This is a genomic window from Nocardiopsis xinjiangensis YIM 90004 (genome assembly GCF_000341145.1).
In the GTDB taxonomy this organism is placed as follows: Bacteria; Actinomycetota; Actinomycetes; order Streptosporangiales; family Streptosporangiaceae; genus Nocardiopsis; species Nocardiopsis xinjiangensis.
Genome location: NZ_ANBE01000024.1, coordinates 57672 through 115342, shown reverse-complemented (window position 1 = coordinate 115342; position 57671 = coordinate 57672). Strand labels below are relative to the sequence as shown.

At 69.4% G+C, this 57671-nt stretch carries 52 protein-coding genes, 2 tRNA genes and 1 pseudogene (2 of these 55 cut by a window edge); 27 read left to right on the top strand and 28 right to left on the bottom strand.

Going from position 1 to position 57671, the window contains the following annotated elements:
* Positions 1–863 carry the start of a DUF6049 family protein gene (locus D473_RS0112470; RefSeq protein WP_017609403.1) on the bottom strand. It extends 1795 nt beyond the left edge of the window, so 863 of the gene's 2658 nt are visible here — the first part of the coding sequence; it begins with the start codon at positions 861–863; its stop codon lies off the left edge, out of view.
* Positions 864–1156: 293 nt separating this feature from the next.
* Here D473_RS0112470 and D473_RS0112465 point away from each other — a divergent pair, with 293 nt between their 5' ends.
* Positions 1157–2638: a CCA tRNA nucleotidyltransferase gene (locus tag D473_RS0112465; RefSeq protein WP_017609402.1), complete on the top strand. Its 1482-nt coding sequence runs from the start codon at positions 1157–1159 to the stop codon at positions 2636–2638.
* A 10-nt stretch (positions 2639–2648) separates the two neighbouring features.
* Here D473_RS0112465 and D473_RS0112460 read toward each other — a convergent pair whose 3' ends face one another.
* The gene (locus tag D473_RS0112460; RefSeq protein WP_017609401.1) at positions 2649–3947 is read right to left on the bottom strand and encodes an MFS transporter; all 1299 of its coding nucleotides are present in this window, start codon (positions 3945–3947) and stop codon (positions 2649–2651) included.
* Between the two features lie 108 nt (positions 3948–4055).
* Positions 4056–5135 (bottom strand): inositol-3-phosphate synthase, encoded by a 1080-nt coding sequence (locus D473_RS0112455; protein ID WP_017609400.1) that lies wholly within the window; start codon positions 5133–5135, stop codon positions 4056–4058.
* A gap of 1557 nt (positions 5136–6692) precedes the next feature.
* On the opposite strand from D473_RS0112455, the gene D473_RS0112445 reads away from it, so the two are divergent.
* The 6 genes and pseudogenes from D473_RS0112445 to D473_RS26600 form a co-directional block, all read left to right on the top strand.
* Complete coding sequence (locus D473_RS0112445) at positions 6693–8873, top strand: transglycosylase domain-containing protein (protein WP_017609398.1); 2181 nt, start codon at positions 6693–6695, stop codon at positions 8871–8873.
* A gap of 289 nt (positions 8874–9162) precedes the next feature.
* A complete protein-coding gene (rpsF, locus tag D473_RS0112440; protein WP_017609397.1) occupies positions 9163–9453 on the top strand; it encodes a 30S ribosomal protein S6 in 291 nt (96 codons plus the stop codon).
* A 140-nt stretch (positions 9454–9593) separates the two neighbouring features.
* Positions 9594–10169 (top strand): single-stranded DNA-binding protein, encoded by a 576-nt coding sequence (locus tag D473_RS0112435; protein WP_017609396.1) that lies wholly within the window; start codon positions 9594–9596, stop codon positions 10167–10169.
* 116 nt (positions 10170–10285) lie between these two features.
* The gene (rpsR, locus tag D473_RS0112430) at positions 10286–10522 is read left to right on the top strand and encodes a 30S ribosomal protein S18 (RefSeq protein WP_017577046.1); all 237 of its coding nucleotides are present in this window, start codon (positions 10286–10288) and stop codon (positions 10520–10522) included.
* Positions 10523–10550: 28 nt separating this feature from the next.
* Positions 10551–10997, top strand: a complete 447-nt coding sequence (gene rplI / locus D473_RS0112425) for a 50S ribosomal protein L9 (RefSeq protein WP_017609395.1) — start codon at positions 10551–10553, stop codon at positions 10995–10997.
* 210 nt (positions 10998–11207) lie between these two features.
* Positions 11208–11900, top strand: a pseudogene (locus tag D473_RS26600) (peptidoglycan recognition protein family protein); the annotation flags it as partial.
* Positions 11901–11936: 36 nt separating this feature from the next.
* Here the strand turns inward: D473_RS26600 and D473_RS0112415 are convergent.
* Positions 11937–13289, bottom strand: coding sequence for an MATE family efflux transporter (locus tag D473_RS0112415; protein ID WP_017609393.1), 1353 nt, complete (start codon positions 13287–13289; stop codon positions 11937–11939).
* 329 nt (positions 13290–13618) lie between these two features.
* On the opposite strand from D473_RS0112415, the gene dnaB reads away from it, so the two are divergent.
* Positions 13619–16222: a replicative DNA helicase gene (dnaB, locus tag D473_RS0112410; RefSeq protein ID WP_017609392.1), complete on the top strand. Its 2604-nt coding sequence runs from the start codon at positions 13619–13621 to the stop codon at positions 16220–16222.
* 872 nt (positions 16223–17094) lie between these two features.
* Here the strand turns inward: dnaB and D473_RS0112405 are convergent.
* From D473_RS0112405 to upp, 5 genes are all read right to left on the bottom strand, one after another.
* Positions 17095–17322 carry a hypothetical protein gene (locus tag D473_RS0112405; protein WP_026126882.1) on the bottom strand — a complete coding sequence of 76 codons (228 nt, stop codon included), beginning with the start codon at positions 17320–17322 and terminating at the stop codon, positions 17095–17097.
* 220 nt (positions 17323–17542) lie between these two features.
* Positions 17543–18052 carry a PH domain-containing protein gene (locus D473_RS0112400; RefSeq protein ID WP_026126881.1) on the bottom strand — a complete coding sequence of 170 codons (510 nt, stop codon included), beginning with the start codon at positions 18050–18052 and terminating at the stop codon, positions 17543–17545.
* 15 nt (positions 18053–18067) lie between these two features.
* Positions 18068–18232 (bottom strand): hypothetical protein, encoded by a 165-nt coding sequence (locus tag D473_RS27685; protein WP_193373274.1) that lies wholly within the window; start codon positions 18230–18232, stop codon positions 18068–18070.
* A 190-nt stretch (positions 18233–18422) separates the two neighbouring features.
* A complete protein-coding gene (locus tag D473_RS0112395; RefSeq protein WP_017609389.1) occupies positions 18423–18665 on the bottom strand; it encodes a hypothetical protein in 243 nt (80 codons plus the stop codon).
* 408 nt (positions 18666–19073) lie between these two features.
* The gene (gene upp / locus D473_RS0112390) at positions 19074–19727 is read right to left on the bottom strand and encodes a uracil phosphoribosyltransferase (RefSeq protein WP_017609388.1); all 654 of its coding nucleotides are present in this window, start codon (positions 19725–19727) and stop codon (positions 19074–19076) included.
* Between the two features lie 408 nt (positions 19728–20135).
* Here upp and D473_RS0112385 point away from each other — a divergent pair, with 408 nt between their 5' ends.
* The 6 genes from D473_RS0112385 to D473_RS0112360 all read left to right on the top strand — a co-directional run bounded on the left by D473_RS0112385 (position 20136) and on the right by D473_RS0112360 (position 25186).
* Entirely contained in the window at positions 20136–20636 is a 501-nt protein-coding gene (locus D473_RS0112385; RefSeq protein WP_017609387.1) for a tRNA adenosine deaminase-associated protein, read from the top strand.
* 43 nt (positions 20637–20679) lie between these two features.
* On the top strand, positions 20680–21168 hold the full coding sequence (locus D473_RS0112380; protein WP_017609386.1) for a tRNA adenosine deaminase-associated protein: 489 nt from the start codon (positions 20680–20682) through the stop codon (positions 21166–21168).
* Positions 21169–21172: 4 nt separating this feature from the next.
* The gene (locus tag D473_RS0112375) at positions 21173–21652 is read left to right on the top strand and encodes a nucleoside deaminase (protein WP_017609385.1); all 480 of its coding nucleotides are present in this window, start codon (positions 21173–21175) and stop codon (positions 21650–21652) included.
* A 10-nt stretch (positions 21653–21662) separates the two neighbouring features.
* A tRNA-Ser gene (locus tag D473_RS0112370) sits at positions 21663–21750 on the top strand.
* Between the two features lie 171 nt (positions 21751–21921).
* Positions 21922–23529, top strand: a complete 1608-nt coding sequence (locus D473_RS0112365; RefSeq protein ID WP_241474773.1) for a glycosyltransferase — start codon at positions 21922–21924, stop codon at positions 23527–23529.
* Positions 23530–23572: 43 nt separating this feature from the next.
* The gene (locus D473_RS0112360; protein ID WP_017609383.1) at positions 23573–25186 is read left to right on the top strand and encodes a glycosyltransferase family protein; all 1614 of its coding nucleotides are present in this window, start codon (positions 23573–23575) and stop codon (positions 25184–25186) included.
* Positions 25187–25318: 132 nt separating this feature from the next.
* Here the strand turns inward: D473_RS0112360 and D473_RS0112355 are convergent, their stop codons facing one another.
* The 5 genes from D473_RS0112355 to D473_RS0112335 form a co-directional block, all read right to left on the bottom strand.
* Positions 25319–25882, bottom strand: coding sequence for a PadR family transcriptional regulator (locus D473_RS0112355; RefSeq protein ID WP_017609382.1), 564 nt, complete (start codon positions 25880–25882; stop codon positions 25319–25321).
* Between the two features lie 94 nt (positions 25883–25976).
* The gene (locus D473_RS0112350) at positions 25977–27992 is read right to left on the bottom strand and encodes an NADPH-dependent 2,4-dienoyl-CoA reductase (protein WP_017609381.1); all 2016 of its coding nucleotides are present in this window, start codon (positions 27990–27992) and stop codon (positions 25977–25979) included.
* 158 nt (positions 27993–28150) lie between these two features.
* Positions 28151–28993 (bottom strand): aldo/keto reductase, encoded by an 843-nt coding sequence (locus D473_RS0112345; protein WP_017609380.1) that lies wholly within the window; start codon positions 28991–28993, stop codon positions 28151–28153.
* 34 nt (positions 28994–29027) lie between these two features.
* Positions 29028–29903 carry an NAD(P)-dependent oxidoreductase gene (locus D473_RS0112340; protein ID WP_017609379.1) on the bottom strand — a complete coding sequence of 292 codons (876 nt, stop codon included), beginning with the start codon at positions 29901–29903 and terminating at the stop codon, positions 29028–29030.
* A gap of 163 nt (positions 29904–30066) precedes the next feature.
* A tRNA-Ser gene (locus tag D473_RS0112335) sits at positions 30067–30151 on the bottom strand.
* Between the two features lie 341 nt (positions 30152–30492).
* Here D473_RS0112335 and D473_RS0112330 point away from each other — a divergent pair.
* On the top strand, positions 30493–32721 hold the full coding sequence (locus D473_RS0112330; RefSeq protein WP_017609378.1) for a DNA polymerase III subunit gamma and tau: 2229 nt from the start codon (positions 30493–30495) through the stop codon (positions 32719–32721).
* A 14-nt stretch (positions 32722–32735) separates the two neighbouring features.
* On the opposite strand, the gene D473_RS0112325 is transcribed toward D473_RS0112330, so the two are convergent.
* Positions 32736–33350: a TetR/AcrR family transcriptional regulator gene (locus D473_RS0112325; protein ID WP_017609377.1), complete on the bottom strand. Its 615-nt coding sequence runs from the start codon at positions 33348–33350 to the stop codon at positions 32736–32738.
* A 201-nt stretch (positions 33351–33551) separates the two neighbouring features.
* Entirely contained in the window at positions 33552–34727 is a 1176-nt protein-coding gene (locus D473_RS0112320) for a methyltransferase domain-containing protein (protein ID WP_033353286.1), read from the bottom strand.
* Between the two features lie 370 nt (positions 34728–35097).
* On the opposite strand from D473_RS0112320, the gene D473_RS0112315 reads away from it, so the two are divergent.
* From D473_RS0112315 to D473_RS0112300, 4 genes are all read left to right on the top strand, one after another.
* Positions 35098–35442: a YbaB/EbfC family nucleoid-associated protein gene (locus D473_RS0112315; RefSeq protein ID WP_017609375.1), complete on the top strand. Its 345-nt coding sequence runs from the start codon at positions 35098–35100 to the stop codon at positions 35440–35442.
* Positions 35443–35567: 125 nt separating this feature from the next.
* Entirely contained in the window at positions 35568–36167 is a 600-nt protein-coding gene (recR, locus tag D473_RS0112310; protein WP_017609374.1) for a recombination mediator RecR, read from the top strand.
* 180 nt (positions 36168–36347) lie between these two features.
* Positions 36348–37619, top strand: coding sequence for an aspartate kinase (locus tag D473_RS0112305; RefSeq protein ID WP_083917988.1), 1272 nt, complete (start codon positions 36348–36350; stop codon positions 37617–37619).
* A complete protein-coding gene (locus tag D473_RS0112300) occupies positions 37616–38677 on the top strand; it encodes an aspartate-semialdehyde dehydrogenase (protein WP_017609372.1) in 1062 nt (353 codons plus the stop codon). The genes D473_RS0112305 and D473_RS0112300 overlap by 4 nt, the downstream gene beginning before the upstream one ends.
* A 78-nt stretch (positions 38678–38755) precedes the next feature.
* On the opposite strand, the gene D473_RS0112295 is transcribed toward D473_RS0112300, so the two are convergent.
* Complete coding sequence (locus tag D473_RS0112295) at positions 38756–39493, bottom strand: GntR family transcriptional regulator (protein WP_017609371.1); 738 nt, start codon at positions 39491–39493, stop codon at positions 38756–38758.
* A gap of 310 nt (positions 39494–39803) precedes the next feature.
* Between D473_RS0112295 and D473_RS0112290 the strand changes: the two genes are divergently transcribed.
* The 3 genes from D473_RS0112290 to D473_RS0112280 all read left to right on the top strand — a co-directional run bounded on the left by D473_RS0112290 (position 39804) and on the right by D473_RS0112280 (position 41218).
* Positions 39804–40166 (top strand): PLD nuclease N-terminal domain-containing protein, encoded by a 363-nt coding sequence (locus D473_RS0112290; protein ID WP_017609370.1) that lies wholly within the window; start codon positions 39804–39806, stop codon positions 40164–40166.
* Positions 40167–40345: 179 nt separating this feature from the next.
* Positions 40346–40594 (top strand): hypothetical protein, encoded by a 249-nt coding sequence (locus D473_RS27680; RefSeq protein WP_017609369.1) that lies wholly within the window; start codon positions 40346–40348, stop codon positions 40592–40594.
* Positions 40595–40693: 99 nt separating this feature from the next.
* Positions 40694–41218: a DUF3995 domain-containing protein gene (locus tag D473_RS0112280; protein ID WP_083917995.1), complete on the top strand. Its 525-nt coding sequence runs from the start codon at positions 40694–40696 to the stop codon at positions 41216–41218.
* A 25-nt stretch (positions 41219–41243) separates the two neighbouring features.
* On the opposite strand, the gene D473_RS0112275 is transcribed toward D473_RS0112280, so the two are convergent.
* The 5 genes from D473_RS0112275 to D473_RS0112255 form a co-directional block, all read right to left on the bottom strand.
* Positions 41244–42020 carry a cupin domain-containing protein gene (locus D473_RS0112275; RefSeq protein WP_017609367.1) on the bottom strand — a complete coding sequence of 259 codons (777 nt, stop codon included), beginning with the start codon at positions 42018–42020 and terminating at the stop codon, positions 41244–41246.
* A gap of 111 nt (positions 42021–42131) precedes the next feature.
* On the bottom strand, positions 42132–43445 hold the full coding sequence (locus D473_RS0112270) for a dihydrolipoamide acetyltransferase family protein (protein ID WP_017609366.1): 1314 nt from the start codon (positions 43443–43445) through the stop codon (positions 42132–42134).
* Positions 43446–43456: 11 nt separating this feature from the next.
* Positions 43457–44470, bottom strand: a complete 1014-nt coding sequence (locus tag D473_RS0112265) for an alpha-ketoacid dehydrogenase subunit beta (RefSeq protein WP_017609365.1) — start codon at positions 44468–44470, stop codon at positions 43457–43459.
* Between the two features lie 16 nt (positions 44471–44486).
* Positions 44487–45590, bottom strand: coding sequence for a pyruvate dehydrogenase (acetyl-transferring) E1 component subunit alpha (gene pdhA / locus D473_RS0112260; protein ID WP_017609364.1), 1104 nt, complete (start codon positions 45588–45590; stop codon positions 44487–44489).
* A 377-nt stretch (positions 45591–45967) separates the two neighbouring features.
* Entirely contained in the window at positions 45968–46645 is a 678-nt protein-coding gene (locus D473_RS0112255; protein WP_017609363.1) for a GntR family transcriptional regulator, read from the bottom strand.
* Between the two features lie 730 nt (positions 46646–47375).
* Here D473_RS0112255 and D473_RS0112250 point away from each other — a divergent pair.
* A complete protein-coding gene (locus tag D473_RS0112250) occupies positions 47376–48137 on the top strand; it encodes a phosphatase PAP2 family protein (RefSeq protein WP_017609362.1) in 762 nt (253 codons plus the stop codon).
* A 184-nt stretch (positions 48138–48321) separates the two neighbouring features.
* Positions 48322–50355: a heavy metal translocating P-type ATPase gene (locus D473_RS0112245; RefSeq protein ID WP_017609361.1), complete on the top strand. Its 2034-nt coding sequence runs from the start codon at positions 48322–48324 to the stop codon at positions 50353–50355.
* A 151-nt stretch (positions 50356–50506) separates the two neighbouring features.
* Here D473_RS0112245 and D473_RS0112240 read toward each other — a convergent pair whose 3' ends face one another.
* From D473_RS0112240 to D473_RS0112215, 6 genes are all read right to left on the bottom strand, one after another.
* Positions 50507–51292 (bottom strand): polyphosphate polymerase domain-containing protein, encoded by a 786-nt coding sequence (locus D473_RS0112240; protein WP_017609360.1) that lies wholly within the window; start codon positions 51290–51292, stop codon positions 50507–50509.
* The gene (locus D473_RS0112235) at positions 51289–51900 is read right to left on the bottom strand and encodes a DUF4956 domain-containing protein (RefSeq protein WP_026126879.1); all 612 of its coding nucleotides are present in this window, start codon (positions 51898–51900) and stop codon (positions 51289–51291) included. Before D473_RS0112235 ends, D473_RS0112240 begins: the two co-directional genes overlap by 4 nt.
* A gap of 80 nt (positions 51901–51980) precedes the next feature.
* Complete coding sequence (locus D473_RS0112230) at positions 51981–52640, bottom strand: response regulator transcription factor (protein ID WP_017609358.1); 660 nt, start codon at positions 52638–52640, stop codon at positions 51981–51983.
* Positions 52637–54247, bottom strand: a complete 1611-nt coding sequence (locus D473_RS0112225; RefSeq protein ID WP_017609357.1) for a HAMP domain-containing sensor histidine kinase — start codon at positions 54245–54247, stop codon at positions 52637–52639. The genes D473_RS0112230 and D473_RS0112225 overlap by 4 nt, the downstream gene beginning before the upstream one ends.
* Positions 54237–54617 carry a hypothetical protein gene (locus tag D473_RS0112220; protein WP_017609356.1) on the bottom strand — a complete coding sequence of 127 codons (381 nt, stop codon included), beginning with the start codon at positions 54615–54617 and terminating at the stop codon, positions 54237–54239. The genes D473_RS0112225 and D473_RS0112220 overlap by 11 nt, the downstream gene beginning before the upstream one ends.
* A gap of 73 nt (positions 54618–54690) precedes the next feature.
* On the bottom strand, positions 54691–55575 hold the full coding sequence (locus tag D473_RS0112215; RefSeq protein WP_017609355.1) for a DMT family transporter: 885 nt from the start codon (positions 55573–55575) through the stop codon (positions 54691–54693).
* Positions 55576–55875: 300 nt separating this feature from the next.
* On the opposite strand from D473_RS0112215, the gene D473_RS0112210 reads away from it, so the two are divergent.
* The 3 genes from D473_RS0112210 to D473_RS0112200 form a co-directional block, all read left to right on the top strand.
* Positions 55876–56871: a dihydroxyacetone kinase subunit DhaK gene (locus D473_RS0112210; RefSeq protein WP_017609354.1), complete on the top strand. Its 996-nt coding sequence runs from the start codon at positions 55876–55878 to the stop codon at positions 56869–56871.
* A 26-nt stretch (positions 56872–56897) separates the two neighbouring features.
* Complete coding sequence (dhaL, locus tag D473_RS0112205; RefSeq protein WP_017609353.1) at positions 56898–57527, top strand: dihydroxyacetone kinase subunit DhaL; 630 nt, start codon at positions 56898–56900, stop codon at positions 57525–57527.
* Between the two features lie 107 nt (positions 57528–57634).
* A protein-coding gene (locus D473_RS0112200; RefSeq protein ID WP_026126878.1) for a DUF418 domain-containing protein crosses the window boundary here: on the top strand, positions 57635–57671 show its 5' portion. Its footprint extends 1139 nt past the window's final position; the window shows 37 of its 1176 coding nt (coding positions 1–37); the start codon lies at positions 57635–57637; its stop codon lies off the right edge, out of view.

Below are 57671 nucleotides of genomic sequence, written 5' to 3'. Positions count from 1 at the left end.
GGGTCGACCGCCCACGTGAGCGGGACCCCATCGGTGCGCGTCGGCTCGTCGTCCTCGGAGTCCTCTTCGTCGCCGGGGCTCTCTTCGTCGGTCGCCTGGCCGGTGGGCTCGGACTGCGCGGTCTCCTCGTCGGTGGCGACGTCGTCCTCGGGGGGGACGGCCTCCTCTTCCTCCTCGGCGTCCTGGTCCAGGCCGAGGACCTCCGGCAGGTCGTCGTCACCGGGATCGAAGTCCACCGGTGCCTGGGCGCCCGCGGCCAGCAGTCGGCCCAGGCGGCCCTGCGAGCCCAGTGACTCGGTCAGGGAATCGCCGAGGAAGGTGTCGTCGTCGGCCCGCTGCGGGGCGTCCATGATCGGCCACACCCAGGCCATGTCGATCTCGGGCGCGTCCTCGTCCGCGTCGACGTGGGGAAGGAAGGTGTACTGCGAACCGATCACCGTGTCGTCGCCGTCGACCGCCTCGATGACCATCGGGTAGACCCCGTATCCGGACAGCCCGAGATCGTCCACGTCCGTGCTGAGCGCGTACCCCTGGCCGGCCTCGGGGGCCAGCTCCTCGGAGACCTCGTCGTCGGGGCCGGAGGAATCGGGCTGCCAGCCGTCCCCGGAGGAGAAGTCGTCCAGTTCGGCGCGATCGGTGAAGGGGTGCCGCGAGTAGCGCATGCGTACGGACACCTCCGACAGTTCCTCATCGGTGGTGTTGGTCACTTCGCCGCTGACACGCAGGGTGGCGCCCTTGTCGAGCACGTCGGGCGTGATGCTGTCCACGACGAGGGACTCGGCCTCGTCCTCATCGGGCTCGGCCGCCGCCGGCGGCAGTGAGGCCGGTATCGGGAGCAGCGCGGTGGCCAGGGCCATGACCACCGATGCGGAGACAATTCGACGCAACGCTTGACCGGTTTCCTGCTCGGGTCCAGAGGGCCGTCCCGCCGGAGGGTATGGGTGAGGCAAGGGCGGTGACGGCGGATACCCGCACGGCGCATTCAGCGGACGCGGGCCGGGCGGGCGCAAAAAGGACGGCGTCCCCCCACTGCACCGAAGATACCTCCTCCCCGGAACGTCGGATCGTGCTGCAGGCCCGTGTGGCGCGTCCGGGGGCCTCCCGCGCGCGCCGGACGATTCGCGGGCACCCACCGCGTCCACTTAACCTGCGTGGTGTGCCGTACACAGAGCTTCCGGGCGATGACACCGCCCGCCACGAGACCGGTCGGTCGACCGATGCCCAGAGGTCGGCTCTGAGCTCCTTGATCGACTCGATGCAGCCCGTGCCCGACGAGCTCGGTGAGCGCTTCGCCGCGCACGACCAGCAACTCGCACTCGTGGGCGGTCCGGTGCGCGATGCCCTCCTCGGCAGGGTCTCGCACGACGTGGACCTCACCACCGATGCCGTGCCCCAACGCATCCTCGAACTCGTGGACGGCTGGGCCGACTCCGTGTGGACCGTCGGCATCGACTTCGGCACCGTGGGTCTGCGGAAGAAAGGCCTCCAGCTGGAGATCACCACCTACCGCAGCGAGTCCTACTCACCCAAGTCGCGCAAGCCCGAGGTCGCCTACGGCACCGACATCAGCGACGACCTGCTGCGCCGCGACTTCACCGTCAACGCCATGGCCGTGCACTTGCCGGACGGAACGTTCGTCGACCCCTTCGGCGGGCTGCGCGACCTGAAGACCCAGGTGCTCCGGACCCCCGGCAGGCCGGAGGACTCCTTCAGCGACGACCCGCTGCGTATCATGCGCGCGGTCCGTTTCGCCGCCCAGCTCGGCTTCACCCTCGCCCCCGAGGTCGCCGAGGCCGCCCGGAACATGGCCGACCGTCTCTCCATCGTCTCCGCCGAGCGGGTGCGCGACGAGCTCGTCAAACTGCTGCTGAGCCCGGACCCGCGCAAGGGCATCGAACTCATGGTCGACCTCGGGATCGCCCCGTACGTGCTCCCGGAGGTCCCCGGGCTCCGTCTGGAGATCGACGAACACCACCGGCACAAAGACGTCTACGAGCACTCGCTCACCGTTCTCGACCAGGCCATGGAGCTCGAGCGCAGTCGCGGCCACGAGCCCGACCTCGTGCTGCGCCTGGCCGCGCTCCTGCACGATGTCGGCAAGCCCAAGACGCGCTCCTTCGAGGGCAACAACCGCGTCACCTTCCACCACCACGAGGTCGTGGGCGCCTCGATGAGCCGCAAGCGCCTCAACAAGCTGCGTTTCTCCAAGGACGTCGTCAACGCCGTCAGCAAGCTCGTCTCTCTGCACCTGCGTTTCCACGGTTACGGCAAGGGCGAGTGGACCGACTCGGCGGTGCGCCGGTACGCACGCGACGCCGGCGACCAGCTCGAGCGTCTGCACATCCTCACCCGTGCCGACTGCACCACACGCAACAAGCGCAAGGCGAATGCGCTCGCGCGCTCCTACGACGACATCGAGCGGCGTATCGACGCGTTGGCCGAGCAGGAGGAGCTGGACCGCATCCGGCCCGACCTCGACGGCAACGAGATCCAGGAGATCCTCGGCATCGCTCCCGGCCCGGCCGTGGGCAAGGCCTATCGATACATGCTGGAGTTGCGGCTGGAGAACGGTCCCATGTCCAGGGAGGAGGCCACGGCCGAACTCCGGACCTGGGCCGGGCAACACCTCCAGGACTGAGACACACCCCTCACGCGGATGCGGCGGCCCCCGAGCCGGAGACCCTGCGTGCGCGAACCGTCCAGGCCCCGGCCAGTGCCGTGTAGACCAGCACCATCGCACCGACCACGGCCGCGCTCACGCCCGACGGCGGGACGAACACCGCCGCGAGCGCAGCGCCCACGACGAACGTGGCGTTGAAGAGCACGTCGTAGACCGAGAACACCCGGCCGCGGAACGCGTCGTCGACATGTCGCTGAACCAACGTGTCGACCGTGACCTTCACCGCCTGTGACACGAAGCCGAGCACGAACCCCGCGACGGGGAACAGCGCAGGTGAGAACGGCAGACCGAACACGGCCAGGGCGACGGCGGCCGTGGCCAGCAGCGAGGCGATCCACGTGCCCGCGCCCATCCGGGTCGTCGCCCACGGGGTGGCCACCGCTCCCGCCAGGAAGCCGATCGCCAAGAGTGCGGCCGACACCGAGAACCCGGCGAGTCCGGCCACCCCGCCGCCGGTGAAGGTGTTGTTGTACAGCAGCAGTGTGAGCAGCGTCGAGACACCGAACAGGACCCGGTGCGCACCTATCGTCGCCAGACCGTCCCGGGCCTGGGCCCGCTCGCCGATGTGGCGGATCCCGCTCAGCATCCCGCGTACGACGTTGCGGACGGCCGTGCGCACCTCCTCGGGCTCCTCCTCCAGGTGAGGGCCCAGTTCCCGGTGACGCAGGGTCAGCGACACGGCCCCGGAGACGGCGAACCCGAGCGCCGCGGCGAAGAGGACGATGCCGGTGCCCAGGGCCTCTTCGCCGCCGAGCATCCCGATCGCCAGGCCCACGCCTGTCCCCAGCGAACTGGCCGCGGTGCCGCAGGTGGGGGTGACCGCGTTGGCCATCATGAGTTTGTCGCGCGGCACCACGTACGGCAGGCCCGCCGAGAGACCGGACAGGAAGAACCGGTTGACGCTCAGCACCAACAGCGCCGCCACGAAGAACGCCGGACCGGCGCCCTGGGCGACCAGTACCGCCGTGATCACGCCCAGGACGGCCTTGGCCAGGGACGACAACAACAGCACCTGGCGGCGGGGCCAACGGTCGATGAGGACCCCCGCGAACGGGGCGACCACGGAGAAGGGCAGCAGCAGGATCGCGAACGCGGCAGCCACCGCAGCGGCGCTGGTGTGCTGCTCGGGGTTGAAGAAGACGAACCCGGCCAGGCCGGCCTGGTATATCCCGTCGGAGAACTGCGAGACCAGGCGGGTGCCGAAGAGGCGGCGGAACCGCGGGCCGCGCAGAACCACACGCAGGTCGCCGAAGAAGGAGGAGGACACCGGCTCACTTTAGTGCTCAGGGGTGTCCCGGGCGGAGGCCGCCCCGACACGTCGGACCCCGGCCCGGGGACTCTCGTGTCCCGGACCGGGGTCCTCGGGTACGGCGGGTCAGGTGTTGTCGTCGCCCTCGATGAAGTTCTCGACCCGGGCGTGCGCCTCGGAGTCGCTGTACTGGACGGGCGGGGACTTCATGAAGTAGGAGGAGGGCGCCAGGACGGGGCCGCCGATGCCGCGGTCCTTGGCGATCTTCGTGGCGCGCACCGCGTCGATGATGATGCCGGCGGAGTTGGGGGAGTCCCACACCTCGAGCTTGTACTCGAGGTTGACCGGCGCATCACCGAAGGCGCGCCCCTCGAGGCGGATGTAGGCCCACTTGCGGTCGTCGAGCCACGGCACGTGGTCGGACGGTCCGATGTGCACCGATCCGGCCTTGAGCTCGTGGGGGATCTGGGAGGTCACCGACTGCGTCTTGGAGACCTTCTTGGACTCCAGGCGCTCGCGCTCCAACATGTTCTTGAAGTCCATGTTGCCGCCGAAGTTGAGCTGGTACGTGCGGTCGACGACCACACCGCGGTCCTCGAACAGCTTGGACAGCACCCGGTGGGTGATGGTGGCGCCGATCTGGGACTTGATGTCGTCACCGACGATCGGGAGCCCGGCCTTGGTGAACTTCTCCGCCCACTCGGGGTCGGAGGCGATGAAGACCGGCAGGGCGTTGACGAAGCCGACCCCGGCGTCGATGGCGCACTGCGCGTAGAACTTGTCGGCCTCCTCCGAACCCACCGGCAGGTAGGAGACGAGGACGTCGGCCTTGCTCGCCTTGAGGGCGGCGACGACATCGACGGCGTCCTCGGGGGACTCCTGGATCATCTCCCGGTAGTAACTGCCGAGCCCGTCGTAGGTGGGGCCGCGCATGACGCTGACACCGGTCGGCGGCACGTCGCAGAGTTTGACGGTGTTGTTCTCGCTGGCGGTGATGGCGTCGGCAAGGTCGTGGCCGACCTTCTTGTCGTCCACGTCGAAGGCGGCGACGAATTCGATGTCGCGCACGTGGTACGGGCCGAATTGGACGTGCATCAGGCCAGGTACCCGGGACTCGGGGTTGGCGTCCTTGTAGTAGTGCACGCCCTGGACGAGCGACGCCGCACAGTTGCCGACGCCCACGACGGCTACACGTACCGAACCCATTGGTCCTTGCTCCTTCTTTTCCGCGAACATGGATTCCACAGCGCACAGCGCGGCACCCCCGCTCCGGTGTGGGACCGGGGCTCGCCGTTCTGCTTCTTGTTGTCCGTGTTGAAGTCAGCAGCGCCCGGGGCGGATCTGTTCCCGCCCTCAGCCGCTGTGCGGACGCCCACGGACGCCATTGGCGCGGCCTCCCCTGAACGGCCGTCGGCAGTCGGGGGGAACATGCCTCTCTGGCTGTTTTGTTCGGTACGACTCTATCGCCGACGAGCGGCCCGGCCCGCACGACAGTACGCCGAGGACCTCCGCCGACGTGGAAGTTCGGGACACTCGTGGGGTATCTGTGCCCGTGCACGGCTTCAGCGGGGTCCCGGTGCCGGTGCCCCGGAGGCGCTGAATATCACACCAGCACAGATCGGGGTCAAATCGTCACAGGGTGCACAAGCATGTATGTGTCGTGCTCACGGCCGCTGCTCGGAACCTCTGCCGTGAACTGCCCCGATCGGTCGGGAGCGCCCCGGCGTGGCGGACAACTCGGTCACGCGCGATACTCTCGCGCGTGGGTTGTGCTATGCCGTTTCATCGCTCTACCGTGACCTTTGATTTGCTTGCGTAGCCGTGCCGCCCGGGGCCGCTGGCCCGAGACGGCCCCCGTCGGATCAGTGCGCCGGCGGTTGCGATCCCCCACTGGCCAACGATCAGGAGGAAGAAGCGGCCCACGTCTTCGCGACCTGTTGAAAACCTACGCGCCCGTGTGGGCGTCCTTTATCAAGCCTTGAACGACAGGCGTCAAGCCTTGAGTGAAGGACGAAAGGCTCCGGTCCGGCCCCGGACCGAGGATGTGACCCACCGGCCGAGCCACGTCAGCACCGCGGATGCAGGTCGCGGATCACCGATCCCCCAGGGGGACGACCCCCGTTTCCACCAAGGAATCGTCAGGCCGACCGGCCGTGAGAGGCAATCGAGGACCACGTGAGTACCGAACGACGACGGAGTGCCGAAGGCGACCGTCGACGGGCCAATGGCCCGGTCGACGGTCCGCGCGGCGGCGGTGGCGAGCGGGGGGGAGTCCCTCCCCGGGACGAACGCCTCGGAAGGCGCCGTCGGCCGGACACCGGTGAAGAGAACGGGCTCCAGGGGGCAGGAGCCGCCGAACGTCCGCGTCGCCGCCCACCCGAGAATGAACCCCCCGGGGGCGACAGGAAACGCCGCAGGCCCCCCGAGGAGGAGCGCCGCCGACCGCCCCAGGGTGGCGAGCGTCCGCGCCGCCCGCGCCCCGACGCCGCGACGGCCGCCCATGGAGCCGAGGGTGAACGCCCCCGGCGGCGTCGCCCGGAAGAGCCGCGGGGGTCCGGTGGGCGCCGACGTGCCGACGGGCCCCGTGACCCCCGTGAGCGCGACCGCAGCCACGCGGCCGCTTCCGAAGGACGCCGCCGTCCCCCGGGCCGCGGCGGCCACGGGGGAGGAGGCCGTGGTGGCGGCCGCCGCCGCAATGCCGCGGCCGATGACGACCGTCCCTGGTGGAAGCGTTTCTTCGCCAAGGCCTGGAAACCCGCCCTGGTGGTTTTCGGCCTGCTGATCATCGCCGGGGTCGGCACCTTCGCGGTGTTCTACGCGCTGGCCCCCGACGCCGACGATCTGGAGGGACAGGCCGAGAGCCAGCTCAGCGCCACTCAGATCATGTGGGCCGGCGAGGAAGGGGGCGAGGGCGAGGAGAACGTCGCCCTCACCACCGGTGAGGTCAACCGGGTCCCCGTCGATTTCGAGGAGATCCCCGACAGTGTCGTGAGCGGGGTGCTCGCCGCGGAGCAGCACACCTTCTACGACGACCCGGGCATCAGCATCACCGGCACCATGCGCGCCGTGCTCTCCGGTGGTGATGCGGGCGGTGGTTCGACCATCACCCAGCAGATGGCGCGCAACTACTACGCCGGGCTCTCCCAGGAGCAGACGATCCAGCGCAAGCTGCGCGAGATCTTCATCTCCATCAAGCTCGGCCAGCAGCTCGAACACGACCAGATCCTCGAGCAGTACCTCAACACCATCTACTTCGGGCGCAACGCCTCCGGCGTCGAGGCCGCCGCACAGGCCTACTTCGACAAGCCCGTCTCCGAGCTCGACGACGCCGAGGGCGCCTTCATCGGTCTGATCATCCAGCAGCCCAGTGCATTCGCCAACCCCGAGCCGGACGGACCGCACGACAAGGTCATGCGCGGTGAGCGCTGGGACTACCTGCGGCAACAGCTCGGGGAACTCAACGAGATCGAACCCGACCTCGGGCTCCCCGCGGGAGAGGCGAACGACCTCGAGTTCCCCGAGACGGTCGAGTACAACCCCGAGGAAGCGGGCGACCCGAAGCTCGCTTACATCAACAACGCCGTCGTCAACGAGGTCGAACGCCGCTACGACGGCATCGACGGCGCCGACATCGCGACCCAGGGCTACACCATCAAGACCTCCCTGGACGAGGACCTGATGGGCGCGGCCCGGGAGGCCTTCGACGTCCTCCCGGAGATGGCCGACGACACCATGCGCGGGCTGACCTCCGTGGACCCCGCGACCGGTGAGATCGTCGCCTTCAACGGGGGGCCGAACGCCGCCGAGGTCGTCAACAACTCGCTGACCCACCAGACCCAGGCGGGTTCGGCGTACAAGCCGTTCGTGCTCGCGACCGCCCTGCGGGACAACATCAGCCTCAACAGCCAGTTCGACGGCGACTCCCCGCAGGAGTTCCCCGGGTTGCAGAGCCCGGTGCAGAACGCCGGTGACCAGAGTTACGGCGAGGTCGACCTCATCCAGGCCACGGCCGACTCGATCAACACCCCGTACGTGGAGCTGATGGTCCAGACCGGCGTGCAGAACGTCGACCAACTGGCCGTGGACATGGGGGTCGACGAGGCCCGGACCGAGACCTCCGTCCAGGGGCCGCTGGTCGCGTTGGGCACTCACCAGGTCAACACCCTGGACATGGCCTCGGCCTACGCGACCTTCGCCGCGCAGGGTCAGCGGAAGCCCGCGCACATGGTCACCGAGGTGGTCGACCGCGAGGGCAACGTCGTCGAACCCAACGACGCCGACGAGATCGAGAACGGGACCGAGGTCATCAGCAGCGACGTCGCTGCCGACGCCACCCACGCCATGACCCAGGTCGTGGAGAACGGTGGTGGTGAGAGCGCCGCTCTGCCCGACGGCCGGCCCGTCGCGGGCAAGACCGGTACCTCCTCCGACGCCGTCTCCGCCTGGTTCGTGGGCTACACCCCGCAGCTGGCCACGTCGGTCAGCCTGAGCCGGGCCAGCGGTGATCCCTTGCAGATCAGGGGTGAGGGCGACATGGAGATCTTCGGTGGTACCACCTCCGCGAACGTCTGGAGCGATTACATGGCGGTCGCGATGGAGGGTGAGGAGGTCCAGGAGTTCCCGCCGCCGCAGTTCGTCGGTGAGGACCAGAACTACCTGCCCACACCGGAGCCGAGCGAGCAGCCGACCGAGGAGCCCACGGAGGAGCCGAGCGAGGAACCCACGGAGGAACCGAGCGAGGAACCCACCGAGGAGCCCACACCTCCCGAGGACTGCAACTTCCTCGACCCCAACTGCGAGCAGGAGGAGATCGACTGCGAGGACCCGCAGTTCGAGACTCACCCCGATTGCCAGGAGGAAGAGGAACCCGGCATCCCCGGGGAGCCCGGACAGGATGAGGAACAAGAGTCCAACCACAGCCTGATCAGGCCCAACCGGGAATGAGGCCGGCAGGTCGACGTGTCCTCATGTCGATCTCCTGACAGGCCGGTATGAGGACACGGTGCCGAGGGGCCGGTGACCGCGCAGTACGGCGCGGACACCGGCCCCTCTCCGTGTCCACAGGGCGGGAACGGATCCGCCAATGCGGTGCGGCGCTGCTGGTAATCTTGGCTCCCGTACGGATCAGAACCCCGATCACTCCCCGGCTCGACCAGGTGACGGGAACGGGGCTCCTGACCTCCTGCCATGGAGATGCCATGGCCGCAACAGTCCAGAGGAGGAACGCACGCTCATGCGTCGTTACGAAATCATGGTCATCCTCGAGCCCAGCCTCGACGAGCGCACCGTCGCCCCGTCGCTGGAGAACTTCCTCGGCGTCGTCCGCAACGACGGCGGCTCGGTCGAGAAGGTCGACATCTGGGGCAAGCGTCGTCTTGCCTACGACATCGACAAGAACTCCGAGGGCATCTACGCGGTCGTCGACCTGACGGCCAAGACCGAGACCATCAAGGAGCTCGAGCGCCAGCTCGGCATCGCCGAATCGGTGCTCCGCACCAAGGTGCTCCGCCCCGAGATCCACTAACGCTCCACGGTCCGTCCCCCGAGGACGGCGGTTGTCCACACCCCCGACCTCCGAACATCCCGTTCTGTCGTCACCGGCACGGATGATCGGGGGAACAGGCTCGAACGCCTGATCCGTCTATCTCGAACCGGAGCCGAACCATGGCAGGCGAAACCCAGATCACGCTCGTCGGCAACCTCGTCGACGACCCTGAACTGCGCTTCACGCCCAGCGGGGCCGCGGTCGCCAACTTCCGGGTGGCCTCGACCCCTCGCACCTTCGACCGCCAGGCAGGCGAGTGGAAGGACGGCGAGTCCATGTTCCTCACCTGCACCGTCTGGCGGCAGTACGCGGAGAACGTCGCCGAGAGCCTCCAGCGCGGCATGCGGGTCATCGTGCAGGGGCGGCTCAAGCAGCGCTCCTTCGAGACCCGTGAGGGTGAGAAGCGCACCGTCTACGAGATCGACGTCGACGAGGTCGGTCCCGCTCTGCGCCGTGCCACCGCGAAGGTGACCAAGACGTCCGCGCCGGGCGGTGGCGGCGGCTTCGGCGGCGGTGGCGGTGGTTTCGGTGGCGGCCAGCCCCAGGGCGGCGGCTACGGGAACCAGGGCGGCGGCTACGGCGGCGGCTCCCAGGGTGGTCGCGGCGGTGCCCCCGCCGACGACCCGTGGGCGACCAACGGCGGCGGTGGCGGCGGCTTCGGCGGTGGCGGGTTCTCCGACGAGCCCCCGTTCTAGGCCGAGGCCGAACACCGAGCAACACCCGGCCGGTGTCCTCGGACACCGTGCCACCATTCCATTTTTCATAGACCATCCCCGGGACAGACCCGGGGCTCTTGCGAAGGAGCACCACGATGGCGAAGCCGGCAGCGCGCAAGCCCAAGAAGAAGGTGTGCATCTTCTGCCAGGAGAAGCAGTCCTACATCGACTACAAGGACACCACGCTTCTCCGTAAGTTCATCTCCGAGCGCGGTAAGATCCGTGCCCGGCGGGTGACCGGCAACTGCACTCAGCACCAGCGCGACGTAGCCACCGCGATCAAGAACGCGCGTGAGGTCGCCCTGCTGCCCTACACCAGCAGCACCCGATAGCCGGGAAACTCCGAGGGAGGTTTTTGTCGTGAAGCTCATCCTGACCCACGAGGTCAACGGTCTCGGAGCCCCCGGCGATGTCGTCGAGGTGAGGAACGGTTACGGCCGTAACTACCTGCTCCCCCGCGGATTCGCCATCCCGTGGACCCGCGGTGGCCAGAAGCAGATCGACCTGATCCAGCGTGCCCGTCGCTCCCGCGACATCCGCACCCTGGACGAGGCCCGCCAGATCGCCGGCCAGGTCGAGGCACTCACCGTGCGCTTGAAGCAGCGCGCCGGCGAGGGCGGTCGCCTGTTCGGTTCGGTCACGGCCGGCGACGTCGCCGAGGCCGTCCAGACTTCCGGTGGCCCGGAGCTGGACAAGCGCCGGATCGAGATCAAGAACGCGATCAAGTCGGTCGGTTCCTACAAGGTGGACGTGCGTCTCCACCCCGAGGTCAACGCCACCATCAAGCTGGACGTCGCAGGCGTCTAGCGCAGCACTGGTAGGCGTTCACCGACGTCGGCCCCGTCCTCGTTCGTTCGAGGGCGGGGCTTTCGTGTGCCTGTGGGGCGGACACGCCGCCGCCGAAAGCCCAAGTGTGATCACTATTGGTAATCTAACGTGTTCTCTGTGTCGGCATCCTGGATGCCCCGCACAGAGAGGACACGATCGATGGCTGTAGAGAGACTGGACCGCAGGACCATGCTCCGCGGGGCCGCGCTCCTCGCCGGCGGCGTACTGCTCGGCGGAACGACGGACGCGATCACCGCACGTGAGGCCAGGGCCTTCGCGACGCCGAAGGTGTTCACGCGGTCCGACTGGGGCGCCCGTGCGCCCAAGCATGCGATCGACGTCCGGTCGACCGGACCGACGCACATCGTGGTGCACCACACGGCCACCGCGAACGTCTCCGACACCTCGAAGTCACGGGCGGCCGCACTGTCACGCTCCATCCAGCGGTTCCACATGGACAGCAACGGATGGACCGACATCGGGCAGCAGTTCACGATCAGCCGTGGCGGCCACATCATGGAGGGGCGGGAGGGGTCCCTCCCGGCCGTGAGCGAGGGCGGGCACGTCGTCGGTGCCCACACTGCCGACCACAACAGTCACACGATCGGGATCGAGAACGAGGGCACCTACACTTCGGCCGCACCGCCCGGCGATCTGATGGACGCTCTGGCCGAAACGTGCGCCTGGCTGTGCGCGGCCTACGGGCTCGATCCGCAGGAGGCCGTTGTCGGCCATCGCGACTACAACTCCACCAACTGTCCCGGTGACGAGCTCTACGCGCTGCTCCCGCAGCTGCGCCGCGACACCGCGGCCAAGATGGGGAGCGCCGCGAGAGAGCTCGGCAGGGTGGCGGATCTGGAACTGTCCCCCGANCCACGGCCCGACCGTCGGTCAGGGCGAAGCCGGTACCTGAGCCGTTCATCGGGGTCGTTCGGCCCCGGTGACCAGCCAAGCGCTTCCCCGTGCCCTCAGCCCCAGGGTGAGGGCACGGGCCAGGATCCACACCGCGAAGGCCCCCCACAGACCGACCAGCCCCCACATCTGGGATTCCGCCAAGTTCGGCAGCACCAGCGCGAACGGCAGGAAGGCCAGCATCGTTCCCAGGGACGCCCACGCGAGGTAACGCTGGTCCCCGGCGCCCATGAGGACACCGTCCAGCACCATGGTCACGCCGCTCAACGGCTGTATGAGTGCCACCACGACCAACGAGGCCATGATGAGCGAGGCCACCTGCGGGTCGTCGGTGAAGGGGATCGGTGCCCACGGCAGCACCAACAGCACCACGACGGTGAAGACCAGACCGGCCATCACGCCCCACTCGACCATCCGACGGGTCGAGGCGCGGGTGCCGCGCACGTCGGCGGCGCCCAGATACCGGCCCACGATCGACTGTCCCGCGATGGCCACGGCGTCCATGGCGAACACCAGCAGAGCCCACATGTTGTAACTGACCTGGTGCGCGGCGATCGATTCGTCGCCCAGACGGGCGGCCACCGCCGTCGTCACCAGCGCGACCACACGCATGGAGACACTGCGCAGGAACAGGGCGAACCCGGCCGAGGCCGACTTGCGCAGCCCTTCGAGGGACGGTGCGATCGGAACCCCGTGGCCGCGGGCCGAGCGAACGATGGTGGCCACGTACCAGAAGGCCCCTGCCCCCTGCGCGATCACCGTCGACCAGGCCGAACCGGCGATACCCCAGTCCAGGACCAGGACGAAGAGCGCGCACAGGGCCGCGTTGCCCAAGTAGGAGGCGACCGCGACGACCAAGGGGGTCCGGGCGTCCTGCAGGCCGCGCAGGACCCCCGTTCCGGCCATGACGACCAACAGGAACGGGGTGCTCAGCAGGCTGATGCGCAGGTAGGTCAGTGCGTAGGGAGCTACGTCCGGGGAGGCGCCCAGCAGCTCGATGAGGTGAGGGCCCAGCGGCCATCCGATCCCGATGGCGGCCACGCCCAGGAGCACGGCGAGCCACAGGCCGTCCACCCCGTCGCGCATCCCGCCGGGTATGTCGCCGGCTCCGAACTTGCGGGCCACGGCAGCGGTGGTCCCGTAGGCCAGGAAGATGCACACCGCGGCCAGGGTCAGCAGGACCTGCCCGGCCACGCCGAGACCGCCGAGGGCCTGGGTGCCGAGGCTGCCGACGATGGCGGAGTCGGTCAGCAGGAAGAGCGGTTCGCTGATGAGCGCGAAGAACGTGGGTACCGCGAGCGCGAAGATCTCCCGGTCGTGGCGGTGCCGGAAGGGGGCGGCGGAGAGCAGTCTGGGCATGGCAGGGCAAGGTTACCGGACACCCGTTCGATGTTTCGGGTGAAGTTGTCCACAACCCCCCGAAAGCCTGTGGACAACCTGTGGAAAAACCCTGTGTGAGCATCTTGTGCCCAGGGATCACGAACTGTGTTTTCACAGGTCAAGTGGGCCATATGTGGGAAGTCGCAAAGTTATCCACAGGTGATGAGAGCAACCTGTGCGTGGAACGCCCCACGCAGCCCGGGAGAGGGCGGTGAAGGAGGTTGTCCACAGCTTCGGCCCAGGGACCGGGGGGACCTTCGTATGGGGCATCCTGGAGAGGTCGTCATCTGCATCTGGGGGAGTAGTCCGTGAGCGTCGCCGAGGAACCACCCGAGGAACGCGGATACGATCGCACCCCTCCGCACGACATCCAGGCCGAGCAGAGTGTCCTCGGCGGGATGCTCCTGTCCAAGGACGCCATCACGCAGGTCGTGGAGATCATCCGCTCCGTCGACTTCTACCGGCCCGCGCACCAGATCATCTACGACGCGGCCGTGGACCTCTTCTCCCGCGGTGAGCCCGTCGACGCGATCTCCGTCAACGCCGAGCTCACCAAACGCGGCGAGGTCACCCGCGTGGGTGGCGCCCCCTACCTGCACACCCTCACCGAGGCGATCCCCACCGCGGCCAACGCCGGCTACTACGCCAAGATCGTCTCCGACCGCGCGATCCTGCGCCGCCTCGTCGAGGTCGGCACCCGCATCGCCCAGATCGGCTACACCGGCGACGGCGAGGTCGACGACCTCGTCGACCACGCCCAGGCCGAGATCTACCGAGTCGCCGAGAAACGCACCGGCGAGGACTACCTCGCCCTCGCCGACATCATGCCCGGCGCCCTCGACGAGATCGAGGCGATCGGTGCCCACGACGGCAGTCTGACCGGTGTCCCCACCGGCTTCGCCGACTTCGACGCGCTGACCAACGGCCTCCACCCCGGCCAGATGGTGATCATCGCCGCGCGTCCGGCAGTAGGGAAGGCGCTCGCGCTGGACACATCCGTCCCCACGCCCGACGGGTGGACGACCATGGAAGAGGTGGAGACCGGGGACTTCGTCCTGGCCGCGGACGGCAAACCGACCGAGGTCGTCGCCACGTCCGAGGTGATGATCGACCGGGAGTGCTACGAGATCGTCTTCGATGACGGCACCACGGTGATCGCCGACGCCGAGCACCAGTGGTTCACGCACACCCGCGCGTCGCGCCGCGCGGACCGGGAGGCCCGGAACCTCGAGGGGCGGGAGCCACGGGTTCTTCCCGGGGTGCGGACCACACGGGAGATCGCCCGGACCCAACGGTTGGAGACCTCCGACCAGCGCCTCAACCACTCCGTGGCCAACGCCGCTGCGTTGGCACTCCCTGAACAGGATTTGCCAGTGCCGCCTTATGTGCTCGGGGCCTGGCTCGGCGATGGCCACACCCACGAAGCGAGGATCACCAACATCGACGGCGAGGTCATCGCCAACATCGAGGCCACGGGCCTGGTGGCCAAGCCGGCGGGCAGCGGCCGACACCTGTACGGAATCCACTTGCCCGACGAGAAGGTGGAGACCGTTCCGCGTTCCTGTGTCGTGTGCGGTGAGGAGTTCGTTCCTGCGCTCCCGCACGTGCGGAGCTGCGGGCAGTCCTGTGGTGGTAAGGCCCGATTCGCTTCGGACCCCGTCGAGCACACCACCTGTGCTGACTGCGGCAGGCCCTGTTTCGCAGGGTACTCACGGTGCGGGGACTGCATCGCAGATCACGGGAGTGTGCAGGCTCTGCTCCGTGGGCTCGGGGTGTTGGGTGACAAGCACATCCCCCAGCAATACCTCCGTGCCTCGGGGGCTCAGCGTCGAGCTCTCCTCGCAGGACTGCTCGACACCGACGGGACGGTGAACGCGAACGGATCCGTCCAGTTCGGTGTCGTCAACCGACAGCTGGCCGAGGACTTCCGCGAACTCGCCCACAGCCTGGGTCACCGCACCGGGATGTCCACCAAGAGGGTCGGCGGAAAGAACGAGGACACTTCGACCTGCTACACGATCACCTTCGGCTCCACGGTCGAGGTCTTCGGTATCGAGCGCAAGCGCAGCGCACACCGTGAGCGGGGCGAGGGGCGTTCCTACGCCCGGACCGGTTCACGGTTCATCCGCGAGGTGCGTCCTGTGGAGAGCGTTCCGGTCCGCTGCATCCAGGTCGACCACCCCGACCATTTGTTCCTCGTGACCCGGTCGATGGTGCCGACGCACAACTCGACGCTGGCCCTGGATTTTGCGCGGGCGGCCTCAGTGAAGAACGATATGACGTCGGTCTTCTTCAGCCTGGAGATGGGGCGCAACGAGATCGTCATGCGCCTGCTCTCCGCCGAGGCGCGGGTACCGCTGCACACGATGCGATCCGGGCTGATGACCGACGAGGACTGGACCCGCCTGGCCAGACGCATGGGCGAGGTCGCCAACGCCCCCCTGTTCATCGACGACTCCCCGAACATGTCGATGATGGAGATCCGCGCCAAGTGCCGGCGCCTCAAGCAGCAGCACGACCTGCAACTCATCATCGTCGACTACCTCCAGCTCATGAGCTCCCCCGGCCGGGTGGAGAGCCGCCAGCAGGAGGTCTCGGAGATGTCGCGGTCCCTCAAGCTCCTCGCCAAGGAGCTCGATGTCCCCGTCGTGGCGCTCTCGCAGCTCAACCGTGGTCCCGAACAGCGCACCGATAAACGCCCACAAGTATCGGATCTTCGCGAATCAGGCAGCATCGAGCAGGATGCGGACATGGTGATCCTGCTGTACCGCGAGGACGTGCACGACAAGGAGTCGCCGCGCGCCGGCGAGGCCGACATCATCGTGGCCAAGCACCGTAACGGTCCGACCGCTGACGTCACCGTCGCCTTCCAGGGGCACTACAGTCGCTTTGTCGACATGGCGCCGGGCTGATGTGGCGCTGTGTCGACACGGTGCTTCAGCGCTGAAGCACCGTGTCGAGAGGGCTACGTGTCGCTATATCGGTCAGTCCACAAGTCGCTTTTTGTGTGGACCAAAATGTCGACAAAGCGCTACGTCGACATGCCGCCTCCGGTATGGGGCGTGGGTTTCTTGTGGTGCCTGGGCCCACCTGAACCGGCTCTTCGGGTCTTCCCATACGGCTCGACCCATCGGGGAACCGCTCACCACCCGGGCCGGTCCGCCGTAGCGTTCGTCGACGGCGTCGAGATCGAGCTGGGAGGTGGGGTTTCGGGGTGCGTTCATGTCCGGCTCCTCTCGGTGCCGGGGCGGAAAAGGCTGGGGCCGGGCGCGGGAGGGCCTGTGCTCTCCGGGGTTTCGGACATCAAATCCGGTTGGATGTGTGGGGCCGGATGAGTGTGCCGATCTGAGGACCCCCGGACGCGACCGTGGTCCCGGACACCCCGCGCTCGTCCGCAGCCGTGCTGGGCGGCGAGTGGACGGTCTCGCCGGACGGGTGTTCGGACGCGGGACCACAGGGCGACGACGAGCCTCGTGTGCGAGGCCAGAGCTCTCGCCTGCTCGACTGCAAGCGGTCACCACGAGCGGAGAATCATCTCCGCTGTGTGATCACGGGTGGGTGATTCAGTCTTCCGAAACCCAAATAATCTCCGGACCGGTTTGTCGACAAAGCGATTCGCAGGACAGGAGTGGCCCTCGGGGCGCCGTGAGTGGTTCGCCCGCCGGGGTGGTCCGGGCCGTCTCCACCGGCCTCGGGCACGCATCAGGCCCCTGCCCGGTGCGGGCGGGGGCCTGTGCGAGTCGTTGGTACGGCCGGCTGGGCGGTCCGGTGAACGGGCCGGGGGTCAGAGCCAGCGGGCCTCGGGGCGAGTGCGCCCATCGTCGTCGGTCACGAGCACCCAATGCATGATCGGGTGCTGGGAGCTGATGCGGTCGGCGTCCTCGCGCGGTTGCGGGACCGCCGCGGGGCCGCCGACCGAGCCGGAGAGCCGGCGGGTCGTAGCAGCCGCGCGCGTGCGTCGACGAGCGTGGGAGCGAGCGGGCTGCACTGCACGTTCCGTCCGGCGCGCCATGGTGAACCCCTCTCGTTTCCGTGTCAGATGAACCAAGTTAACCCTACGTTCACCTTGGAGTCAATCTCCTGGGCTTGTGCGGCGCGGACCCCGGCGTTCGGGTTCGGTTCAAGTGAACGGAAGGTGAACGAAGGGAGAACCTGCGTGGGGACGGCACAAACGACGAGAGCACCCGCCGCAGCGGGTGCTCTCGTCGTCGCTCTCGTGCGTGGAGACGGCCTCACTCCTTGAAGATGAGTCCCACGACCTCCAGGTAGAGCTGTTCGGGATACGGGATGAAGTTGATTCGGCTCAGAGCCTGGTCCTGACCGGCCGACTCCATCACGAAGGTCCCGTATCCGAGGAAACGGCCGACCAGGGTGCGTTCGAACCGCATGTCTGTGACCTTGCCGAGCGGCATCATGTTCACCTGCCGGGTGATGAGACCCGTGGTGAGCAGTAGTCGCGCCGACGTGATCACGAAGTAGTCCACCGACCACTCGGCGACCTGCCAGACGAACCACACCAACACCAGCAGCCACAGCCACCAGATGATCGCCAGGCTCGCTGTGCTGTCGGCGATCATCGTGTTGCTGAGGATGCCGGCCACCACCAGAGCGGCGAGCACCGCGCCGACCGGACCGATCAGCACGGCAGGATGCCTGCGAATGGTCACCACGTCCTGCTCGTGTGGGAGCAGATAACGGTTGACCGAGGCTGGTGCGCTGTTACTCGACGCTACGAGGCGCATGCCGGCCCATCACCCCTATGGAAGCAGAGCGTTGACGAAGCGGGACATCGCTTCCGCACCGCCTACGAGTCCGTCGAGCCCACTTTGGATCACTCCGGCGGCGCTCTCCGGCTGTGTCAGCAGATAGAACGCCACAAAAGCGATGAGCGCGTATCCGCCCCATTTCTTCAACTTCGCCACGACTGACTCCCCTTGGAATCCACCTGACCCACCGGCCCATCGGAGATTGTTCCACCGACCATGGTGCCCGTAAAGCCAGGGCGACACCATCGGCGTGGCGTTATGTCGGACGTTCGACGCTTGCCGAAACTGTCCTTTTTCGGTGCTGTTGGTAACCCTGTGAAAGGGGGTCCGTAACTCGCCTCGCAGGTCAGCGACGTTCGTTGAGCGCCAGGGCCAGGACTTGCAGGTGCTGCCGGGCGATGCGTTCGACCAGCTCGGGGGTGGCGTTCCCGGTCACGTCCTCCGCGCCGTGGCGGGCCGCGTTCACACAGCGGGTGACGGTCGCCGCGTCGTGGACATTGCCGAACTCAGAAGCCAACCGGTGGACGACCGGGGCGAAGTGCGAGTCGCGGGAGATGTGGGGTGTCGAGGGAGAGGGGTTCTCCGGCATCTCACTCCTTGGGGCTCTTCTGGATGTATCGCGCACCGTGTGCGCTTCGGGGCTGTGCGTAGCCCACGGAGGGTTGCCTGGACGTCCGCTGCGGGATGCGGAGGGTCCGGGGGAGGAGGCTCGGCTACGCGCTCTGTGTGGGGTTCTTTTCGGCCCGGTCGGTTTGCCCTGTTACGGGCGGTTCCCAACCATGATCACTCTCGTCTGTCACGTTCCCATCTCGAATTGAATTCGGCTAATGCGGCAGAGGGTTGCGGTCTGGGCTCCGACCGCTTCGACCTGGGGTGAAGCACCCCACCAGTCTGCCATTACCCGGTTTTCGGACGTTCATTCATGGGACCGAAAATAAGACCGAAAAAGCGCCCTACCGGGGTTCGGTCGGGCGCTTCGGAACGGCGGATGCGGCGTTCAGTGGCAGCCGTAGAGGCGGTCGCCTGCGTCGCCCAGCCCTGGAACGATGAAGCCGTTCTCGTCCAGGCGCTCGTCCACCGCGGCGGTGACCACACGCAGGGTGGCCCCGTGGTCGGGGTCGAGCGATTCCTCGAGTTTGCGCTCGACCGCGGTCATGCCCTCGGGCGCGGCCAGCAGGCACAGGGCGGTGATGTGGTCGGCGCCGCGCTCCACGAGCAGCTGCAGGGCCGCGGCCAGGGTGCCGCCCGTGGCCAGCATCGGATCGAGCACGTAGCACTGGCGGCCCGAGAGGTCCTGCGGGAGGCGGTCGGCGTAGGTGGCCGGTTGGAGGGTCTCTTCGTCCCGGGCCATGCCCAGGAACCCCACCTCGGCGGTGGGCAGCAGGCGGGTCATGCCGTCGAGCATGCCGAGTCCGGCGCGCAGAATCGGTACGACGAGCGGTGTGGGACGCGTGAGTTGGGTTCCGGTGGCCTGCGTCAGCGGGGTCTCCAGGGTGACTTCGCTCACACGCACGTCGCGGGTGGCCTCGTACGCGAGCAGGGTGACCAGCTCGTCGGTCAGGCGCCGGAAGGTCGGGGAGTCGGTCCGCACGTCGCGCAGGGTGGTCAGCTTGTGCGCGACCAAGGGGTGGTCGACGACCAGGGTTTCCAAGGCTTTCTCCGGGTGAGCTGGGCTGGCGGGACGGTGGCTGGGGGAGGGATGGGCGTGCCCGATTCTAATCGCGCGGTACGCCCCGGCGTCGCGCTGACCGCGACGTCCCCGCCGCACCGGTCCGGTGTCGATCGGCCGCACCCTCTGGCCCGCAACAGCACGTGCCCCTTACCCTTCGGGTCCGGTGGCGGCCTGCAGGCGCGAGCGGTTTCTGCGGCCCGGCCGTGCGGGGCCGCCGCCGTGCAGTGAGAACTTGGAAGGGGGTGTCGGGGTGCCTTCCGTTTACGGTGCCGGCCGAATACGCCCTATGGCGAACAGGAGGACCGGGGTGATCGTTACCATGGCTGTCGCACGGGCGATCCGGAATTCCGTCGTCCGCACCGATGCACCGGCCGGGTTGGGGTGGCGATGACAGTACTCGATCATGGTGACGACGATTCGGCCGATTTCGCCGCCGTCGCCTACAGGGAAGAGGAGTACTGGGACGTCGATCTGCTCCCCGTGGCCCTCACACAGGACCTCAAGGGGCTCATCCATGCTCTGCGCCAGCAGCCGAGTATCAGCGGTTCGCTCGGTCTGGTCGCGATCGGCGACGACTTCTTCATCATCGTGCGGGTTTACGGTGAGGAGACCACCCTCTTCCTCTCCGACGTGACCGCCTCGGTCGACTGGGAGATGGCCCGCGACGTCCTGGAGGAGCTCGACATCGATGTCCCCCACGACGACGACCTCGACCAGGTCCTGCCCGCGGGCGACCTGTCGATCGTGGCCGATCTCGGGCTGGACGAGATGGAGTTGGGCGCCCTCGCCGGCGACCTCGACCTGTACCCCGACGAGGTGCTGGCCAGCGTCGCCGAGCGGCTGGGATTCGCCCAGTCCTTCCAGCGTGTCCTGGACGGGATGGGGTAAGGGAGTCCTGGAGTAACACCCGGCAGAACAAGGAGAGCACGCGGTGTCGACCTTCGCAGCCATCTTCGCTCCCGACGGGAAGATGTGGCGGGGAACAGAGGTCGAACTCGGCGAGGCGGACGTGATCGACGACATCACCGACCTCATGATCGACTTCGCGGTCGAACGGGGCGGTGACGAGGCCCTCCTCCTGGTGGAGGCCGACGACGAGTGGTTCGCGATCGTCCGGGCCGAGGACGGCGGTGAAGAGCCCCGGATCTATCTTTCCGATGCCCGTGTGGTGCACGACCACGCGATCGCCTCGGTGCTGTCGGAGGCCGGCGGGCTGGGTGCTCCACCGCCGTCCGAGAGCGCCGGTGCACGTCCCAACCCGGTGCCCGACGGCGACGGTGACCTGATCACCGACCTCGGTGTGACCGAGGACGAACTGCACGACCTCGCGTCCGGGGGCGGTGTGCTCCCCAGTGACGTGCTGGCCGTGGTCGCCGAGCGGGCGGGCTTCTCCGACCTGCTCGACAACATGAGGCTCTGAGGCGATGGACCGCGACCTCGTCGACGCCGCCCTGCGCCTGGCGCTGTTGGAGGGTGAACGGGCCCTGGAAACGGGGGACGTTCCTGTGGGCGCCGTGGTCCTGGGGGCGGACGGGGCTGTCCTGGGGACCGGCCGCAACGAGCGTGAGGCGGCCGGGGACCCCACGGCGCACGCAGAGGTGCTGGCGTTGCGTGCGGCGGCGCGGGCGCGGGGCGAGTGGCGTCTGTCGGGATGCACCCTGGTCGTGACTCTGGAGCCGTGCACCATGTGTGCGGGGGCGACCGTGCTCTCGCGGGTGGACCGTTTGGTCTACGGGGCTCGCGACGACAAGGCGGGCGCGGCCGGGTCGGTGTGGGACGCGGTGCGTGATCCCCGCCAGAACCATCGCCCCGAGGTGTTCCCGCCGGATCTGGTGGGGGCCGACGTCGCGTCCGAGTGCGCGGGTCTGCTGTCCCGATTTTTCGCTGGGCGCAGGATCCTGTAGAGTTCCTCTCGGTGGAGTCGCCTAGTGGCCGATGGCGCCCGCCTCGAAAGCGGGTAAGGGGCAACCCTTCGAGGGTTCGAATCCCTCCTCCACCGCCACGAGCCGTCCCCGGTACTGCCGGGGGCGGCTTTTTATGTGCCTGCTGTCCGTTCCCGTGCTGTCGTCGTGAATTCTGTGCCCTGCGTGGATACGGTGGGTTTCTGTCCGATTACACACAGCAGTAACGGCATGATGGGGGACGTCACACTATGGCCAGGACATGGGCGGGCGTGTTCCGCCTCCGAACACCGCGTCTACTACGCAAGCACCCCAAGAAGGTGCTCGTGCCCGCAGTGGCGGCCCTCGCCGCGGTCGTCATCGTTGCGGCCCCGGCCCCGGTGGCGCTGGTGACCGCGTTCTTGCTCCCGGCCGCCGGACTCGGACTGCTCGGGGCCGAACTGGCCGCGCTGCGCCGCGAACGCCGGGCCCGTTTCCGGGAGAGACGGCACCGGTCCGAGGCGAAACGGCAGGAACGGAGCTCTGAGCTGGTCTCCGCGGAACGCCTGTCCGAACTGGAGCACCGCCTCTGGAGAGGGGACTCCCGCACCGCGGAGGCCGGTCTGCGGGAGTACTCCGTCGATCCCGCCCACAGCCCCGAGCGGCGGTCCCGGGCCCTGGAGGATCTGGCTGCCCGGTACGAGTACACGGGCGACCCCACCCGTGCGCAGCAGATGCGGCGTTCGGCCCTGCTCACAGACGTCTCGGCCCCGAGCGCGGCAAGGGTGGAACCGGTCATGGGCAGCCGCGGGCGGACCGTGCACTTCGACGTGCTCCTGGTCTCCCACTTCGCGCTCCCGGGCGGTACCACCGGCAGTAACGCGCAGGAGATCGAGGCACAGTCCCGGGCCGGTCTGCGCACGGGCCTCCTGCACCACCCCATCGCCGATTGGAACCGCAGTAAGCCCATCAGCCCCAAGATCATGCGTCTGGTGGACGGTGACCGGGTCCGTTTCGTGCACTGGAGTGACCGCATCACCTGCGACCTCCTGCTCATCCGGCACCCCAAGGTCTGCGACCGCATCGCCGACGACCTCCCGGACGTGGAGGCCGCCCACACCGGACTCGTCATCAACCAACCCCCGTACCGCTACTACGGCCAAGGCGGAGCGGGTGAGGAGATCTGGCAGCTCGAGCGGGTCCACAGCAACATCCTGAACCGTTTCGGTGAGCACACCTGGTATCCGATCGGGCCCGCGGTGCGCGACGCGCTCGTAGGACACCACCTCGACGAGATGCCGGAGATGCCGCTGTCGTCGTGGGACTGGGTCAACATCATCGACATGGACCAGTGGGTGCGTCCTGAACCGCGCCCTTTCGACTCGACGGTGCGGATCGGACGGCACTCGCGCGACCACGTCTCCAAGTGGCCCGAGACCCGGGAGCTCCTGGAGGCCGCCTACCCGCCGGTCGAGGGATACGAGTACCGGGTCCTGGGAGGGGCGGAGAGCCCCGAACGCCTGCTCGGCGGGCTGCCCCCGAGCTGGACGGTGCACCCGTTCGACACCGTCCCGGCCCGGGACTTCCTGCACGAGCTCGACCTGTACGTGTACTTCACCTCCACCGACTACGTGGAGGCCTTCGGACGTTCGCCCTTGGAGGCGATGGCCGTGGGGTTGCCGACCGTGCTGCCCCAGCAGTTCAAGCCCCTGTTCGGGGACGCCGGGATCTACACCGAGCCCGCAGGGGTGCAGGCCGAGATCGACCTGCTCATGACCGACCGCGAACGCCACGTTCGCCAGGTCGAGCGTGCCCGCCAGGTGGTGCGGGACCGCTTCAGTTATGACGCGCACCTGCGCCGGCTGGGTGATGTGGGTGTCCGTGCCGCACGCCCCCGGTGAGGGACGTACGGCACGGACACAGTTGCTTCGAGGGGAGAGGACGATGATCCCGAAACTGCGAGCCCTGCTCGCCGACCTGTGGCGGAGGGTGCGCACCCACGTCTCGAAGAGGATGGTCTTCGCCCTGGCCGCCGCTTGTGTGGCCCTCCTGGTCGTGTTCGTCGGCGGGCGCGTGGGGTTGGCCGCGTCCTGCCTCTTCCTGCTCGGGGGGATCGCCTGGGCCGGGCGTTCGGTGAAGTTGTTGCGCAGGGAGGAACGCGGGACCGTGGCCGTTCCTCGTCCTCGGTCACGGACGGCCGCGGACGACCGGTACGTCCAGCGGTTGCGGCGCCACCTGTGGGGCGGGTTCTCCACGACCGCGCTGGAGGAGCTGCGCGAGTTCTCGGCCTCGCCGACGCGCACCCCGGAGTCCCGGACAGCGGCGTTGTCGGCGGCGGCCGAGTGGTACACCGCACTCGGTGAACACGACCGTGCCGGGGCCCTGCGCCACGCCGCCCTACTGTCCGATCCCCGGGCCCCGGTCCACACCGAGCCACCGGAACCGTTGCCCGCGGGGCCGGTCCACTTCGACGTGCTCCTGGTATCGGACTTCTGCAACCTGGGAGGGACCACGGGCAGCAACCTCCAGGAGGTGGCGGCCCAGGCCGCGGGCGGGCTGCGCACGGGCCTGCTGCACAACCCGTTCGGGAACCAGAGGCCGGGGCGGCCGGTCAACCCCAAGTTCAACCGGTTCGTCGACGGTGGACGGGTGCGGTACGTACGCCCCGGCGAGCGGGTGACGTGCGACCTCATGATCGTGCGCCACCCCAGGAGCGTCGAGCGCCTCCAGGAGGACCTGCCGCACGTCACCGCGCGCGCCACGAAACTCGTCGTGAACCAGACCCCGTGCCGCTACTACGGCGAAGAAGGGGCGGGCGAGGAGGTCTGGGACGTCGCCGAGACGCACAGGGTGCTCCAGGACTGGATCGGGAACCACGAGTGGTGCCCGATCAGCCCGTTCGTGCGGCGTGCGCTCCTGGAGCACCACACCGACGAACTCGGTCCGGTGCGCCTGTCCGAGCACGACTGGACCAACATCATCGACCTGGACGAGTGGCGCGGCGAGGGGCCCTTGCGGACGGACGGAGCGGTGCGGATCGGCCGGCATTCGCGCGACCACGCATCCAAGTGGCCCGAGACCCCGGAGCTGTTGTCGGCGGCGTATCCGGCGGGGGAGGGGTATGAGGTCCACGTGCTCGGGGGAACCGCGGTCCCGCGCCGCATGTTCGGGTCACTGCCCGAGGGGTGGGTCTCCCACGAGTACGACTCGGTTCCGGCCGCGGAGTTCCTCCGAGGGCTGGACGTGTACGTCTACCAGACCGCCTCCGACCTGTTGGAGGCCTTCGGCCGCGCCCCGCTCGAGGCCATGGCGGCAGGGGTGCCGACGGTCCTGCCGCCCAAGTTCGAGGAGCTCTTCGGCCCGGCCGCGGTCTACGCGGACCCCGGCCATGTGCGTGACGCGGTCAACTGGCTCTTCGCGGTCCCCGGCCGCAGCCGTGAGCAGGTGGAGCAGGCCTGGGCGGTACTGGGGGAGCGCTTCAGCCACGGATCCCACCTGCGCAGGCTCGCGGCGCTGGGGGTGCAGGCCCGCCCGGCACAGGCCGTCCCCGGCGTCTAGGCGGTAACGGGCATCGAGGCCGTGCCTTCTTCCGGATCTCCTGCGGTGACCGGGAGCAGGCACGGCCGCGCCTCGTGCCCGGGGCACGGCGACGGCCGGAGCGGGGCGTCCGAAGGCGTCCCGCATGTATGTTCAGGGCCGCGGGCCGTGGCCGGAGGCCTCCTCGGAGAGCTCGTCGACGGCCCGGGAGAGCCAGGAGATCCAACCCGCCTCCATGTCGATGCCGCCGCGCAGCACNAGCAGGAGCCGTTGCACACGCTCCTGACGGGTGGCGGGCTCGGCGGGGTAGTCGCGGCGCTCGAAGTCCCGGTACTCCTCCAGACGGTCCTGGTGCAGGTCGCGATGGCGGCGGAGTTCGTCGACGAGGTCACCCAGGCCCACCACCCCGGCGGCGCGCAGCCGCAGGGGCAAGGGATCCCGTGCGACCTTGGGGTCCTCGCGCCGGTCGACCCAGCGCACGAGCTCTTCCCGGCCCGCCGCCAGGACCTCGTACTCCTTCTTCTGCCCGCGGGTGGGTGCTCCGCCGGGCAGGGCGCGGATGAGCCCCGACCGTTCCAGCTTCCCGAGCTCACGGTAGATCTGCTGGTGGGTGGCCGACCAGAAGTACCCGATGGACCGGTCGAAACGCCGGGTCAGCTCCGAACCCGAGGAGGGCTTCTCCAACAGGGCGGTCAGGATCGCGTGGGGCAGGGACATGGCCGCGATTGTAGGACCTACCGGTGGTGTCGGGCCCTGTTCCCGCGTGGCGCCCCGCTCCGGCCGGACCGGAGCGGGGCCGGCGGCACGGTGGCTACAGTGCCGCTGCCAGGCGTGTGCCCTGGTCGATGGCGCGCTTGGCGTCGAGCTCCGCGGCCACGTCCGCACCGCCGATGACGTGCGCGGTGGTGCCGAGTCCGGCCAGCTCGTCGGCCAGGCCGCGGCGCGGCTCCTGGCCGGTGCAGACCACGACGTGGTCCACGTCCAGGACTCGGGGCTCGCCGTCGACGGTGATGTGCAGCCCCTCGTCGTCGACCTTGTCGTAGGCGGCGCCCGCGACCATGTCGACACCGCGTTGGCGCAGCTCCACCCGGTGGATCCACCCGGTGGTCTTGCCCAGGCCCTTGCCGACCTTGCTGGTCTTGCGCTGCACCAGATGGACGCGGCGCGGCGGAGCGGGGCGCTCGGGTTCGGTGAGGCCGCCGACGGTGGTGTGGTCGGTGTCCACACCCCACTGGCGGAAGAACTCCTCGATGTCCTGGCTCGCGTCCTCGCCGCCGTCGGTCAGGTACTCGGCCACGTCGAAGCCGATCCCGCCGGCGCCCATGATCGCGACCTTCTCGCCGATCCGGACCTCGCCGCGCAGCACGTCGGTGTAGGAGACCACCTTGGTGTGGCCGATTCCGGGCACGTCCGGTGTGCGCGGGGAGACACCGGTGGCCACCACGACCTCGTCGTAGCCCTGGAGATCGGGTGCGTTCACACGGGTGCCCAGGCGCACGTCGACGCCGAGCTTGCCGAGCCGGACCCGGTAGTAGCGCAGCGTCTCCTCGAACTCCTCCTTGCCGGGCACCTTCCGGGCCATGTTGAGCTGGCCGCCGATCTCGTCCGCGGCGTCGAACAGGGTGACCCGGTGGCCGACCTCGGCGGCCGAGACGGCGAAAGCCAGACCGGCCGGTCCGGCGCCGACCACGGCGACCTCCTTGGTCGTGCGGGTGGGCTCCAGCACCAGCTCCGTTTCGTGGCAGGCGCGCGGGTTGACCAGGCACGAAGTGATCTTGAGGCTGAAGGTGTGGTCCAGGCAGGCCTGATTGCAGCCGATGCAGGTGTTGATCTCCTCCGATCGCCCCTCGGCGGCCTTGGCCACGAAGTGGGAATCGGCGAGGAAGGGCCGGGCCAGGGAGACCATGTCCGCGTCGCCCTCAGCCAGCACTTGTTCGGCGACCTCGGGGGTATTGATCCGGTTGACGGCCACCAGCGGCACCGACACCTCGCCCATGAGCTTGCGGGTCACCCAGCTGTAGGCGCCGCGGGGCACGGACGTGGCGATGGTGGGGACACGGGCCTCGTGCCAGCCGATCCCGGTGTTGATGATGTCTGCGCTGGCCTCCTCGACGGCCTTGGCGAGCTGTACGACCTCGGGGAACGTGGAGCCGCCGGGCACCAGGTCCAGCATCGAGAGGCGGTAGACGATCACGAAGTCCTCGCCGACGCGCTCGCGCACGCGCCGCAGGATCTCCAGCGGGAAGCGGACCCGGTTCTCGTAGGAGCCGCCCCAGCGGTCCTCGCGCTGGTTGGTGGCCGAGGCGATGAACTGGTTGATGAGGTAACCCTCGGACCCCATGATCTCGACCCCGTCGTATCCGGCCTCGCGGGCCAGGGCGGCGGTGTGCGCGAAGTCCTCGATGGTGCGCTCGATGTCGTCCTCGGTGAGCGCGCGGGGCGTGAAGGCGCTGATCGGTGCCTTGACCGCGCTGGGGGCGACCGACTCCTCGCTGAAGGCGTATCGGCCGGTGTGCAGGATCTGCATGGCGATGCGCCCGCCGGCGGCGTGCACAGCGTCGGTGACGGTCTTGTGCTGGGCGACCTCGTCGGCGTTGGTGAGCTTGGCGGCCCCGGTGTAGGTGGCGCCCTCGGGGTTGGGGGCGATGCCGCCGGTGACGATGAGTCCGACGCCGCCCCGGGCGCGCTCGGCGTAGAACTCCGCCATGCGTTCGAACCCGTCGGGTGCCTCTTCCAGGCCCACGTGCATGGAACCCATGATGACGCGGTTGGGCAGGGTGGTGAAGCCCAGGTCGAGGGGTTTCAGGAGGTGGGGGTGCTCGCTCATGTTCGGTCTCCTTGCGCGGTGCCTCGTGGCCGGTGTCGGGCCGGCGTCCCCATTTTATGCAACAAGTTGCAAAATAGGGCGGGGAGGGGCGCGCCGTCCGGGTCCGCACACGAACGCGGCCCCGGGGAACGTGTCCCCGGGGCCGTGCCTCGAACGGGTCAGAACTCCTGGTGCACCGCCGGGTCCTGGCCCTTGTTGCGCCCGTCGGCGCGGCCCAGCGCGGTGATCGCCCCGACCTCCTCGTCCGAGAGCGAGAAGTCGAAGACCGAGAGATTCTGGTGCTGGCGTTCCGGTCCCGACGCCTTCGGGATCGGGACCGCCCCCAGCTGGTGGTGCCAGCGCAGGATGATCTGGGCCGCGGTACGCCCGTGTGCCCGCGCGATGTCCTCGATCACGGGCTCGCCCAACAGCGCGTTCGCCCGTCCGAGCGGGCTCCACGACTCCGTGCGGATCCCGAGATCGGTGTCCTTGGACCGCTGCTCCTCCTGCGGGAAGTAGGGGTGCATCTCCACCTGGTTGACCGACGGCACCACCCCTGTGTCCTCGACGATGCGGTCCAGGTGCTCGGGCAGGAAGTTGGACACCCCGATGGACCGCACCAGCCCGCGGTCCCGTGCCTCCACCAACGCCCGCCATGCCTGTACGTACAGGTCCTCGATCGGGTTCGGCCAGTGGATGAGGTACAGGTCCAGGTACTCCAGACCCGAGGCGCGCAAGGACCCCTCGATCGCCTGCAGGGCCCGGGCGTGGGCGTGGTCGCGGCCGGGGAGCTTGGAGGTGACCCACAGCTCCTCGCGTGGGACCGGCGCGCGGCGCACCGCCTCACCCACCGCCTCCTCGTTCTGATAATTGACCGCCGAGTCCAGCAGCCGGTAGCCGGCCTCGACCGCGGACAGGATCGACCGGGTGCCCTCCTCGCCGGTGAGCCGGTAGGTACCGAACCCGAGCGCGGGCAGCTCCGTCCCGTCGACGAGCTCGTACCGCGGAACGTCCTGGGTCATGCTCGACACCTCCGTACGTTGGTCGTGTCCTGAGTCACCGGGTGTCGTCGTCGGGGGTGACGGCCTCGAAGACGGCGGCGATGTCGTCGTCCCGGTGACCGCTCAGTTCGGCCGCCTTGAACTGCACGCGTACCCCCTCCAGCACACCCGACGCAATGCCGTGCCCACGGGTACTGGCCACCATCAGATCGAGGTCCTTGAGCGCACCGTGCACCGGGAACGAGGGGGGATACTCACCGCTGAGCATCGCCTCCCCCTTGAGGTGCGCGTACTCGGCGTCCAACGGTCCGCCGGAGATCGCCTCCAGGAACTGGCGCGGCTCGGCGCCCATCGCCCGGGCCATCGCCATCGACTGGGCCACACCCGCCGTCAACGTGGTGACCCATGCGTTGCAGGCCAGTTTGAGGCCGGAGGCCCGGCCGGGCTCGGTGCCCACGTGGACCTCGCGGGAGGAGAAGGCCTCCAGCGCCGGGCGTGCCGTCGACAGCGCCGTCTCCTCACCCGCGGTCAGGACCACGAGTTCACCCTGTTCGGCGGGGCCCTTGGTGCCCAGAACAGGTGTATCGATGAGGTGGACCCCGTGCTGTGCTGCGAGGCGGACGAGATCGGCCGTGCCCTTCGGTCCGACCGTGCCGGCTTGTGCCCACACCGCCCCCGGGGAGAACGAGGGCAGGGCCCGTTCCATGACCTGTGCGGTCACACCCTCGTCGAAGAGGACGGTGAGCACGACCTCGGCGCCCTCCACCGCCTCCGCGGGTGAGGCCGCCGCCCGTGCGCCCGCTTCCACCAGAGGGCGGGTCTTGTCCCGGGTGCGGTTCCACACCTGGACGTCGAAGCCCTGGGCGAGGAGGTTCGCGGCCATGCCCGATCCCATGATCCCGGTCCCCAGGACCGCCACCGTGGTACTCATACCTCTCCCCTCGGACGACGTGTCGGCCTGCGCCCCAGCCTAGGGACGAGGAGGGCGCCGGACCAGGATCGGCGCGTGGGGGAGAAGGGGGCGCTCTCGGCAGGATCGGGGGCCGAGAACGACGAAGGCCCGGAACGCTGTGCGTTCCGGGCCTTCGTTCCGGCGGAGGATAAGGGATTCGAACCCTTGAGGGGTTGCCCCCAACACGCTTTCCAAGCGTGCGCCCTAGGCCACTAGGCGAATCCTCCGAGATCAACTCTACAGGTTCCGGAGGGGTGCTTCGTCCATCCCCCCGGCCGGTGGTCGACCGCTTCCGGGCGCTGCGCGTCCGTTCGCGGCCAGAGACTACATCCTTTGCGGCGGGTGCGCACACGCGCGTGAGGGAGGGGCGGAGCGGTTTGCCAGAGGGGTGTTTCTTTCGGGTAGGCTTAGGGGCAGACCCCTCGTGCGGCGTCACCNGCGCGGGGGGGCCTTTTCTGTCTCTGGGAGTCCCAGCCGTCCCCCTCCCGGTTTCCCACGACCCGGCCCGAGCTGTCGGTGGTAGCGGGTTGAATGGACCCGTGGCAGGGACCAGGGGAGTGATCGCACCGTGAGCATCGCGCTGTACCGCAAATACCGTCCGGCGACGTTCGGCGAGGTACGCGGGCAGGAGCACGTGACGGATCCGCTGCGGCAGGCGCTGCGCAGCGGACGCATCAACCACGCCTACCTCTTCAGCGGCCCACGAGGCTGTGGCAAGACCACGAGCGCGCGCATCCTGGCCCGGTCGCTCAACTGCGAAGAGGGGCCCACCCCCGACCCGTGCGGTACGTGCGGGTCCTGTGTGGCCCTGGGGCCCGACGGCGGCGGCAGCCTCGACGTCATCGAGATCGACGCCGCCTCGCACGGTGGCGTCGACGACGCCCGCGACCTGCGGGAACGGGCGTTCTTCGCGCCGGTGAACTCGCGCTACAAGATCTACGTCATCGACGAGGCGCACATGGTGACCCGCGAGGGTTTCAACGCGCTGCTCAAACTCGTCGAGGAGCCCCCGCCGCACCTGAAGTTCGTCTTCGCCACGACCGAACCCGAGAAGGTCATCGGGACGATCCGGTCGCGCACGCACCACTACCCGTTCCGGCTGATCCCGCCGACGACCCTCAAGGAACTCATGGAGGACCTCCTCCAGGAGGAGGGCATCCACTACGAGCAGGCCGCGCTGCCCCTGGTCGTGCGCGCGGGCGCGGGCTCGGCGCGCGACAGTCTTTCGGTGCTGGACCAGCTCATCGCCGGATCCGGTGACGAGGGCATCACACGCGAGGGTGCGGTGGGCCTGCTCGGTTACACCGATTCCAGTCTGTTGGGCGAGATGGTCGACGCGCTCGGCGGCCGTGACGGTGCCGCGGTCTTCGGGCTGATCGACCGGGTGGTCGAGGGCGGCCACGATCCGCGCCGTTTCGCCACCGACCTGCTCGAACGCTTCCGCGACCTGGTGGTCCTGGCGGCCGTGCCCGACGCCCTCGACAAGGGCCTGGTCAACGTCGCGTCCGAGGCCGTCGAGCAGATGCAGCGCCAGGCTTCGCGCATGGGGCCGGCCGAGCTCACCCGCGCCGCCGACGTCCTCAACCAGGGGCTGACGGAGATGCGCGGGGCGACCGCGCCCCGGCTCATGCTGGAACTGATGTGCTCGCGTGTGCTGTTGCCCGCGACCGACTCCGACCCCACCGCACTCCTGGCCCGGTTGGAGCAGATGGAGCGCCGTGTGTCCTCCGGTGCTGCGGCCGCCCCGCCGCAGCAGCCCGCCGCGTCCCCGACCCGTCCCGCACCGCAGGCACCCGCCGAGCCTCCCCGGGGCCCGGCACCGGCTCCGCAGCCCCAGCAGGCGGCTCCGCAGTCCCCGGCACCGGCCCCGCAGCCCCAGCAGGCGGCTCCCGAAAGCCCGCAGCCGCAGGCCGAGCGCCCGCAGGGGCCCGCCGAGCCCGCGGGTTGGTCCGACAGCGCGCCGGCCACCGCGCCGCAACCGCAACAGGCCGCACCGCAGCACGCCGCCCAGGCCCCGTCCTCCGGCGAGGGCGCGGTCGACCTCGGCCGGATCCAGGGCTCCTGGCACCAGATCCTGGAGGCGGTCAAGAACCGGCGCCGGTTCACCTGGATGGTGCTCACCGGTAGTGACGTCGGTCCGGTGGGGATCGAGGGCAACACCGTGCTCCTCGGTTTCTCGCGTCCCAACGAGGCGAAGGGCTTCAGCAACAGCGGCAGTGACCAGGTGGTTTCGGCGGCGATCCAGGAGGTCCTGGGTGTCGAGGTCCGGGTCGCCGCGGGCGGCCAGGGCGGCGGTGGCGGTGCCCCCGCGCGTGCACCGGAACCGCCGCGCCCGGCCGAGCCCGCGGGATGGGGCGCTCCTGCCCCTGCTCCGGCGGCGCCCGAGCCCGCGGGATGGGGTGATCCCGCCCCTGCTTCGGCGGCGCCCGAGCCCGTGCGTGCACCGGAACCGCCGGCACCCGAACCCGCGCCTCAGGGGCCGCCCGAGGCGCAGGCCCCGTCGGGGCCGCCGCCGGACAAGATCGTCACCGGGTTGGAGGAACCGCCGCCGGACCCGTTCGAGGACGCCTCGGCGGCCCCGCCGCCCGAGCCGGGCCCTGGCCCGGCCGATCCGCAGCGCAGCGCACCGCAGGAGCGGCGGCCCCAGCCGAGGGAAGCCGAACGCTCCGGCCCGGCCGAGGGCTCACCCGCTGGGGCCGCCTCCGGCGGTTCGGGCACCTCGGGTGCGGCGCTCATCGAGAGCGAGCTCGGCGGCAAGCTCATCGACGAATTCGAACACGAGCCGCCCCAGGGCTGACCGCCGATTCCCGGTCAGGGCCTCAGGGCACACATGACCATGTCGACGAGGTCGTCGGCGTAGGCGTGGGTCAGGGGCGCGGTCCGCAGCAGCCACCGTTTCTGGAACGGGCCGGTGAGCAGCTCCACGGCCAGTTCGAGGTCGGCGTCGGAACGTACCTGCCCCGCGTCCACCGCGCTGCGCAACCGTCCCTTGTACACCTCGGTTCCGGGGCTCACGAGGCGTTCGCCGATCTGCCGGGCCAGCTCGGTGTCGTGCTGGATCTCCGCGGTGAAGGCGCGCGCGGTCCGGTCCATCGCGGGGATGTTGAACTCGTCGACGGTGGCGCGCAGCACGGTCTTCAGGTCGGCGGCGAGGTCACCGGTGTCGGGCAGGGGTTCCCCGGCCCCCTCGCCGGTCAGGTGGGTGAACACGTCCAGGATCACGGCGGACTTGGAGGGCCACCACCGGTAGATGGTCTGTTTGCCGACCCGGGCGCGGGCGGCGATGCCCTCCATGGTCATCCGGGCGAAGCCGACCTCGACGATGAGTTCGGAGGCGGCGTCGAGGATCGCGCGTTCGGCCCGCGCGCTGCGGCGCTTCGGGTCGGGTGCGCGCCGTCCGCCGTCGGGTGGGGTGTTCTCCGTCATGCCTTCACGGTACCCAGAAAAGAACGATACGTTTCGTCTTGTTTTGGTTGAGTTCCCCTCCGGGCCCGAAAGAGTGAGACGCCCCGTCTCGCCCTTGAAGGGGAGGCCATGGCCGAGAACAAGGACGATCTGCTGGGAACGGCCTCTTCCGGCGGCCCTCACCAGGAGTGGGGCCGTCGCTCGTCTCCGGTGGTGCCGGCCTCAGGGTCCGGTGGCCGGGACGACCGGCCAGGACCTCCCTTCGGGGGAATCCAGCCAGATCCGGTGCGTACCGTCGCCTCCCACCGAGATCCCGAACCGTTCCGGAGGGGGATCGGAGAGCTCCGCCCAAGTGGCCAGAGCCTCCTCGAACTCGTCCCAGATGCTGCGCGGCCCGCCCTGCTCGATCATCCACGAAGTCCCGTACGGGTACACGCGCACCCAGGACTGGTCGGCGCGGTCGTTGATCCACACCCCCGACCCGGTCCCGATCCACCGGCGCCGCACCCGCCAGTCCGGCACCATCACCGACAGAGCGAACGCCGACGGGAACGACATCAGCGGTGCGATCGGGTCCTCCTGGGTCAGGCGGTACTCGTCCGGCTGCTGCCCGCTGTCGTGCACCGGCGGCGCCTGCGGCCCGGGAACGCGCAGGGGGACGAAACCCACGCCCCCGTGGAAGGTCCCCCGTGCCGTTCCGTCACCCGGGCACTCGAACCGCGCCAGAACCCCGGCACCCTCCAACGCACCCCACGGGCACACGATGATCCCGCCCGTGCGGACCTGCTCCAACCACGACGGCGGCAGGGTCCGTACCCCGCAGGTGGAGGTGATCCGGTCGTAGGGGGCGGCCTCGGGACGGCCCGCGTAGCCGTCGGCCACGATGATGCGGGGCGCACGCCCCTCCTCCGACAGCGCCTGACGGGCGTTGTCGGCCACGCGCGGATCGATCTCCACCGAGTCCACGGCGCCGTCGCCGAGCCGGTGCGCGAGCAGGGCGGTGTTCCACCCTGTACCGGTGCCGATCTCCAGCACGCGCAGGCCGTCGGTGAGCTCGGCCAGGCCCAGGAGCTGGGCCAGGACGGTGGGCGCGGAACTGGAGGAGGTGGCCGCCTCCGCCTCCGGGGTGCGGGGCGTGGCCTCGTCACCGCGTTGGCGCGGTACCCCGCCCTCGTCCACACGGGTGATGATCGCGTTGTCGGCGTAGACGGCGGCCAGCCAGCGTTCGGGGTTGCCGGCGGCATCGAGTGTGGTCCCGCGGGCGGTCGAGGCCCCGGTGTCGGGGATGAAGGAGTGGCGTGGAACCGCACGGAAGGCCTCGATGAGACCGGTGTCGGTAAGTGTGCCGTCCGCGACCATCGCCTCGATCAGCGCCGAATGGCGTTCCCTGGCGGTCAACACGTGATCGGTCCCCCGTGACGTCTCGGTCGTGTCCCGCAAGACACATCTGCAACCGAAAGTGATGTTAGCGCTACTCTTGGTCCCCGTCGTGCCTAGGGGGGCGTTGTCGGTGGGTCGGTACCGCACGGGCCACAGGCGTTCTCGGTATTCGGAGGGGTACAGGGGGAGTGATCGTGCGGACTCGTTCGTTGTCGGACCAGGGAGGGTTCTGCACACGCGTCCGCGGGTGCCTTCCGAACCCCTCCCGGGGCGCCGACCGGCCATGGGGCGGCGTCGGAGCCGAGCGGTTACGCTCACAGGAACAGCGACACAGCGACATCCGGCGCCGCGGGCGCCGGCGAGGGAGACGGCCGTGAATCCTGAGGGAATGGACATGCAGGCCCTGCTCCAGCAGGCCCAGCAGATGCAGCAGCAGCTCGTCGAGGCGCAGAAGACACTGGACGAGGCGGAGATCGAGGGCAGCTCCGGCGGTGGCCTGGTCAAGGTCAAGCTGAGCGGCCGCGGTCAGGTCGAGGACATCACCATCGACCCCAAGGCGGTCGACTCCTCCGACAGCGACGAGTCGGCGCAGACCGTTGCCGACCTCGTGCTCGCCGCGATCCGCGACGCCGAGGCACAGGTCGAGCGGATGCAGCAGGAGAAGATGGGTCCGCTCACCGAGGGTCTCGGGGGTATGCCCGGAGGTATGCCCGGCGGCCTCCCCGGTATGTGAACTCCACCACGCCCGTGGCGGTGACGGCGGCCTCCTCGTGCGCGAGGGGTCGTCGGCACGGATAACGTGGGCGGTGAGGGAACGTGGACCGCCCCCGACGAGTCGGTCCGATGAACGGGTAGGCGATGTACGAAGGCGCGGTGCAGTCTCTGATCGACGAGCTCGGGCGGTTGCCCGGCGTCGGTCCGAAAAGCGCGCAGCGCATCGCCTTCCACTTGCTGTCCGCGGAGAACGCGGACGTCAAACGCCTCGTCAATGCGCTTGTCGAGGTCAAGGAGAAGGTGCGGTTCTGTTCGGTCTGCGGCAACGTAGCCGAGGAGGAACAGTGCCGTATCTGCCGTGACGCGCGCCGTGACCCCGCGGTCGTCTGCGTCGTCGAAGAGTCCAAGGATGTCGTCGCCATCGAGCGCACCCGCGAGTTCCGGGGCCGCTACCACGTGCTGGGCGGCGCGATCAGCCCCATCGAGGGCGTCGGCCCCGACGACCTGCGCGTCAAGGAGCTCATGTCGCGCCTGGCCGACGGCCAGATCACCGAGATCATCCTCGCGACCGACCCCAATCTGGAAGGGGAGGCCACCGCGACCTATTTGGCGCGGCTGGTCAAACCCATGGGGCTGAAAGTCACGCGCCTGGCCAGCGGGCTCCCCGTCGGCGGCGATCTCGAGTACGCCGACGAGGTCACGCTCGGCCGCGCGTTCGAGGGCCGCCGGAGCTTGGAGTTCTAGCTCACATTTGTCCATGAAGCGGACTGAATCTGAGTAACTTCCGTTCGAGCGGGTAAGTCCGAGCGCTGGTGCGTCAAGTCGCCACGCCATCGAACCGCAGGTCGGAGCCGGTGTGCGAGGCGAGAATGGCTACACTCCGTTGTTAATTGTCTTGATCCCAACTCCTCAGGAGCATCGATCGTGGCCCTAATCGTGCAGAAGTACGGTGGGTCTTCCGTGGCTGACGCGGAAGCCATCAAGCGAGTAGCCCAAAGGATCGTGGCTCAGAAAAAGGCGGGACATGACGTCGTGGTCGTCGTCTCCGCCATGGGCGACACGACCGACGAACTTCTGGACCTTGCCGAGAAGGTCTCCCCGATGCCGCCGGCCCGCGAGCTCGACATGCTCGTGACGGCGGGTGAGCGCATGTCCATGGCTGTCGTGGCGATGGCGATCGAGGACCTCGGGTACGAGGCGCGCTCCTTCACCGGCTCCCAGGCCGGTGTCATCACCACCTCGCTGCACGGCAACGCGAAGATCATCGACGTCACGCCCGGCCGCATCCAAGAGGCCGTGGGCGAGGGCGCGATCTGCATCGTCGCCGGCTTCCAGGGCGTCTCCCAGGACACCAAGGACATCACCTCGCTGGGCCGCGGCGGCTCCGACACGACCGCCGTCGCGCTCGCCGGTGCCCTGAACGCCGACGCCTGCGAGATCTACAGTGACGTCGACGGTGTCTTCACCGCCGACCCGCGTGTCGTTCCTTCCGCCCGCAGGATCCCCCAGCTCTCCTACGAGGAGATGCTGGAGATGGCCGCGAGCGGAACCAAGATCCTGCACTTGCGCTGCGTCGAGTACGCGCGGCAGTACAACATCCCGCTGCACGTCCGTTCGTCGTTCAGCCAGAAGCCCGGAACCTGGATCGTTTCGGAAGTCGAGGAAAGCGAAGGCATGGAACAGCCGATCATCTCCGGGGTCTCCCACGACCGGAGCGAAGCCAAGATCACCGTCGTCGGTGTGCCCGACAAGGTCGGTGAGGCCGCCACGATCTTCAAGGCCCTCTCCGACGCCGAGATCAACATCGACATGATCGTGCAGAACGTCTCGGCGGTCTCCACGTCACGTACCGACATCTCCTTCACGGTCGCCAAGGACGCCGGGAAGGAGGCGGTCGCCGCGCTGAAGAAGGTCCAGGAGAAGGTCGGCTACGACTCCCTGCGCTACGACGACCAGATCGGGAAGGTCTCCCTGATCGGCGCCGGTATGCGCTCCTACCCGGGGGTGACCGCCCGCTTCTTCGACGCGATCGCGGCCTCGGACACCAACGTCGAAATGATCTCCACCTCCGAGATCCGCATCTCGGTCATCGTCGGGGAGGACCAGATCGACGCGGCTGTGCGCGCCGCCCACAGTGAGTTCCAGCTCGACTCCGACCAGGTCGAGGCTGTCGTCTACGGAGGTACCGGCCGATGAGCAACCGTCTTCCCACCCTCGCCGTCGTCGGTGCGACCGGCGCCGTCGGTTCCGTCATGCGCGGCATCCTCACCGAGCGCCCGAACGTGTGGGGGGAGATCCGCTTGATCGCCTCCCCGCGCAGCGCCGGCAAGGTCCTGAGCGTGCGCGGTGAGGACATCACCGTGCAGGCCCTGGCCCCCGAGGTCTTCGACGGCGTCGACGTGGCCATGTTCGACGTGCCCGACGAGGTCTCCAAGGAGTGGGCCCCGGTCGCCGCCGCCCGCGGCGCCGTGGCCGTCGACAACTCCGGCGCCTTCCGCCTGGACCCCGACGTCCCGCTGGTGGTGCCCGAGGTCAACGCGGACCAGGTCCGCAACCGGCCGCGCGGCATCATCGCCAACCCCAACTGCACGACCTTGTCGATGATCGTGGCCATCGGTGCCCTGCACCGTTCCTACGGCCTCAAGGACCTGGTCGTCTCCTCCTACCAGGCCGCCTCCGGCTCCGGCCAGGAGGGCATCGACACCCTGCGTGAGCAGACGGCGGCCGTGGCCGCCGACCGGAACCTCGGCAACGAGGGCGGCGACGTGCGCGCCGCCGTCGAGGACCTGGGCCCGTTCCCGGCCCCGCTGGCCTACAACGTCGTGCCGTGGGCCGGTTCGCTCAAGGAGGACGGGTACTCCTCCGAGGAGCTGAAGGTCCGCAACGAGTCCCGCAAGATCCTGGACCTGCCGGACCTGCGTGTGGCCGCCACCTGTGTGCGTGTTCCGGTCATCACCACCCACGCGCTGACCGTCCACGCCACCTTCGACGGCGAGGTCCCGGCCGAGGACGCGCGCAAGCTCCTGGCCAACGCCGAGGGTGTCGAGGTCCTGGACGACCCGGCCGAGGGCGAGTTCCCGACCCCGGCCGACGTCGTGGGCACCGACCCGACCTGGGTCGGCCGCATCCGCCAGTCGATCGACGACCCGACGTCGCTGGACCTGTTCCTGTGCGGTGACAACCTGCGCAAGGGCGCCGCCCTGAACACCGCGCAGATCGCCGAGGTCGTGGCCAAGGAGTTCATCCAGGCCTGACCCCGAGGCACTGACACCGCGCCGCAGCCGATGGACCGTTCGTCCGTCGGCTGCGGCGTTTCTGTGTGCGCGGCCCCGTCAACCGGGGTCGGCGGGGCCGCGCGGCCGTGGCAGGGAGAGCCGGTAGACGAGCCGGCACTGGTCGGTGGTGCTCACGAGGTCGGAGGTCTCCACGGGGCGGCCGCCGCAGTAGTGGGTGCGTTCGACGACCAGGACCGGGATGCCCGCGGTCGCGTGCAGGAGCTCGGCCTCGGTCTCCTGCAGGTACCGCAGGCACACCTCCTCCACGACCCCGTCGACGGGGTGGCCCGCAGCGTCGAGCCGGTCGAGCAGGCTGTCGCCGGGTTCGGCGTCGAAGGGGGTACGCAGGGTGCCGGCGGTGATGAGAGCCGGTTCCCATGACAGGTGCAGGGCGACGGGGTGATCCAGGGACATGCCGCGTGCGGTGGTCAGGTAGACCGGGTCGCCAGGACGAAGGCGCAGGCGTGTGGAGGCGGGGGGAGGGCCGAGCTGCTGTTCGGTGCCCACGACCTCGCGGCGCAGGCCTCCCAACCCGTGGACCGATCCGGTGTCGGTGCGCAGGAAACGGACCCGCATGGGGTCCTCGCGTACGAAGTAACCCGAGCCGCGGCGGGCCTCGACGATGCCCTCGGTGGCGAGCAGGCGCAGGGCTGCGCGGGAGACCTGTTCGCTGACCCGGTAGTTGCGGGCGAGGCGGGTCCGGGAGGGCAGGCGCGTGCCGGGGCCGAGCTCACCGCGCAGGATCGGTCGCCGGAGCTGGTCGGCGAGCCAGACGTAGCGTGGTTGCCTCTCCACTGCTCAGGTGTTCCCGGCAGCCGCCGACACGGTCGTGGGTGTGGTTCTGCGGTGACCCACGTCTGGATGGTCGGGAGTGAACCTGCCAGATCGCCGAAGCTCGCCCATGTTCCCAGTAAAGCAGCGGAAAACCCTGGTAGAAGCCCCTACTCATGAGTAGTCGGTGCTGTACCCCTCTGGGACGCGGATTCGGAACCTCGGGACGGTGCCGGGGCCCCGAGGAAACGCCCGGAGGGCCGGGGAGAGGGAGCACAACAGACACGTGAACTACCCTGCGTGACAATAGGCGTACTTCATGTATGGGGGAGTCATGATCACACAACTCGCAGAAGCCGCGGGGGAACACGAACTCGGCTGGGCAGCTGTCCTCTTCGGAGTGGTCATGGGGCTGCTGGGCCTGGCCGTGCTGATCCTCGTCATCGCCGCGATCATCTCCACTCTGATCAACCCCGACACCACAGCCGGCGGCAAACTCCTGTGGGTGATCCTCATCCTCTGGTTCCCGATCGTCGGAGCGGTGGCCTGGTTCGTCGTCGGACGCAAGCGTCACCTCAACCGACTCCTCGGTATCGACAAGGGCAAGGCCCGCCACGGCGGTCCCCCCAGCGTCGGGAACCACAGCGACAACCCCTCGTCCCAGCCCGACCTGGGGCCGGGCACGGGCACTGCCTGACGGGTAGTGCCGCTCGAAGGACACCGGCGACTCCTCCCGGAGGGACCGGATGGCCGAGCAGACCGGCATCGCTCGGGCCGTGGTGGAGGAAACCGGGACCATTCTCGCGGCCGAGGCCGGGACCAGGACGGGGGGAGGAACCCGCCATCCTGTGGCAACCCCTGGTCTCGGTCGACCTCGTGCCGGCGCGGATCGCGATGGACGCCGCACGCGAATCGAACAGGGCCGGGGGAACCACCCCGGACGGCACGGCCCGGCTGGGGCGACAGGAACGCGTGGACGCTCCGGGCAGGGGAGACCACGTCCGTTACGGCGAGTGCGCCGAGCCGGCGCAGCAGGAGCACGGGGAGACCTGCGCCGCCTCGCCGGCGCCCACGAGCGAAGACGGGACCCGGGCCGAGGGTCCGGGGCGCCCGCGTGTGAGCTGAAAGCTCCGCGGCGAGAGGGAATGAGCCGAACCGGACCCGGCGCGGACGCGTCCGAAGGTGTACTGGTGGATCTGCCCCGAGTCGGACGGAGACGGACGGATGCCGAAGAAGGCTGTTGTCGGCCGGGGCGGAGGCCTGCGCCCCCTCGAGGCCGTGGTGTCGCCGTCATGGCCCGCCTACGCCGCTGCTGTCTGGGCCTTCCTGTTCGGCCTGCTCAGCCTGTACTGGGCGGTGGGCGGGACATGGTTGTCGGCCACGATCGGCGAGGCGGTCACCGCGCCGGCCCTGAAGGGCGATCCCCTCGTGGTGGCGGCCGTGTGGGCCTCGGCCCTGGGGAAATTCGCCGTGGCCGTATCGGCGCTGGCTCTGGTGCAGCGCTGGGGGCAGGCGTTTCCCCGTTGGTTCCTGCTCTCGGGCGGAGGACTCGCCGCTGGGCTGCTGGTGCTGTACGGCGGGGCCGGGATCCTCCAGCAGGTCCTGATGGCGGTCGGGCTCGTGGATGTCTCGGACACCTTCGCACCCGTCCTGTACTGGCACCTGTTCCTGTGGTCCCCCTACTGGCTGCTGGGCGGTGTGTTCTTCGCCCTCGCCGCTGTTCAACTGGCACGGTGCACCCGCCGGTGACCTCTGCCACGCGCCCAGCTCGCGGTCAGCGCGCCTCGAAGTCGGCGAAGTCGAAACCCGGTGAGACGAAACAGCTGACCAGGGTCTCCTCGTCGGAGAGCGGGTGGGCGGCCTGCCAGGTGTCGGCGGGGACCAGGACCTGGAGGCTCTCGCCCCTTCCGATCTCGGAGCCCAGCACGACGTCGCCCTCGTACCGGGGTGTTTCGCCGGTACCGCCGAACTCCAACAGCATCGGCCCGCCCCGGTTGAAGACCCACATCTCGTCGGAGCGAACGCGGTGCCAGCGGGAGCTCTCCTGCGGGGGAAGCAGGAACTGGATACCGGTGGCGGTGGCACGCGCCCCGGAGACACCGCGCGGTCGGAGCTGCTCGCCGGTGCGCCAGGTCTGCCGGTACCAGCCGCCCTCGGGGTGGGGCCACAGATCCAACAGCTCGGCCGTGGCCGGGCGCCTCTCCACGGCGGTGTGCCGTCCCCACGGGTCGCGGCGCAGGTGGCATGCCTCCACCACGGCGTCGCGGGGGACCGGCCCGTAGATGTGCGGGAAGAGCAGAGCCGGCTCCACCCCGGGCGGTGGCGCGGGGTCGGCCGGCTCCCAACGCACGTCGGCTCGGACGGCCCCGGTGTCGATGACCAGCACGACCATCGGATCGGTGGCCTCGGCGTAGAGCGCATCGGCCACCGCCAGCAGGGTCGGCTCGTCCGGGGAAGCGTGCACGAACCCCTGGGTGCTCAGGGACTCGGCCTCGATGTCGCCCTCGGAGGTCCAGCGTTCGAGTTCGGTCAGGTGCAGGACGTGGGTCATGCCGCGACCGTACACCGATTCGGTCCGGCGCCCCCGGCGTAGCCCCACGCACGGCGAAGACCCCGGCCGGAACAGTCCGACCGGGGTCTTCCTCACGTGTGCAGGCGGTGCCTACAGGAGGATGCGCATGGGCTCCTCGAGGATCTCCGCGAGGTCCTTCAGGAACGCGGCGCCCACGGCGCCGTCCACGGCACGGTGGTCCACCGACAGCTCCAGCGAGATACGGTTGCGCACCTCGACCTCGCCGTCGACGACGACCGGTTCCTGGCGCATCGCACCGACCGCCAGGATCGCGGCCTCCGGCGGGTTGATGACCGCCGAGAAGCTGTCGATCCCGAACATCCCCAGGTTGGAGATGCTGAAGGTGCCGCCGCTCATCTCCTGCGGCTTGAGCTTGCCGTCACGGGCCTTGCCGGCGAGCTCACGCGTGTTCGTGGAGATCTCCGACAGCGTGCTCTTGTCGGTGTCGTGCAGCACCGGCACGACCAGGCCGGCGTCCACGGCCACCGCCACGCCCACGTTGATGCGGTGGTGCTGCAGCAGCTTGTCGTCCACCCAGGAGGTGTTGACGGCCGGGTGCAGCTTCAGCCCCGTCGCGCAGGCCTTGACGATGAGGTCGTTGAAGCTGACCTTCACGCCGGTGTCTGCGAGCTGTCCGTTGATCTGCGAGCGGAACGCCTTGAGCGCGTCGGCGTCGATCGTGCGGCGCAGGTAGAAGTGCGGCACGGTCTGCTTGCTCTCGGTCAGGCGGCGCGCGATGACCTTGCGCACGTTGCTGACCTTGAGCTCCTCGGATCCGCGGCCGTCGTCGAAGGACTGGTCCGCGGCCGGGGCGGAGGGAGCCGGCTTGCTCTCCTGCTGCGCGGCCGGGGCCTGCTCCTGAACGGGCTGCCCCTTCTCCGCCGCGGCCTCGATGTCGGCACGCACGATACGGCCCTTGGGGCCCGAGCCCTGGATCTTGTTGATGTCCAGGCCGTACTCCTTGGCCAGGCGCCGGGCCAGCGGGGAGGTGCGCGGACGGCCTTCCGGTCCGGACCCGCTCGGGGCCGGGGCCGGCTCGCTCTCCTGAGCGGGCTGTGCCCCCTCGGCCGCAGGCTCCTCCTGCTTCTGCTCCTCGGAACCGCCGGTCTCCTCGGCCTGGCCCCCGGAAGGCTCCGAACCGCCGCCGGACTCCTCGGGAACCGCGTCCGGGGAGTCGGCCAGCAGACCGATGACCTCGCCGATCGGGACGGTGTCGCCCTCGGAGACGCTCTGCTTGACCAGGTAACCCTCGTCGAAGGCCTCGTACTCCATGACGGCCTTGTCGGTCTCGATCTCGAGCAGCACGTCACCGGTCTCGACCTTGTCGCCGATGTTCTTGACCCAACTGCTGATGACGCCTTCCTCCATGGTGTCGGAGAGGCGCGGCATGTGGATCTCGCTCATTGGTACTCCCTCTACCCGACCCGTTTGCCGACGGCGCTCAGGGTCTCCTTGATGGCGGTGCTGATCGACTCCACGCCGGGCAGCGCGGCCGTCTCCAGCGGCTTGGCGTACGGCATGGGCACCTCGGCCATGGCGACCCGGCGCACCGGGGCGTCCAGGTAGTCGAAGGCACCCTCCTGGATCGACGCGGTGATCTCGGCACCGATGCCGTAGGTCAGCCAGTCGTCCTCGCAGATCACCGCGGAACCGGTTTTCTTGACCGAGTCCACGAAGGTCTGGCGGTCGAGGGGGCGGAGGCTGCGCAGGTCGACGACCTCGACGCTGATGTCCTCCTCAGCGAGCTTCTCGGCGACCTGGGTGGCCACCGAGGCCATACGGGAGTAACCGATGAGGGTGATGTCGGAGCCCTCGCGGGCCACCCCGGCGCGGCCGATCGTGGCCACGTTGTCGTTCTCCGGCTCGGCGTAGTCGTCGGGGACCTCGCCCTTGGAGTTGTACAGGCCCAGGTTCTCCAGGAAGAGCACCGGGTCGTCGTCGCGGACGGCGGCGCGCAGCATCGACGAGGCCTCGGCCGGTGTGCTGGGCGCCATCACCTTGAGTCCGGGGATGAACGAGTAGAAGAGCTCGATGTTCTGCGAGTGCGTCGCACCGAGCTGCTGCCCGCCGCCGCCGGGGGTGCGGATGACCATCGGCACGCTGGTCTGGCCGCCGAACATGCCGTAGATCTTGGCGGCGTGGTTGATGATCTGGTCGATCGCGAGCAGGGAGAAGTTGATCGTCATCAGCTCGACGACCGGGCGCAGGCCGAGCATGGCCGAGCCGACCGCGGCGCCGACGAAACCTTCCTCGGCGATCGGGGTGTCGCGGACCCTCTTGGGGCCGAACTCCTTGAGCAGGCCCTCGGTGATCTTGTAGGAGCCCTCGAAGAGACCGATCTCCTCGCCGATGACGTAGACGTTCTCGTCACGGACCATCTCGGCGCGGAGCGTGTCCCGTAGAGCCTGGCGGTAAGTGATCACAGACATGTGTTCGTTCTCTCTCCTAGTCCGCGAACACCGGGTCGGCGGGCATACGCCGCGACTCGTTGGGCACCGGGGTGGCGTAGGTGTATTCGAAGAGGCTCGCCACGTCCGGGTGGGGACTGTTCTCCGCGAAGTCGGCGGCCTCGGCGACGCGTTCCTTGACGGAGGCGGCGATCTCGTCGCGGGTCTTCTCGTCGAGGACTCCGGCCTTGGTGAGCTCGTTCTCGAAGATCACGACGGGGTCGTTCTCCTTGGACCGGGCCTCGTCCTTCTCCTCCTGCGTGCGGTACTTGGCCGGGTCCACGACGGAGTGGCCCTTCATGCGGTAGCTCCAGGCTTCCAGGATGAAGGGGGTCTGCTCCTTGCGCGCCCGCTCCACGAGCCTGGCCGCCGTGTCACGTACGGCCAGGACGTCGCGGCCGTCCACACGCTCGCCCTCGATACGGAAGGCGGAGCCGCGCTTGTACAGGTCGGGCTCGGCGGAGGATTCCTCGACGGAGGTGCCCATGCCGGTGAAGTTGTTGATCACCACGAACACGATCGGCAGGTTCCACAGCTTGGCGATGTTGAGGGTCTCGTGCCAGGCACCGACGTTGGTGGTGCCGTCACCCATCTGGCACATGACGACGTCCTCGCCGCCCCGGTAGGAGACGGCCAGTGCGGCACCGGCGGCCAGGGGCAGCTGCCCGCCGACGATGCCGTACCCGCCGAGCATCCGGGTCTCGGTGTCGTACATGTGCATGGAGCCGCCCCAACCCCTGGCGACACCGTCCTGGCGGCCGTAGAGCTCGGCCATGACCCGCTTGGGGTCCATGCCTTTCTCGATGGCGTAACCGTGGTCGCGGTAGTTGGTGTAGAGGTAGTCCGTCTCGCGCAGGGCCGACATCAGGCCGACGACGGTGGCTTCCTCGCCGAGGTTGAGGTGGCAGTAACCGCCGATCCGGGCCTGTGTGTAGGCCTGGGAGGTGCGCTCCTCGAAACGCCGGACGAAGAGCATCCGGCGGTAGTAGTCGAGGAGAAGTTCGGGTTTCTCGTTGGAGACGCCGGAGGTCTCCTTGCGGGTGCGCCGTCGGGCCCCGGAGGCCTTGGCGGAGCCGCCCTTCGGCTTGGCCGTGTCAGCCATGGTGTGCCTTTCTTCGTACGAGAAGACCTGGTGCCCCGTCCTGTGGGCCGAGGAGCCAGGTTCGCCGTGGCCTGCTGTCGTTCATGGCCGTGGCGTGCGCCGCCGCCCGACTCGGATGGCGGCGGCACTGTGTGGCTGGTGGCGGGCGCGCGCCGTGGGAACCGTGGCTGTGTCTTCCCCGGCGCAGCGAACGCGGGTCGGTGTGCTGTTGTCTCGACCGGACCCGTGCTCGCATTGCTTCCCGGTCTCCGGTGCCCTATGCCAGTGTGATGTGTGTCGCGCACACTCTAGTGATTGATCGATGATCGATCAATACAAGTTTACGACAGATGGTCGGATTTCGGGCTGATGGTCGGGTCGGGCAGCGGGTGCCCGGTTCAGCGCGTTTTCTCCGTGGACCGCACTGCCGCCTCGACGTAGTTGAGGACGTGGTCGCTGAGCATGTGGCCCACGGCCGGATCTCGGGAGCGGAAGGCATTGGCGATCTGCGCGTGGTCGGCGGCCTTGGCGTGCAGCTCCATGTCGAGCCAGCGCACCGACAGGGCGGTCCACACCTCCACGCCCAGCGATTCCCAGGTGTGCATGAGCACGCTGTTGTCGGCGGCACGTACGACCTCGCGGTGGAACTCGACGCTGTGCCGGATCTGCTCGGCGACGTCCCCGCGTGCCGTGGCCCGTTGCAGCGCATCCACCTCGCGTTCGAGCACCGAGGGATCGTCGGCGAGGGGGTCGGCGGCCAACTGTGCGGCGACCAGCTCTAGACCGGCACGCACGGGGTAGATCTCCGTCATGTCCTGTACACCGAAGGCGCGGACCCTCGCGCCCTTGTTCGGCACGGTCTCGATGAGGCGCAGCGTCTCCAACTCGCGCAGCGCCTCACGGACCGGGGCCTGGCTGACCTTGAGTTCCGTGGCCACGCGGCGCTCGACGATGCGTTCCCCCGGTTTCCACCGGCCGGACAGCAGTCCCTCGACCAGGACCTGCCGGATCTGCTCCCGCAACGGCTCCCGGGCCAGTTTCGAGGGGTCGTCCGGCAACTGTGGGAGGTCGACCATCCAGGGCCCTTCTGTCGCGCGGCCCGCCCGCGGTCCACGCGGGGGCCGTTTGGGTGAGTGTCGTACAAGCTCTCTGAAGAGTGCCACACGGTCGCGTGTCGAGGGGACGTCCGGGGGCGGAAGGCTCACGAAAGAGTTACGGAACGGTATCGTGATCGTCAATGTGGCGCCGTGGTGCGGCGTTTCCCGGACCGTCGGCAGGGGGCGGCGGGTGATGCGTGACGCACGACGCCCTTGCAGAACGAGGCGCCCGGGTAGTGTCGGCTGTCGGCAATATCCACACAAAGCCGTGCGGAATATGACCTAAACAACGGCTGCGCAACAGGCGAGAACGCGCTGAACTGTGCAGATGGCACGACGAGTGTGCCGGATGCGCACGCATGCGCGGCTCGGCACCGGAGAAGATCCTCGCAGGGTCGGAGGCGAAGCGGCCGGGCGTCGGGACCGGCGTGAACCGGCTGCCGGGTTCGGCCGTCGAAGGGGAGGGAACGGGGATTCGGCCCGGTCCCTGCGCAGTCGGCCCCGAGGGCGTCAGACCAGACCGTAAGCCGCGGCCGGCCCGTCCCCCACACGCTTGCGCCACAGGCCAGCCCACGACGTGTGAGACAGCACCGAGTACATGACGAACTCTTCGCGGACCCGACATACGCGGTCCCCACAACCCACCGGACGACACGACAAGGCGAGACGCCGTCCCGCCCCGGGCCCCTACAGCGGTCCCATCCCGGTCGTGCGGACCACCGAGTTCGCCCCCGGGCCCCCGATCGTGCGCACGGTCAAGTGGCCCAGTGTCAGCGAGATCGCCTGGAGCATGGCTTCGGACCGCATCGCGATCATCCTGGCCGTGGGGCTCATCGTCATGACGATGCTGGCCGCGGGCCCGCTGCACCCGGTGGACCACTTCCTCAACGACTTCCGGCGCCCCGCCTACGACCTCTTGCGCGAACCGCTCATCTACTCCTTGGACAATCTGGCCTCCCGTTACGTGGCCCTACCGGTCCTCGGGGTGGTCTCGCTCCAGCTGGCCTACTGGCACCGCAGCTGGCGGCCGATCGTGCTCAGCGCGGTCGGTGTCGTGGGCATGATGTCGATGGTCTCGATGATGAAGCTGGCGATCAGCCGCGGGCACGCCAAGTCCTCCGAAGCGGAGTTCTTCTCGGGCGCGGGCAACGTCGCGTTCCCCTCCGGGCACGGCGCCAACGCCATCCTCATCTACGGCCTGGTCCTGTTCCTCATCATCCGGTTCGGGGCGGCGCGGCCGCACGTGATCCGGCGTCTGGCGTACACGATCGTGGTCATCGCCCTGATGCAGTCGACGGTCTCGATCTACCTGCACTTCCACTGGTTCTCCGATCTGGTCACCGGCATGTTCGCCGGCGGACTGGCCCTGCGGTTGACCATCCGGCTGGACCGGATGATCCCGCACGGGCGAACGGTGGAATGGTGGCCCTGGTACGGGCGCCGGCCCGGGGCGGAGGAACAGGCCGCCTGAACTGCGGCGCTCCCCGAAAGGGCGCCCGCCGGAGTGTTCCGGCGGGCGCCCTTTCCGTGGGCCGGACCTGGTGTGAATATACCCCTACCGGGTATACCGGCCCACAGGAAGCGTCCACCGGAGAGGCCGGGGTCCGAGCGTCGGACACACCACGGGGGTGTTCTGGCGCGGGAGGGAGACACCCATGAGCGCAAGCGACCACGGGACACACACGTCCCACGACAGGACCGATCACGGCCACGGGGGCCACGACCACGGTGACCACGCGGCCGTGTTCCGTGTGCGGTTCTGGTGGAGCCTTGCGCTCGCCCTGCCCGTCGTCCTCACCAGCCACATGGTCGCAGGATGGTTCGGCTACGAGGTCCCCGGCGCACTGACCTGGGTGCCGCCGGTCCTGGGTACCGTCGTCTACCTCTACGGCGGCCGGCCCTTCCTCTCCGCGGTCCGCCCCGAGCTCCAGGACCGCAAGCCCGGGATGATGACCCTGGTCGCGATGGCCCTCACCGTCGCCTTCGTCTCCAGCCTGCTCGCGAGCCTCGGGGTCGTCGGCACACAGCTCGACTTCTGGTGGGAGCTGGTCCTGCTCGTGGTCGTCATGCTGCTCGGCCACTGGGTCGAGATGCGGGCGCTCGGACAGGCCTCCGGGGCACTGGAGGCCCTCGCCGCGCTCCTGCCCGACCAGGCCGAACGCCTCGTCGACGGCGGTGAGGTGACCGAGGTGGCCGTCACCGACCTACGGGCGGGCGAGACCGTCCTGGTGCGCTCCGGCGGCCGCGTCCCCGCCGACGGCACCGTCGTCAGCGGGCGAGCCGCCTTCGACGAGTCCATGATCACCGGCGAGTCCACCACCGTGACCCGCAGCGACGGCGACCGGGTCGTGGCCGGCACCGTCGCCACCGACTCCTCCGTGCGTGTGCGCGTCGACGCCGTCGGAGAGGACACCACCCTCGCCGGTATCCAACGCTTGGTCAGTGAGGCCCAGGAGTCGCGTTCACGCTCCCAGGCCCTGGCCGACCGCGCCGCCGCGCTCCTGTTCTGGTTCGCACTGGGCGCAGCCGTCATCACCGCGATCGTGTGGACCGCTCTCGGGGACGCCGGCTCGGCGGTCGAACGCACCGTGACCGTGCTCGTCATCGCCTGCCCCCATGCCCTGGGGCTGGCGATCCCACTGGTCATCGCCATCTCCACGACCATGTCCGCGCGCAACGGGATCCTGGTCAAGGACCGTCTGACGCTCGAACGCACCCGCCTGGCCGACACCGTGCTCTTCGACAAGACGGGGACCCTCACCAAGGGCACCCCCGCCGTCGACGGCACCGCCGCCGTGGCCGGGTACTCCGACGACACCGTCCTTGCCCTGGCCGGGGCGGTCGAGTCCGATTCCGAACATCCGTTGGCCCGGGCCGTGGTCCGTGCCGCCGGCGAGGTGGGCGACGTTCTGCGCGCCGACGGGTTCGAGTCCCTGACCGGGCGCGGGGTCCGTGCCACCGTCGACGGGCGCACCGTGCACGTGGGCGGCCCGTCACTGCTGGACTCTCTCGGCCTCTTCGAGCCCTCCGACCTGGTCGAACGCACCGATGCCTGGCGCTCGCAGGGTTCCACGGTGCTGCACGTGGTCGACGACGGCGCCGTCGTGGGTGCCCTGTCGCTGGCCGACGAGGTGCGGCCGGAGTCGGCCGCCGCGGTCCGGCAGCTCCAGGGCCGAGGGGTGCGGGTCGCCATGGTCACCGGCGACGCCCGCAACGTCGCCGACGCGGTCGCCGCCCGCCTGGGTCTGGACGAGGTCTTCGCCCAGGTCCTGCCCGACCAGAAGGACGCCGCCGTCCGCGACCTGCAGGAACGCGGAAACCGGGTCGCCATGGTCGGCGACGGGGTCAACGACGCCCCCGCGCTGGCCCGTGCCGACGTCGGTATCGCGATCGGCGCCGGCACCGACGTGGCCATCGAGTCCGCGGGGATCGTCCTGGCCTCCGACGACCCGCGCGGGGTCCTCTCGGTCCGCGCCCTCTCGCGGGCCGGTTACCGGAAGATGGTGCAGAACCTGGTGTGGGCGGCCGGGTACAACGTCGTCGCCGTGCCGTTGGCCGCCGGTGCGCTCGCCCCGATCGGTTTTGTGCTCGCTCCCGCCGTCGGCGCGGTGCTCATGAGCCTGTCCACGATCATCGTGGCGCTCAACGCACAACTCCTGCGCCGGGTGGACCTGCGCCCGACCGAGTGACCGGTGCTGCCCGGCGCGAGCCGATGCTCAGCGGGAAGACCATTGCCGCTGCGGGGCGGCCTTTCGCGGCGGGAGGCGCCCCGGCGGCCGGGTCACCGCCCCGCTCGCGTGCGGGACGGTGACCCTCCTGTGTGCGCGGGTGAACGGTGTTTCACGTGAAACACGACCGGGCGCGGGGACCGCTCCGTTCCAAGCAGGCGGTCGAGGCCCGGATCCACCGGTTGCCGCGCAGCTGCGGCTCCAACGAGGCGAGGGTCGCCGCGTACTTGCTGAAGGTGACCTCCCGGAAGCCGTGAGCGTGCAGGCGCCGCTCGGTCGGGGTGAACCCGCCGCGCGTCTTGACCTCCAGCAGCACCACACCGGGGCGCATACGTACCTCGCGCCCGTCGCGGCGTCCCACCAGTTCGGTGTCCAGGGTCAGGCGTTCGGTGCCCGAGAGCGTGACCAGGGTGGTGCGCCGGTAGTCGGTCACGGCACTGGGAGCCAGCATCGGAGGTGTCCCCAGCCCGTACCCGTCCAGGGTCGAGTCCAGGAAGGCACGGGAGGTGCGGGGCAGGACGTGGGCCGGTCCCTCATGAGTGATCCGCGCCTTGTCGGTGATGCCCCGCGCCCCCTTGAGCTTGACCTCGAACAGCCGGGTGCCGGTGTCGACGTAGGTGCGTACGCGGGCCTTGTACCGGCGCCGCCGCCCCTGACGGTGGTCGCGGAAGCTGCCCAGTTCGGGGGTGTCGAAATAGGTGGAGGAGTACCGGAAGGAGTCCCGCCCGCCGATGGCCAGTATCCCCAGGCCCTCACCGGACCCGGCCAGGATTCCGGGCAGGGCCTTTGCCGGTACCAGGTACTTGCGGCAGACCCGGGTGGCCAGGCAAGCGCGGGTGTTGATCTCGTCGAGGGACACCGGGAGGGGGGAGAGGTTCCCGAGAAGGCCGGTACTCATCGGCTGCCCATCCACGCCGGGAGCGAGAAGACCGGGCCCTGGCCGCCCGACGCGGACGCCGGCGCCGGCCGGGGCTCGTGGTGGCGCACGTCCAGGACCATCAGGTCGCGCACGTAGTCGACCTCCTGGACGAGTACGTGCTGGACCCGACCGCGCAGCCGCCGCTCCAGTTCCCGGCGCAGGTCCTCCTCGTCCTCGTGCACCACGTCGAGGGTGAGGACCGTGCGCCGCGAGCGCGACAGCAGGCCCGGATGGTCGGCCACGTACATCACGCCGAGCAGGAGCGCGTCGAACCCGAGCATCGTCCAGGGCGCGGGAGCCGCCACCGCGTTGATCAGGCCGAGGGCGATCGCGGTGAAGTAGTAACCGATCTCGCCCTGGCTGATCGTGTCCGAGCGCAGCCGCAGGATCGAGAGCACGCCGAACAGGCCGAAGCCGACAGCGAGACCGACCTCCTTCGTGGTCAGCATCGCAACGACCGAGAAGATGCCCACGTTCAGAGCCACGTAGGCGAGCACGAGGTCCCGGCGGCCGTGGCGGCGGAAGTAGAGGACGTAGGAGAGGAAGAAGATCGCGGTCAGGTCGACCGCCAAGGCGAACCACATCATGCCGACCATCCTGTGGACCCCGGGTGAGCCGCCCATGAGGTCCACATGAAGGGTCGTTCATCTTCCCCGGGCCGGAGCGCTCACCCGGTCAGGCGGTACCCCATGCCGCGCACGGTGCCGATGCGTTCGGCGCCGACCTTGCGCCGCAGCGCCCGCACGAACACGTCCACCACGTTCGAGCCCGGATCGTGGTCGTAGCCCCACACGTGCGAGAGCATCTGTTGGCGCGAGAGCACCTGCCCCTCGTGCCGCATGAGCAACTCCAGCAACGCGAACTCACGCGCCGTCAGCTCCACGGTCGAACCTTCCACGCAGACGCGGCGTGTGCGCAGGTCCAGGGACAGCCCGCCCGCGTCGAGCACGGTGAGGTCGGCGGTGCGTTCGGTGCGCATACGCAGGCGCACGCGGGCGAGCAGCTCCTCGAACCGGAAGGGTTTGGTGACGTAGTCGTCGGCACCGATCTCCAGGCCCGTCACGGTGTCGTGGACCCCGTCGCGGGCGGTCAGGATCACCACCGGCACGTCCGCCCCCAGCTTCCGGATGCGCCGGAGAACGTCGAAGCCGTCGGTGTCGGGCAGCCCGAGATCGAGCAGTACCAGGTCGAAACCTCCGGTGACGGTGTAATCGACGGCCTCCGCCCCGGTGCCCACCACCGTCGTGGTGAACCCGCTGGCGGTCAGGCCCTTGCGGACGAACGAGGCGATACGTTCCTCGTCCTCCACGATGAGGATCCGGCTCACACGTCCTCCTTCCCGGACGGGGCGTCGGGCACGACCAGGGTGAACGTCGAACCGGCCCCGGGAGCCGACCGCAGGTCCACGCGTCCGTGGTGGGCCTCGGCGATGGCACGCACGATGGCCAGACCGAGGCCCGCGCCGCGTTCGGCCCGCGTGGTGCCGTTCCCGCGTGAGAACCGTTGGAAGACACGGCCGTGCTCGGTGTGTGGGATGCCGGGCCCGTCGTCGGTGACCCAGAACAGCGCGGTGCCCTGGCGGACGGCCGATCCGAGGTGGATCGTGCTCCCGGACCGGGTGTGGTGCACGGCGTTGGCGGCCAGCTGCACCATCGCCTGCGTGATGCGTTGGGGATCCAGGCGCCAGGAGGTGTCGCCGATCGCCTCCAGGTGCCACTCGCGATCGCCCAACCCGCGCACCTTCGCGTCGATGTCGCTGGTCAGTTCCGCCAGCGACACCGTGGACGGGCGGACGAAGTGGGGCTGTTGCGCCTTGGCGAGCAACAGCAGGTCCTCGACGATGCGGCCCATGCGGTCGAGCTCGTCGGTGACCAGCCGCACCACCTCGCGGCGTTCCTCCGGATCGTCGCCCATCAGCTCCAAGTGGCCGCGCACGATCGTGATGGGTGTGCGCAGTTCGTGCCCGGCGTCGTCGACGAACCGTCGCTGCTCGGTGAAGGCGCCCTCCAAGCGGTCCAACATGCTGTTGAACTGCTCGGCGAGCGCGGCGATGTCGTCGCGGCCCCCGGAGACGTCGATACGCCGGGTCAGGTCCTCCTCGGTGATCTGTGCGGCTGCCCGCCGCACCTGCAGCGCCGGAAGGAGGATGCGGCCGGCCACCCACCACGCGGCGGTGGCGGCGCAGGCCAGGCCCAGCAGGCTCACCAGCATGACGGTGAACATGGTGGAGGCGACGGCCTCGCGGTCCTCGGCGGTGAAGTAGCCGATGACGAACCAGCCCGCGGAGCCGTCCCGGCCGTCGGGGAGCCGCACTCGGATCTTCTCCCACTGGACCGGGCCCTCCTCGGTCTCGAGGGTGCCGCGGGCGTCGGGGGAATCCAGGATCTGCCCGGCCGCCTCCGGGTCGGCCGACAGGTCCAGCCGGGGTTCGGCGCCCTGCCGGAGCCGCCCGGAGTCGGTCCCGGACCCCGGGGCGCTGCCGCCGCCCGGGACCGCGGAGGCCTCGTCCACCCAGCCGAAGAGGATCTCGTGGTCGGCGGGGTACTGGTGTGCCAGGTGCACCCGGATGAGTTCGCCGACGTCGGTGAAGGGCTCACCGGTACCCGGGTCCACACCGACCGCCGCGAACTCCTGGAACTCGCCGATCTCCTGGGACAGCGACTGGTCGACCTGTTCATCGTCACGGGCCGTCAGAGCGCTCCAGGTGATGAGGTTGACCAATACCAGGACGAACCCCATGAGGGAGGCCACCCACACGGTGATGACGAGCCTGGCCGGGACCCGCCGGTGTCGGGGAGGCTCGGGCATCGGCTCGCGCATGAGGACCGTCGGGTACAGCAGAGTGTGTCCTGAAGCCCGGTCGGGCGTGGCAGCGGGGTGTGCGCCGAGGTCCTGGGTGGTGTCATCGGGCCCGCGGGGTCCCTCAGTCGTCATCGTCGTCCCCGTCGCAGTCGTCGTCCCCGTCCCCATCGTCGTCCTCGTCCCCGTCGTGGTCCTCGTCGTCCTCGTCGCAGGCGACCTCGCCGGGGGTGTTCGGGGCCGGCGTGGGACCCGGCCCGGCCTCGGGCGCCTCAGCCTCCTCCTCGTCGTGCACCCCGTCGCCGTCGCGGTCCACGACCGGGGGCGGGGGCGTCACGGTGTCCTCTCCCGAGGGCGGGGCCGGTGCGGTGTCCGGGGACTCGCCGACCACGACCTCAGCCGGCGGGGGGACCCGGGCCTCCCCGCTCCACAGGACCCACACCAGGGCCCCGGCGGCCAGCGCGGCCAGGGCACCGGCGACGGCGAGGACGAACGGAGATCTCATGGCCTGAATTCTCCCGGACGAAGACACGCACAGGATGAAACGCACATGAAGAACGCTTCATCTTCGCCGGGGGTCACCGGGACAGGACGGCCTCCGGTTCGGCCGGCCGCGGTTCGGGAGCGTCGCCCACCGTGAGCAGGCGGATCCCGAAGGCGGCACCGAGCCCGCACACCACGGCGACGGCGATGCCGAACCACCCGCCCGCGTAGGTCTCACCCATGAACACGACCCCGACCACGGACGCTGCGACCGGGTTGACCAGGGTCGTGATGCCGAGCGGAGCACCCAGGTCCATCCCCTGGTAGGCGCCCTGGGCCAGGAACAGGCCGGAGACCGCGATGACCGCGGTGGCCGGGAGTGACGGGTCGATGAGCCCGGCAGTGCCCTCCTGCGTGAGCACCAGGACCGCAGTCTTGGCGGTGGCGGCGGAGACCCCGAAGGCCACCCCCGCCGCGGCCGAGAGCAGGTAACAGCGCCAGGCCGCGGACACGAACCGGTGCGCCACCCACGCACCGACCAGCAGGAAAGCCACGGCGCCCGCCGACAGAGCCACCGTGTCGGCCGGTTCGAGGAGGCCGCCTCCCCCGGAGGTGACCGTCACCGCGAGCAGTGCCCCCAGGGCCAGCACCGTGAGTCCCGCCCCGCGCCACTCGCGGCGGGTGACCCGGCGTCCGCCCAGCCTCGCCGACCACGGGATGCCGATGACCAGGGTCAGTACACCCAGTGGTTGCACCACGGTCAGCGGCGCGAAGGCCACCGACGCGACCTGGAAGACCGCGCGTCCCGCGTTGAAGACGACGGAGATCCACCACAGCGGATGCCGCAGCAACGCCGCCATCCGACCCTCACCCAGACCGGTGAGGCGGACGGCGAGCCTGCGCTGCGCCACGGCCGCCGCCGCGTAGGACACACAGGACAGAACACCGAGAAAGACACCGATCCACATCGCCCAAGCCATATCCGGTGGGAGGCACCGCCAGGACCGCCGGGTTCGCTCCGAGGGCCACTCGTCACCGGATCGGTACACGCCTCACCCGGGCCCAGGAGACGGGGCCGCTCGACTGTGTGGGGGGTCGGGGCTCGGCCCCTCGTGTGGCTGAGCATCCGGGTTTCTTGTGGCCGGGAAGACCTGGCACCGTGCACCTGCGCTGGGGTTCGGCTCTTCGCGGGGTTGGGCGGGTGCGTTCCCACTGTGGATGGTCGGGTATCCAGTGGGTGCCCGGGCCACCGTGGCCACGACCCAGGAGGGAGGCGCGGAATGGGCGGATTCGTCATGAACGCGCGTGAGAACTTGGTGCAGCAGGCGTTGGAGGGACTGGAGGTGTCCGACGGCGATCTGGTCCGCCTCAACCGCGACCCGGCCTTCGTCACCCGGGCCGGTCCCGCGCGGGACAAGGTCGCGGTGGTCTCCGGCGGCGGTTCGGGACACGAACCACTGCACACCGGGTTCGTGGGCCGGGGCATGCTCGACGCGGCCGTGCCCGGGGACGTCTTCGCCAGCCCCACGGCGCTCCAGGTGCGGGGCGCCATCGAGGCCGCCGACACCGGGCGGGGCACCGTCCTGGTCGTGAAGAACTACACCGGCGACGTGCTCAACTTCTCCATCGCCGCCGACCTGCTCTCGAAGACACACACCGTGGAGACCGTGCTGGTCGACGACGACCTCGCCACCAGCAGCGAGGACGAGGGCGGGCCGGGACGGCGCGGTACCGCAGCGGTCGTCGTCACGGAGAAGATCTGCGGCGCCGCCGCCGAGGCGGGCGCGCCCGTCGACCGGGTCCGTGACCTGGGCCGGAAGGTCGTCTCGCGCTCGGCGACCCTCGGAATGTCGTTCCGGGCTCCCACCAACCCGCTCACCGGGCTGCGTTCCTTCGAACTGGAGGAGGGCGAGATCGAGTTCGGTGTCGGTATCCACGGCGAACGCGGCATCGAGACCCGCCGTCCCTCCGGTGAGGCCGCCGACCTCGTGGAGAGCCTGGCATCGCCGCTGGTGGAGGCCCTCGGGCCCGACCGCGGGGCCCCGGTCCTGGCGGTCGTCAACGGGCTCGGCGCCACTCACGGCCTCGAACTGTCGGTGGCCGCGCTCGAGCTCCGCCGCTTCCTGGAGGGCAAGGGCCTGCGGTTGGAGCGCACCCTGGTCGGCCCCTACGTGACCTCGCTCGACATGAAGGGTTTCTCCATCACACTCACCGCCCTCGACGACGAGCTGGCCGAACTCTGGGACGCGCCGGTGCACACACCGGCCCTGCGCTGACTCCACGGACGGAAAGAGGCAACCCCATGAACGACACAGGTGACACGGCCCGGCTGAGCGGACCCGACACGAGAGCGTGGCTCCTCGCCTTCGCCGACCGGATCTCCCGGGGCGCCGACGACCTCACCGACCTCGACCGCAGGGCCGGCGACGGCGACTTCGGCTGGAACATCGACACGTCCCTCGGCCGGGCGCGCTCGGCCCTGCAGGACATCGATGCCGGCCATCCGGCCGAGGTCTTCCGGACGGTCTCCGACGCCTTCCTCGCCTCCGGCGGTACCAGCGGCCCCCTGTTCGGGCTCTGGTTCGGCCGGGTGGCACACGGGCCCGAGGAACCCTGGACCGTCGCCGACCTGGCGACGGCGTTCGACACCGCCACGGCCGCGGTCCAACGGCTCGGTGGCGCGCAGGTCGGCCAGAAGACCATGGTCGATGCGATGGCCCCGGCTGTGCAGGCCCTCGCCGGGACCGCGCAGCCGGGGTGGCGCGAGGCACTCGGGGAGGCGGCCGGGGCCGCATCCGCGGGGGCCGACTCCACCGGCGGGATGGTCGCCCGCAAGGGCCGTGCCAGCTACCTTGGCGAACGTGCCGCCGACGTGGTCGACCCCGGGGCCCTGTCCATCGCCTGGTTCTTCGCGAGCGCCGCCGACGTGTGACCCGGGCGCGCCGAACTCGGCTGGACGGATGGCCGACCGGCCGATCCGTGTCCGGGGCCGTCCGCGGGATCCTGGCCTCCGGCCCCGAAACACCGGAGGAGACCCAGATGTCGGTACCGGACGCCCGGACACGGAGAGGACGTG

Coding starts and splice junctions, on each gene's coding strand:
- D473_RS0112280 (WP_083917995.1), top strand. CDS start 40,694: ATGCCGAAGAAGGCTGTTGTCGGCCGGGGCGGAGGCCTGCGCCCCCTC.
- D473_RS0112395 (WP_017609389.1), bottom strand. CDS start 18,665: ATGCCGGAGAACCCCTCTCCCTCGACACCCCACATCTCCCGCGACTCG.
- D473_RS0112455 (WP_017609400.1), bottom strand. CDS start 5,135: ATGGGTTCGGTACGTGTAGCCGTCGTGGGCGTCGGCAACTGTGCGGCG.
- D473_RS0112360 (WP_017609383.1), top strand. CDS start 23,573: ATGATCCCGAAACTGCGAGCCCTGCTCGCCGACCTGTGGCGGAGGGTG.
- D473_RS0112385 (WP_017609387.1), top strand. CDS start 20,136: ATGACAGTACTCGATCATGGTGACGACGATTCGGCCGATTTCGCCGCC.
- D473_RS0112290 (WP_017609370.1), top strand. CDS start 39,804: ATGATCACACAACTCGCAGAAGCCGCGGGGGAACACGAACTCGGCTGG.
- D473_RS0112270 (WP_017609366.1), bottom strand. CDS start 43,445: ATGAGCGAGATCCACATGCCGCGCCTCTCCGACACCATGGAGGAAGGC.
- pdhA (WP_017609364.1), bottom strand. CDS start 45,590: ATGGCTGACACGGCCAAGCCGAAGGGCGGCTCCGCCAAGGCCTCCGGG.
- D473_RS0112315 (WP_017609375.1), top strand. CDS start 35,098: ATGGACATGCAGGCCCTGCTCCAGCAGGCCCAGCAGATGCAGCAGCAG.
- D473_RS0112215 (WP_017609355.1), bottom strand. CDS start 55,575: ATGGCTTGGGCGATGTGGATCGGTGTCTTTCTCGGTGTTCTGTCCTGT.
- D473_RS0112220 (WP_017609356.1), bottom strand. CDS start 54,617: ATGAGATCTCCGTTCGTCCTCGCCGTCGCCGGTGCCCTGGCCGCGCTG.
- D473_RS0112415 (WP_017609393.1), bottom strand. CDS start 13,289: ATGCCCAGACTGCTCTCCGCCGCCCCCTTCCGGCACCGCCACGACCGG.
- D473_RS0112245 (WP_017609361.1), top strand. CDS start 48,322: ATGAGCGCAAGCGACCACGGGACACACACGTCCCACGACAGGACCGAT.
- D473_RS0112375 (WP_017609385.1), top strand. CDS start 21,173: ATGGACCGCGACCTCGTCGACGCCGCCCTGCGCCTGGCGCTGTTGGAG.
- D473_RS0112255 (WP_017609363.1), bottom strand. CDS start 46,645: ATGGTCGACCTCCCACAGTTGCCGGACGACCCCTCGAAACTGGCCCGG.
- D473_RS0112340 (WP_017609379.1), bottom strand. CDS start 29,903: ATGAGTACCACGGTGGCGGTCCTGGGGACCGGGATCATGGGATCGGGC.
- D473_RS0112325 (WP_017609377.1), bottom strand. CDS start 33,350: ATGACGGAGAACACCCCACCCGACGGCGGACGGCGCGCACCCGACCCG.
- D473_RS0112225 (WP_017609357.1), bottom strand. CDS start 54,247: ATGACGACTGAGGGACCCCGCGGGCCCGATGACACCACCCAGGACCTC.
- D473_RS0112265 (WP_017609365.1), bottom strand. CDS start 44,470: ATGTCTGTGATCACTTACCGCCAGGCTCTACGGGACACGCTCCGCGCC.
- recR (WP_017609374.1), top strand. CDS start 35,568: ATGTACGAAGGCGCGGTGCAGTCTCTGATCGACGAGCTCGGGCGGTTG.
- dhaL (WP_017609353.1), top strand. CDS start 56,898: ATGAACGACACAGGTGACACGGCCCGGCTGAGCGGACCCGACACGAGA.
- D473_RS0112345 (WP_017609380.1), bottom strand. CDS start 28,993: ATGACCCAGGACGTTCCGCGGTACGAGCTCGTCGACGGGACGGAGCTG.
- rpsR (WP_017577046.1), top strand. CDS start 10,286: ATGGCGAAGCCGGCAGCGCGCAAGCCCAAGAAGAAGGTGTGCATCTTC.
- D473_RS0112210 (WP_017609354.1), top strand. CDS start 55,876: ATGGGCGGATTCGTCATGAACGCGCGTGAGAACTTGGTGCAGCAGGCG.
- D473_RS0112240 (WP_017609360.1), bottom strand. CDS start 51,292: ATGAGTACCGGCCTTCTCGGGAACCTCTCCCCCCTCCCGGTGTCCCTC.
- D473_RS0112405 (WP_026126882.1), bottom strand. CDS start 17,322: ATGGCGCGCCGGACGGAACGTGCAGTGCAGCCCGCTCGCTCCCACGCT.
- rpsF (WP_017609397.1), top strand. CDS start 9,163: ATGCGTCGTTACGAAATCATGGTCATCCTCGAGCCCAGCCTCGACGAG.
- D473_RS0112235 (WP_026126879.1), bottom strand. CDS start 51,900: ATGATGTGGTTCGCCTTGGCGGTCGACCTGACCGCGATCTTCTTCCTC.
- D473_RS0112300 (WP_017609372.1), top strand. CDS start 37,616: ATGAGCAACCGTCTTCCCACCCTCGCCGTCGTCGGTGCGACCGGCGCC.
- D473_RS0112275 (WP_017609367.1), bottom strand. CDS start 42,020: ATGACCCACGTCCTGCACCTGACCGAACTCGAACGCTGGACCTCCGAG.
- D473_RS0112400 (WP_026126881.1), bottom strand. CDS start 18,052: ATGCGCCTCGTAGCGTCGAGTAACAGCGCACCAGCCTCGGTCAACCGT.
- D473_RS0112350 (WP_017609381.1), bottom strand. CDS start 27,992: ATGAGCGAGCACCCCCACCTCCTGAAACCCCTCGACCTGGGCTTCACC.
- D473_RS0112435 (WP_017609396.1), top strand. CDS start 9,594: ATGGCAGGCGAAACCCAGATCACGCTCGTCGGCAACCTCGTCGACGAC.